The organism is Cytobacillus sp. FSL K6-0129, from assembly GCF_038007625.1.
In the GTDB taxonomy this organism is placed as follows: Bacteria; Bacillota; Bacilli; order Bacillales; family Cytobacillaceae; genus Cytobacillus; species Cytobacillus kochii.
Genome location: NZ_JBBOXM010000001.1, coordinates 3,977,871 through 4,035,541 on the forward strand (window position 1 = coordinate 3,977,871; position 57,671 = coordinate 4,035,541).

At 37.0% G+C, this 57,671-nt stretch carries 57 protein-coding genes and 3 pseudogenes (2 of these 60 cut by a window edge); 49 read left to right on the plus strand and 11 right to left on the minus strand.

Annotation, left to right across the window (positions count from 1 at the left end):
- The 9 genes and pseudogenes from MHI57_RS20240 to MHI57_RS20280 form a co-directional block, all read left to right on the plus strand.
- Positions 1 to 162: pseudogene (locus tag MHI57_RS20240) on the plus strand (Replication termination protein); its annotated part reaches 171 nt to the left of the window's first position; the annotation flags it as partial.
- Between the two features lie 614 nt (positions 163 to 776).
- Positions 777 to 1,532: a hypothetical protein gene (locus MHI57_RS20245; protein ID WP_340978069.1), complete on the plus strand. Its 756-nt coding sequence runs from the start codon at positions 777 to 779 to the stop codon at positions 1,530 to 1,532.
- 23 nt (positions 1,533 to 1,555) lie between these two features.
- Positions 1,556 to 1,942, plus strand: a complete 387-nt coding sequence (locus MHI57_RS20250) for a DUF3221 domain-containing protein (protein WP_340978071.1) — start codon at positions 1,556 to 1,558, stop codon at positions 1,940 to 1,942.
- A gap of 81 nt (positions 1,943 to 2,023) precedes the next feature.
- Positions 2,024 to 3,034, plus strand: a complete 1,011-nt coding sequence (locus MHI57_RS20255) for a trypsin-like serine peptidase (protein ID WP_340978072.1) — start codon at positions 2,024 to 2,026, stop codon at positions 3,032 to 3,034.
- A 471-nt stretch (positions 3,035 to 3,505) separates the two neighbouring features.
- Positions 3,506 to 3,757, plus strand: a pseudogene (locus tag MHI57_RS20260) (DUF975 family protein); the annotation flags it as partial.
- Between the two features lie 277 nt (positions 3,758 to 4,034).
- Positions 4,035 to 4,577, plus strand: coding sequence for a glycerol-3-phosphate responsive antiterminator (locus MHI57_RS20265; protein ID WP_307319033.1), 543 nt, complete (start codon positions 4,035 to 4,037; stop codon positions 4,575 to 4,577).
- A gap of 454 nt (positions 4,578 to 5,031) precedes the next feature.
- A complete protein-coding gene (locus MHI57_RS20270; RefSeq protein ID WP_281202853.1) occupies positions 5,032 to 5,742 on the plus strand; it encodes an MIP/aquaporin family protein in 711 nt (236 codons plus the stop codon).
- A gap of 19 nt (positions 5,743 to 5,761) precedes the next feature.
- Positions 5,762 to 7,252, plus strand: coding sequence for a glycerol kinase GlpK (glpK, locus tag MHI57_RS20275; RefSeq protein ID WP_340978073.1), 1,491 nt, complete (start codon positions 5,762 to 5,764; stop codon positions 7,250 to 7,252).
- 102 nt (positions 7,253 to 7,354) lie between these two features.
- A complete protein-coding gene (locus tag MHI57_RS20280) occupies positions 7,355 to 8,968 on the plus strand; it encodes a glycerol-3-phosphate dehydrogenase/oxidase (protein WP_445293207.1) in 1,614 nt (537 codons plus the stop codon).
- A 315-nt stretch (positions 8,969 to 9,283) separates the two neighbouring features.
- Here the strand turns inward: MHI57_RS20280 and MHI57_RS20285 are convergent, their stop codons facing one another.
- Entirely contained in the window at positions 9,284 to 10,234 is a 951-nt protein-coding gene (locus tag MHI57_RS20285) for a zinc-binding dehydrogenase (protein WP_224934654.1), read from the minus strand.
- Positions 10,235 to 10,524: 290 nt separating this feature from the next.
- Between MHI57_RS20285 and garD the strand changes: the two genes are divergently transcribed.
- On the plus strand, positions 10,525 to 12,060 hold the full coding sequence (gene garD / locus MHI57_RS20290) for a galactarate dehydratase (protein WP_307319024.1): 1,536 nt from the start codon (positions 10,525 to 10,527) through the stop codon (positions 12,058 to 12,060).
- A gap of 55 nt (positions 12,061 to 12,115) precedes the next feature.
- Here the strand turns inward: garD and MHI57_RS20295 are convergent, their stop codons facing one another.
- Positions 12,116 to 12,802, minus strand: a complete 687-nt coding sequence (locus tag MHI57_RS20295) for a FadR/GntR family transcriptional regulator (protein ID WP_095370419.1) — start codon at positions 12,800 to 12,802, stop codon at positions 12,116 to 12,118.
- A 175-nt stretch (positions 12,803 to 12,977) separates the two neighbouring features.
- On the opposite strand from MHI57_RS20295, the gene kdgD reads away from it, so the two are divergent.
- The 13 genes and pseudogenes from kdgD (at position 12,978) to MHI57_RS20360 (ending at position 28,203) form a co-directional block, all read left to right on the plus strand.
- The gene (gene kdgD, locus MHI57_RS20300) at positions 12,978 to 13,910 is read left to right on the plus strand and encodes a 5-dehydro-4-deoxyglucarate dehydratase (protein WP_095370418.1); all 933 of its coding nucleotides are present in this window, start codon (positions 12,978 to 12,980) and stop codon (positions 13,908 to 13,910) included.
- A 4-nt stretch (positions 13,911 to 13,914) separates the two neighbouring features.
- Complete coding sequence (gucD, locus tag MHI57_RS20305; RefSeq protein ID WP_095370417.1) at positions 13,915 to 15,375, plus strand: alpha-ketoglutaric semialdehyde dehydrogenase GucD; 1,461 nt, start codon at positions 13,915 to 13,917, stop codon at positions 15,373 to 15,375.
- A 95-nt stretch (positions 15,376 to 15,470) separates the two neighbouring features.
- Positions 15,471 to 16,826 (plus strand): MFS transporter, encoded by a 1,356-nt coding sequence (locus MHI57_RS20310; RefSeq protein WP_095370416.1) that lies wholly within the window; start codon positions 15,471 to 15,473, stop codon positions 16,824 to 16,826.
- 18 nt (positions 16,827 to 16,844) lie between these two features.
- On the plus strand, positions 16,845 to 18,203 hold the full coding sequence (gudD, locus tag MHI57_RS20315; protein ID WP_340978077.1) for a glucarate dehydratase: 1,359 nt from the start codon (positions 16,845 to 16,847) through the stop codon (positions 18,201 to 18,203).
- 33 nt (positions 18,204 to 18,236) lie between these two features.
- Positions 18,237 to 18,701, plus strand: a complete 465-nt coding sequence (locus tag MHI57_RS20320; protein WP_340978078.1) for a competence protein ComK — start codon at positions 18,237 to 18,239, stop codon at positions 18,699 to 18,701.
- A gap of 761 nt (positions 18,702 to 19,462) precedes the next feature.
- A complete protein-coding gene (locus MHI57_RS20325) occupies positions 19,463 to 19,786 on the plus strand; it encodes a nucleoside triphosphate pyrophosphohydrolase (protein WP_340978079.1) in 324 nt (107 codons plus the stop codon).
- A gap of 329 nt (positions 19,787 to 20,115) precedes the next feature.
- Positions 20,116 to 21,384: a hypothetical protein gene (locus MHI57_RS20330; RefSeq protein WP_307317299.1), complete on the plus strand. Its 1,269-nt coding sequence runs from the start codon at positions 20,116 to 20,118 to the stop codon at positions 21,382 to 21,384.
- A 22-nt stretch (positions 21,385 to 21,406) separates the two neighbouring features.
- Positions 21,407 to 23,011, plus strand: a complete 1,605-nt coding sequence (locus tag MHI57_RS20335; RefSeq protein WP_328198510.1) for an ABC transporter substrate-binding protein — start codon at positions 21,407 to 21,409, stop codon at positions 23,009 to 23,011.
- A gap of 20 nt (positions 23,012 to 23,031) precedes the next feature.
- The gene (locus MHI57_RS20340) at positions 23,032 to 24,000 is read left to right on the plus strand and encodes an ABC transporter permease (RefSeq protein ID WP_340978080.1); all 969 of its coding nucleotides are present in this window, start codon (positions 23,032 to 23,034) and stop codon (positions 23,998 to 24,000) included.
- A gap of 6 nt (positions 24,001 to 24,006) precedes the next feature.
- Positions 24,007 to 24,900, plus strand: a complete 894-nt coding sequence (locus MHI57_RS20345; protein ID WP_340978081.1) for an ABC transporter permease — start codon at positions 24,007 to 24,009, stop codon at positions 24,898 to 24,900.
- A 26-nt stretch (positions 24,901 to 24,926) separates the two neighbouring features.
- Positions 24,927 to 25,961: an ABC transporter ATP-binding protein gene (locus MHI57_RS20350; RefSeq protein WP_340978082.1), complete on the plus strand. Its 1,035-nt coding sequence runs from the start codon at positions 24,927 to 24,929 to the stop codon at positions 25,959 to 25,961.
- Positions 25,951 to 26,784: an ATP-binding cassette domain-containing protein gene (locus MHI57_RS20355; protein ID WP_340978084.1), complete on the plus strand. Its 834-nt coding sequence runs from the start codon at positions 25,951 to 25,953 to the stop codon at positions 26,782 to 26,784. The genes MHI57_RS20350 and MHI57_RS20355 overlap by 11 nt, the downstream gene beginning before the upstream one ends.
- 58 nt (positions 26,785 to 26,842) lie before the next feature.
- A pseudogene (locus tag MHI57_RS20360) lies at positions 26,843 to 28,203 on the plus strand (amidase).
- Positions 28,204 to 28,228: 25 nt separating this feature from the next.
- Here MHI57_RS20360 and MHI57_RS20365 read toward each other — a convergent pair.
- A complete protein-coding gene (locus MHI57_RS20365; RefSeq protein ID WP_340978085.1) occupies positions 28,229 to 28,759 on the minus strand; it encodes a topology modulation protein in 531 nt (176 codons plus the stop codon).
- A gap of 100 nt (positions 28,760 to 28,859) precedes the next feature.
- Here MHI57_RS20365 and MHI57_RS20370 point away from each other — a divergent pair, with 100 nt between their 5' ends.
- Positions 28,860 to 29,300 carry a cytidine deaminase gene (locus tag MHI57_RS20370; protein WP_340978087.1) on the plus strand — a complete coding sequence of 147 codons (441 nt, stop codon included), beginning with the start codon at positions 28,860 to 28,862 and terminating at the stop codon, positions 29,298 to 29,300.
- Between the two features lie 122 nt (positions 29,301 to 29,422).
- Here the strand turns inward: MHI57_RS20370 and MHI57_RS20375 are convergent, their stop codons facing one another.
- Positions 29,423 to 30,175 carry an SDR family NAD(P)-dependent oxidoreductase gene (locus MHI57_RS20375; RefSeq protein WP_095370404.1) on the minus strand — a complete coding sequence of 251 codons (753 nt, stop codon included), beginning with the start codon at positions 30,173 to 30,175 and terminating at the stop codon, positions 29,423 to 29,425.
- 160 nt (positions 30,176 to 30,335) lie between these two features.
- Between MHI57_RS20375 and MHI57_RS20380 the strand changes: the two genes are divergently transcribed.
- From MHI57_RS20380 to MHI57_RS20395, 4 genes are all read left to right on the plus strand, one after another.
- Positions 30,336 to 30,917 carry a TetR-like C-terminal domain-containing protein gene (locus MHI57_RS20380; protein WP_095370403.1) on the plus strand — a complete coding sequence of 194 codons (582 nt, stop codon included), beginning with the start codon at positions 30,336 to 30,338 and terminating at the stop codon, positions 30,915 to 30,917.
- A 572-nt stretch (positions 30,918 to 31,489) separates the two neighbouring features.
- Positions 31,490 to 32,599, plus strand: a complete 1,110-nt coding sequence (locus MHI57_RS20385) for a muconate cycloisomerase family protein (protein ID WP_340978092.1) — start codon at positions 31,490 to 31,492, stop codon at positions 32,597 to 32,599.
- A gap of 65 nt (positions 32,600 to 32,664) precedes the next feature.
- A complete protein-coding gene (locus MHI57_RS20390) occupies positions 32,665 to 32,994 on the plus strand; it encodes a DUF3870 domain-containing protein (RefSeq protein WP_095370401.1) in 330 nt (109 codons plus the stop codon).
- A gap of 155 nt (positions 32,995 to 33,149) precedes the next feature.
- Positions 33,150 to 34,799, plus strand: a complete 1,650-nt coding sequence (locus MHI57_RS20395; RefSeq protein ID WP_307317273.1) for an SLC13 family permease — start codon at positions 33,150 to 33,152, stop codon at positions 34,797 to 34,799.
- A gap of 48 nt (positions 34,800 to 34,847) precedes the next feature.
- On the opposite strand, the gene MHI57_RS20400 is transcribed toward MHI57_RS20395, so the two are convergent.
- The 4 genes from MHI57_RS20400 to MHI57_RS20415 all read right to left on the minus strand — a co-directional run bounded on the left by MHI57_RS20400 (position 34,848) and on the right by MHI57_RS20415 (position 37,796).
- Positions 34,848 to 35,486: an SdpI family protein gene (locus tag MHI57_RS20400; protein ID WP_340978095.1), complete on the minus strand. Its 639-nt coding sequence runs from the start codon at positions 35,484 to 35,486 to the stop codon at positions 34,848 to 34,850.
- Complete coding sequence (locus tag MHI57_RS20405) at positions 35,467 to 35,751, minus strand: autorepressor SdpR family transcription factor (protein ID WP_095370398.1); 285 nt, start codon at positions 35,749 to 35,751, stop codon at positions 35,467 to 35,469. Before MHI57_RS20405 ends, MHI57_RS20400 begins: the two co-directional genes overlap by 20 nt.
- Before the next feature lie 383 nt (positions 35,752 to 36,134).
- On the minus strand, positions 36,135 to 37,235 hold the full coding sequence (locus MHI57_RS20410; protein ID WP_095370397.1) for a copper resistance D family protein: 1,101 nt from the start codon (positions 37,233 to 37,235) through the stop codon (positions 36,135 to 36,137).
- A 3-nt stretch (positions 37,236 to 37,238) separates the two neighbouring features.
- Positions 37,239 to 37,796, minus strand: coding sequence for a copper resistance CopC family protein (locus MHI57_RS20415; protein WP_095370396.1), 558 nt, complete (start codon positions 37,794 to 37,796; stop codon positions 37,239 to 37,241).
- A gap of 411 nt (positions 37,797 to 38,207) precedes the next feature.
- Between MHI57_RS20415 and MHI57_RS20420 the strand changes: the two genes are divergently transcribed.
- The 7 genes from MHI57_RS20420 to MHI57_RS20450 all read left to right on the plus strand — a co-directional run bounded on the left by MHI57_RS20420 (position 38,208) and on the right by MHI57_RS20450 (position 43,619).
- Positions 38,208 to 38,624, plus strand: coding sequence for an NUDIX hydrolase (locus MHI57_RS20420; RefSeq protein ID WP_095370395.1), 417 nt, complete (start codon positions 38,208 to 38,210; stop codon positions 38,622 to 38,624).
- Positions 38,625 to 38,678: 54 nt separating this feature from the next.
- Entirely contained in the window at positions 38,679 to 39,137 is a 459-nt protein-coding gene (locus MHI57_RS20425; protein WP_157733777.1) for a DUF3888 domain-containing protein, read from the plus strand.
- Between the two features lie 24 nt (positions 39,138 to 39,161).
- The gene (locus MHI57_RS20430) at positions 39,162 to 39,512 is read left to right on the plus strand and encodes a hypothetical protein (protein WP_340978096.1); all 351 of its coding nucleotides are present in this window, start codon (positions 39,162 to 39,164) and stop codon (positions 39,510 to 39,512) included.
- Between the two features lie 226 nt (positions 39,513 to 39,738).
- Positions 39,739 to 41,016: a histidine--tRNA ligase gene (locus tag MHI57_RS20435; protein ID WP_340978097.1), complete on the plus strand. Its 1,278-nt coding sequence runs from the start codon at positions 39,739 to 39,741 to the stop codon at positions 41,014 to 41,016.
- Positions 41,017 to 41,370: 354 nt separating this feature from the next.
- Entirely contained in the window at positions 41,371 to 42,231 is an 861-nt protein-coding gene (locus MHI57_RS20440) for a helix-turn-helix domain-containing protein (RefSeq protein ID WP_180317001.1), read from the plus strand.
- Positions 42,232 to 42,440: 209 nt separating this feature from the next.
- Complete coding sequence (locus MHI57_RS20445) at positions 42,441 to 42,650, plus strand: hypothetical protein (RefSeq protein ID WP_095370390.1); 210 nt, start codon at positions 42,441 to 42,443, stop codon at positions 42,648 to 42,650.
- 588 nt (positions 42,651 to 43,238) lie between these two features.
- Positions 43,239 to 43,619 (plus strand): SLAP domain-containing protein, encoded by a 381-nt coding sequence (locus MHI57_RS20450; RefSeq protein ID WP_340978098.1) that lies wholly within the window; start codon positions 43,239 to 43,241, stop codon positions 43,617 to 43,619.
- A 40-nt stretch (positions 43,620 to 43,659) separates the two neighbouring features.
- Here the strand turns inward: MHI57_RS20450 and MHI57_RS20455 are convergent, their stop codons facing one another.
- The gene (locus MHI57_RS20455; RefSeq protein WP_340978099.1) at positions 43,660 to 44,979 is read right to left on the minus strand and encodes an alkaline phosphatase; all 1,320 of its coding nucleotides are present in this window, start codon (positions 44,977 to 44,979) and stop codon (positions 43,660 to 43,662) included.
- Positions 44,980 to 45,279: 300 nt separating this feature from the next.
- Positions 45,280 to 46,122, minus strand: coding sequence for a hypothetical protein (locus tag MHI57_RS20460; protein WP_095370386.1), 843 nt, complete (start codon positions 46,120 to 46,122; stop codon positions 45,280 to 45,282).
- Positions 46,123 to 46,260: 138 nt separating this feature from the next.
- Between MHI57_RS20460 and MHI57_RS20465 the strand changes: the two genes are divergently transcribed.
- From MHI57_RS20465 to MHI57_RS20475, 3 genes are all read left to right on the plus strand, one after another.
- Positions 46,261 to 46,686, plus strand: a complete 426-nt coding sequence (locus MHI57_RS20465) for a VOC family protein (RefSeq protein WP_307317251.1) — start codon at positions 46,261 to 46,263, stop codon at positions 46,684 to 46,686.
- On the plus strand, positions 46,679 to 47,158 hold the full coding sequence (locus MHI57_RS20470) for a GNAT family N-acetyltransferase (protein ID WP_340978100.1): 480 nt from the start codon (positions 46,679 to 46,681) through the stop codon (positions 47,156 to 47,158). Before MHI57_RS20465 ends, MHI57_RS20470 begins: the two co-directional genes overlap by 8 nt.
- Positions 47,159 to 47,262: 104 nt before the next feature.
- Entirely contained in the window at positions 47,263 to 47,877 is a 615-nt protein-coding gene (locus MHI57_RS20475) for a DedA family protein (RefSeq protein ID WP_307317248.1), read from the plus strand.
- Positions 47,878 to 47,902: 25 nt separating this feature from the next.
- On the opposite strand, the gene MHI57_RS20480 is transcribed toward MHI57_RS20475, so the two are convergent.
- On the minus strand, positions 47,903 to 48,292 hold the full coding sequence (locus MHI57_RS20480) for a hypothetical protein (RefSeq protein WP_322909936.1): 390 nt from the start codon (positions 48,290 to 48,292) through the stop codon (positions 47,903 to 47,905).
- Positions 48,293 to 48,508: 216 nt separating this feature from the next.
- Between MHI57_RS20480 and MHI57_RS20485 the strand changes: the two genes are divergently transcribed.
- From MHI57_RS20485 to MHI57_RS20535, 11 genes are all read left to right on the plus strand, one after another.
- Complete coding sequence (locus MHI57_RS20485; RefSeq protein ID WP_307317243.1) at positions 48,509 to 49,291, plus strand: ABC transporter ATP-binding protein; 783 nt, start codon at positions 48,509 to 48,511, stop codon at positions 49,289 to 49,291.
- Positions 49,291 to 50,928, plus strand: a complete 1,638-nt coding sequence (locus MHI57_RS20490; RefSeq protein WP_307317241.1) for a hypothetical protein — start codon at positions 49,291 to 49,293, stop codon at positions 50,926 to 50,928. Before MHI57_RS20485 ends, MHI57_RS20490 begins: the two co-directional genes overlap by 1 nt.
- Positions 50,929 to 51,070: 142 nt before the next feature.
- Positions 51,071 to 51,448: a GntR family transcriptional regulator gene (locus MHI57_RS20495; RefSeq protein WP_095373523.1), complete on the plus strand. Its 378-nt coding sequence runs from the start codon at positions 51,071 to 51,073 to the stop codon at positions 51,446 to 51,448.
- A complete protein-coding gene (locus MHI57_RS20500; RefSeq protein WP_340978101.1) occupies positions 51,448 to 52,317 on the plus strand; it encodes an ABC transporter ATP-binding protein in 870 nt (289 codons plus the stop codon). Before MHI57_RS20495 ends, MHI57_RS20500 begins: the two co-directional genes overlap by 1 nt.
- Positions 52,310 to 52,915, plus strand: a complete 606-nt coding sequence (locus tag MHI57_RS20505) for an ABC-2 transporter permease (protein WP_095370378.1) — start codon at positions 52,310 to 52,312, stop codon at positions 52,913 to 52,915. The genes MHI57_RS20500 and MHI57_RS20505 overlap by 8 nt, the downstream gene beginning before the upstream one ends.
- A 22-nt stretch (positions 52,916 to 52,937) precedes the next feature.
- Positions 52,938 to 53,759, plus strand: a complete 822-nt coding sequence (locus MHI57_RS20510; protein WP_340978102.1) for an SPL family radical SAM protein — start codon at positions 52,938 to 52,940, stop codon at positions 53,757 to 53,759.
- Positions 53,760 to 53,806: 47 nt separating this feature from the next.
- On the plus strand, positions 53,807 to 54,472 hold the full coding sequence (locus MHI57_RS20515) for an ankyrin repeat domain-containing protein (RefSeq protein ID WP_340978103.1): 666 nt from the start codon (positions 53,807 to 53,809) through the stop codon (positions 54,470 to 54,472).
- Positions 54,473 to 54,803: 331 nt separating this feature from the next.
- Positions 54,804 to 55,451 carry a cupin domain-containing protein gene (locus tag MHI57_RS20520; protein WP_180317000.1) on the plus strand — a complete coding sequence of 216 codons (648 nt, stop codon included), beginning with the start codon at positions 54,804 to 54,806 and terminating at the stop codon, positions 55,449 to 55,451.
- A 252-nt stretch (positions 55,452 to 55,703) separates the two neighbouring features.
- Complete coding sequence (locus tag MHI57_RS20525) at positions 55,704 to 56,717, plus strand: hypothetical protein (protein WP_445293223.1); 1,014 nt, start codon at positions 55,704 to 55,706, stop codon at positions 56,715 to 56,717.
- A 389-nt stretch (positions 56,718 to 57,106) separates the two neighbouring features.
- Positions 57,107 to 57,313, plus strand: coding sequence for a hypothetical protein (locus MHI57_RS20530; protein ID WP_095370375.1), 207 nt, complete (start codon positions 57,107 to 57,109; stop codon positions 57,311 to 57,313).
- 8 nt (positions 57,314 to 57,321) lie between these two features.
- A protein-coding gene (locus MHI57_RS20535; protein ID WP_340978104.1) for an acyl-CoA thioesterase/bile acid-CoA:amino acid N-acyltransferase family protein crosses the window boundary here: on the plus strand, positions 57,322 to 57,671 show its beginning. 904 nt of this gene lie beyond the right edge of the window; only the first 350 of its 1,254 coding nucleotides appear in the window; it begins with the start codon at positions 57,322 to 57,324; its stop codon lies off the right edge, out of view.

Genomic DNA, 57,671 nt, shown 5'->3' on the forward strand with positions numbered 1-57,671 from the left:
AAAAGCTACAGCGTCAAGAAAGAAGGAACAGAGCGACAGGAGATCGTCGTGTATCAATTCAATAACTATGACGAAGCGAAAGCATACAAAAAACTTTTGAAGGTTGAGTTAGATCGATGTGTAGGTTTGTTACAAAAGGCACTAATAGATAACTATAGCTAGAAGGAGCTATATGCGAAGTTATGAATTTATTAGAGGCAAAACGGCGATGACTAGCTATCTACTATCCTATAATATTATCAACGGAAGCAAGACAGATAGATAGATTAATGTTATAATTTTCTTAGTCGCATAACGGTAGGGTGAGCGGCCGAGCTTTCCCATTCTTCCTTAGCGGAGAAGGGAGGTGACGCCCAAGTGATTACAGCAGACATAGCAAACGTCATTCTAGGTTTTGGCACCTTTGTCTTAACATTCGTAATGGTAATTTTCATGATTGCTGAATTTATCACAAGAAAGAAATAATCACCCTCAGCCGTGACGAGCAATAGGGTGATTTCTTGTGTTTAAGAAAACTATACTATATTGTTCGGCCGCTCTTCATGCGGTGCGACGATCGGACGTAGATGCTACTAACATCTGCGTCCTTTTTAACTTACCCTTATTGTAGTACAAATATACATGATAATCAAGCCAATAGGGTAGGGAATAAATTTTAGGAAGCATTTAATCCATATAGTTGCTCGGAAGACCTGAAGCGTTCATATGTGGATTAGACTAGGCTAACATTTCAGAAGTTTTGTACGCAAATTACTGTGAAAGGGAGATTGAGAAGAATGGAATGGTTGAAAGAAATAAAAGTAGCGGATGGGATTCAGATTATAATAGCTTTAATTGCTATGACATCAGCTATAGCAGCTTTATGTACAGCTCGTCAAGGAGCAAAGTCTCTTAAATTATCCAAACAGCAACGGCAAGATACGATTAAACCTAAAATCATTGTTGAGGAGGTTGCCTATGGACTAGAAATATCTAATGGAGAATTGGGTCGTTTTTACAAAGACCGTCAGTTTTTAGATCGTTTAGAACTTCCGATTAGAAACATAGGACTTCACTTTGCTACCGACATAAATATAAATTGGAGCATAGATCAGGATAAAATTATTGAATTTATTCAAAAGAATCAAATTGACTCCAAGTTTATTGATGACTACAGAGATCAGCAATTGATCGTACCAGAATCAAGCTATTATTATTATTATAAACCTTTCACTTCCTTCGAGAGCTATCTAGGAGACAATAAGGTTTCAAGGATACAAATTCCTTACGAATTTACTTTTTTAATGAGATGTGTAGTTTTTTTGATACTTGAGAATGATTTACGTCCTGAGGAATATGAAGAGTACACATCTTTTACAATGGAGGTTTCTTATAAGAATATCTTAGGCGATAAGCTCAAGGAAGAGATTTTTGATATTGAAATGAAGATTGACATAGAAACCCGTTCAATCGCCGATGGGAAATTAGAAACTGGAGAAATAAGAGCGATCTTTAGAAATAAGAATGCAGGCGTCAAAACGGAAACAATTTAAAATTTATTTTTGGTGGTGTAATCATGAAAAGAATTAAAATCCCAAAAACATTTTTTAATATTGGAATCTTACTATTTATCCTTATTGGAATTTGGGTTTTTAGTGAAATTAGTAACAACATCTCTATAAAAGGAAGACAACCAACCGATATTGGCCATGTTGTCTTTTTTCAAGGAACTACGTATTTTATAAAGGGTGAGGATATCAAGACTTCAGACTTAGGAAATTTTTCGCATGAAGATATCATGTTTTCAAGAAAGTTTGAGGAAGTATCAATAATTAATGATAATGGAATAAAGCTTCTTGGAAAAGGAATAAAAAATGGTGATAAGGTGGCAATTTGGTATGAAGAAGTTTTAGAATCGTATCCATCTGAGATCAAATTAATCCAAATAGAGAAAAGAGATTAATATAAAAAATTCATTTTTATCCAAAAAATGGTTTAATTTTTTCGGAAAATTCTTTATAATTAGATAAAAGGAGGAGATTTTTTGAAAAAATTCATTTTTTTAGTCGGCGTTCTATTTGCTTTTCTATTTGTTCCAGTCAGTGCTTTTGCAGAAGAATCATTAGGGGATTTTAAATTTGATCCAAAAAAATCTTCACACCCCTTAGATATGGTCAATTCAAAAGGTGAAGTGATTAAATATGAGGACTACAGTCAAAAAAGTACAAGCCTAAGAAATGAAACAGAGAGCTTTAAAGGATCAGGGGAACTTAATCCTGTTTTTATAGGCGATCTATTAAACAAAGACTTTCAAGAACTTTTACCACCCAGCATAAATGATAATTTTATAAAAAGAGAAATATCTCCATTTGGAGTAATTGGGCCGGATGGAAGATCTAAGGTAAACGACACAACAGTGTTTCCTTATAGTGCTGTTACTTATATAACCATGGATTGGGCAGATGGCGATTCTGGATCTTGCACAGGAACATTAATTGCTAGAGACAAAGTATTAACCAACGGGCATTGTGTTGTGAATGCTAGAGATAAAGTAGGAATAGTCAGTGCAGCAGTTCATCCTGGTGTAAGTGAAAGTACAGCATGGTTTGGTGCCTATAGTGTCATTGATTATTATGTTCCCACTAATTGGATCAATACAGGGTTAATCTCTGAAGATTACGCCGTACTTGTACTTGCACCATCCGGTGGTCGTCATGCAGGTGATCGTGCAGGTTTTGCAGGAATTAGAAAGGTAAACAATATCCTGAATCAAAATATTGGAGTATTCGGTTATCCAGGCGATTTGATTAGGGAAGCTCGTTCTATTGATCAATATGGAATGCGTGGAAATGTTGTTGATGAAGACGGTCAAATTGCAATCTACACTCTTGATACAGCAGATGGTCAATCAGGTTCTGCTATGTTGAATACAAGCAACCAAGTGATAGGCGTACATAGTAGTGGATTTAAGGACAATAATGGTAATCCAATATTCAACGGAGGTCCAAAGATGAATAACCTTATGTATCAATTTGTATCAAATGCCTTAAATTAACCTTAAGGCGCTGTGTTCAGAGAAGAAAATCTACAATACACCACAGTTATCCAATATCACTATTTACTTCTTATCATGTAATAAAAGTAAGCCTGCGGATGGGAATACAACTGTTTAGTCAAGCACACCAAATACTTTCTGGTGTGCTTTCTAATGTTGCAAAGTTATTGTTACACCTATGTTTAGTGTTGCATAGATTTTTAACTTCACACATATGAAAATACAAAAACCTTCTGCACTCCGAGTGGAGAGAGTTAGTCATTTTTGAAGAAAATGTAGAATTTTGTCGAAACTTGATTCAAGAATAAGTGTTGTATTTTATCTTTCGTGTGGATCATAAAATGAGTATTAACCGTATTAAAATTTTCCCTATGGAAAAAATGTTGTAACAAGGCAAGAGAGTTTTATATTCTTTTCACGTAAAAGTACCAATGCACTTACGATAAAAATCACAATCCAGAAACCCCGATGTATATTTTACGTGACCGCCCAGAATTATCTGTGAACAAAGCGATAACTGAAAGTCGAAAAATGATGAAGGGTCATAAGTGGAGATATTTTTGTTTGAACCTAAGCTTCATCGGTTGGGCTTTTCTATGTATCTTAACGCTTGGAATTGGGTTTCTTTGGCTTGGCCCATACTTTTTAACAGCCCATGCACACTTTTATGAAGATTTAAGAGACCGAGAAGGTGCTGTTGCTGTGAAGGAAGCGATTATATAATTGTTTAGAAGACCTTCATCTTATAAAGATGTTGGTCTTTTTATCTTTTATATAATTTACTGTATATACCTGAGGTTTTCTTCTTAAATCAATAGGGAACACTTTTAATCTGGGTTTAGCAAGTATCTAGCTTTCTTTTTTTTGTGCAGAAGATGCTTTATAATGAATGAAGCCAATGATTAACGATTAAGACAGGTATTTAGTGTAATTGCTTTTTTCTTTACCTGTTTCTATTATTAATGGATAGATATGAGCAATGAAGAAGGAGTTGATCTTAGTGATCAAACAATCAATCCTACCAGCTATTCGTAATATGAAGGATTTTGAGAAAGTCATTTCTTCGCAATATGAGTATATGATTTTACTGGATTCTCACATTACACAAATAAAAAGTGTTGTAGCAACAGCTAAGAAGCATAATAAAAAAATCCTCATTCATATGGATATGATTGATGGTTTAAAGAATGATGAAAGTGGCACTTTATTCGTTTGCCAAGAAATTAAACCAGCTGGGATTATTTCGACCAAGCGACAAGCGATTATTACAGCTAAGAAAAAAGGGGTACTAGCCATTCAAAGGCTTTTCTCCATTGATACCCTGGCGTTAGAGAATGGACTAGAGTTGTTGAAGAATACAAAACCAGATTATATTGAAGTGTTACCTGGCATTATTCCAGAAATCATTCGCGAAGTTCATGAGAAAACGGATATAAAAATAATTGCTGGTGGCTTGGTGAGGGAGAAATCAGAGATTGAATCAGCCCTCGAATCCGGTGCTATCTCTGTTTCAACATCTAACAGGGATCTATGGGAGCTATAATTAACTGCGATCTTTTTCTACTTACAGCAGGTTGGTAGAAAAGGATGGCTTTTTTTTATTGCTGCAAAAAAGATTGCATTTTCTATTCGCTGAAGAAATATAATGACTTGGAAGGGCGCTCATCTTCAGTCAGATTTGTTTACTTATCGACTCGGAATGCTGTGAACATGGGGATAAGTATCTTACTTGTTGCTAAAAACCGATCGGTCTGGTGATTTTTCTTTACATGTCTCTTATCTTATTCTTCTAAAAAATTTAATTATTTATTTGCAATCGTTTTCATTTTATTATAATATGGTTCGTACAAGTTAATTTATTTTGTCGGAGATTTAGAGAGGCATGCGAAATAACGTTTGATCGTTATTTTCTTTCGCATGCCTCTTTTTGTTTTCTCTTGAAAGGGTAATGTAAAAAGTAGTTTTATAGTCTATTAAATGATTAGGAGGATTACTGAATGTCTGATATTTTTATAGGAGAGCTAATTGGTACTTTCATATTAGTCGTATTCGGTGTTGGTGCTGGGGCCAATTTGAATTTAAACAAGACATTTGCTAATGGTGGTGGCTGGATTGTCACTTCATTTGCATGGGGGTTTGCTGTCGCGTTTGGTGTCTACGTTTCAGATTTCTTTGGTGCGGGTGGTCATCTTAATCCAGCGGTAACATTGGCAGCGGCTTTAGCTGGTAGTATTGAGTGGGGAGCTGTTGCATATTATGTATCAGGACAAATGATTGGGGCATTTATTGGTGCAGCGTTTGTTATCTTATACTTCTATCCACACTGGAAAGCTACAAGTGATCAAGGCACGAAACTGGGCGTTTTCTCAACAAGCCCAGCAATTAAAAATACACCATTTAACTTTATAAGTGAAGTACTTGGGACATTTATTTTAGTCTTTGGTTTGAATGCCATTGGATTAAATTCATTTGCTGAGGGATTAAATCCTCTTATCGTTGGATTCTTTATTGCCGCAATTGGTATGAGTCTTGGGGGAACAACAGGTTATGCGATAAACCCAGCTCGTGATTTAGGCCCGCGTCTTGCCCATGCATTACTACCCATCCCAGGCAAAGGGTCTTCGGACTGGGGCTATGCTTGGATTCCGGTTATAGGTCCATTAGTTGGGGCTGTTCTTGCAACATTTGTATTTCAATCTTTATTCTAATAAATAGGGGGATGCCGACATGACAAAAAAATATATCTTATCACTAGATCAAGGAACAACAAGTTCAAGAGCGATACTTTTTAATAAAGAAGGTCATATTGTAGGTGAATATCAACGGGAGTTTAAACAGCATTTTCCAAAGCCAGGCTGGGTTGAGCATGATGCGATGGAAATTTACGCTTCTATTCTTTCTGTTATGGCGGGTGTCATAAGTGAAAATAACATACAAGGCAGTGATATTGCCTCTATTGGGATCACTAATCAAAGGGAAACAACGGTTGTATGGGATAAAAATACCGGTTTACCGATCTATCACGCCATCGTATGGCAATCAAGACAAACGAGTGAAATCTGCAATGAATTAAAAGCAAAAGGATTAAATGATACTTTTCGTTCGAAAACGGGCTTATTAATTGATGCATACTTTTCAGGTACAAAAGTAAAGTGGATATTAGACAATGTTGAAGGAGCACGTGACAAGGCAGAAAATGGCGACTTGCTTTTCGGAACGATTGATACATGGATTATTTGGAAGTTATCTAACGGTCAAGCACATGTAACAGATTACACGAATGCATCAAGAACATTAATGTATAATATTTACGACTTGAGCTGGGATGACGAATTATTAGATATTCTTACAGTACCTAAGTCTATGCTGCCTGAGGTGAAATCCAGTTCTGAAGTGTATGTGGAGACAGCGAAAGAGATTTTTGGGGATATCACGATTCCCATTTCCGGTATTGCTGGTGACCAACAAGCTGCTTTATTCGGTCAGGCTTGTTTTGAGAAAGGCATGGCAAAAAATACGTACGGCACAGGGTGCTTTATGCTTATGAATACAGGTGAAAATCCAGTGCAATCAGAAAATGGTTTACTCACAACTATTGCATGGGGACTGGATGGTAAGGTAGAATATGCATTAGAGGGTAGTATTTTTGTTGCCGGATCGGCTATTCAATGGTTAAGAGATGGCATGAGAATGATTAAGACTGCCCCAGAAAGCGAAAACTACGCAACGCGTGTAGAATCAACTGATGGTGTTTATCTTGTACCTGCATTTGTTGGACTTGGGACACCCTATTGGGAAAGTGATATTCGAGGAGCTGCTTTTGGAATGACACGTGGAACGACGAAGGAACATTTTATTCGTGCCACATTAGAGAGCCTCGCGTATCAAACAAAAGATGTGTTAACAGCAATGGAAAGTGATTCAGGTATTGAGCTAAAGAAATTGCGTGTCGATGGTGGCGCTGTGAAAAACAATTTCTTAATGCAATTCCAAAGTGATATACTAGACACTATTGTTGAGCGCTCAGAAATTAATGAAACAACGGCTTTAGGAGCTGCGTATTTAGCCGGCTTAGCTGTTGACTTCTGGACAAAAGAAGAAATCATTAATAACTGGAAAATTGGAGATTCCTTTGAAAATCAAATGGAATCAAGCAAGCGTGACGAACTATATAACGGCTGGAAGAAAGCAATTAAAGCAACAATCGCATTTCAATAAAACAAGTTAATATAAAATGTTGGAGAATGAGAGACCGCAAATCAACCCTGTACATAAGGGCTATTTGCGGTCTTTTCTTTTTATTCAAGGAAGGATGGATAGATGATGAATAGAAACGCAAACTTAAACGAATTGAAAAACAAAAAATTTGATTTACTTGTACTCGGAGGTGGGATTACCGGAGCTGGAATTGCTCTTGATGCCCAGTCACGTGGCTTAGATACAGGACTAATTGATATGCAGGATTTTGCTGCTGGCACAAGTAGTCGCTCAACAAAGCTTGTTCATGGCGGGCTACGTTATTTAAAACAAATGCAAATAGGTGTTGTGGCAGAGGTCGGAAAAGAAAGAGCCATCGTTTATGAGAACGCACCCCATGTTACCAATCCTGAATGGATGCTGCTTCCATTAATTAAAGGAGGTACCTTTGGACCGTTTACTACTGGTATTGGATTAAGGGTTTACGACTTTCTTGCAGGTGTTAAGAAAATTGAAAGAAGGAAGATGCTATCTAAAGAAGAGGCAATAAAAAAAGAGCCATTACTTGTAAAAGACACCCTGAAAGGTGCGGGTTACTATGTAGAATATAAAACGGATGATGCCCGTCTCACACTTGAAGTCGCTAAAAAAGCAGATGAACTCGGTGCAACCTTGGCAAACTATGTCAAAGCAGACGACTTTATATATGAAAATGGCAAAGTCATTGGTATAAATGCAGTTGATGTATTATCTGGCGAAGCTTTCCCTATTTATGCGAAGGAAGTTGTTAATGCTACAGGTATCTGGGTAGATGGACTAAGAAAAAAAGATGGCTCTCTAAGTGGTAAGAAATTATTTCATACAAAGGGTGTCCATTTAGTATTCGACCAACAAGACTTTCCGTTACAAAACGCTGTTTACTTTGATACACCAGATAAAAGAATGGTGTTCGCCATTCCACGTAATGGAAAAACATATCTAGGTACAACAGATACTAAATATGAGGGAGACCTCGTAAATCCAGAAATGACAGAAGAGGACCGTGATTATCTACTAAAAACCGTTGAACTGGTTTTTCCAACATTATCATTGTCTAAAGACCAAATTGAATCACATTGGGCGGGTGTTCGTCCACTCATCTACGAAGAAGGAAAAAAAGAATCCGAAATCTCACGTAAAGATGAAATATTCTATTCTGATACTGGGCTCATCACCATAGCAGGTGGCAAACTTACAGGCTACCGCAAAATGGCCGAGAAAACAGTCGATGTTGTCGCAGAGAGATTAGGAAACACCCAATCATGTCAAACAGATCACATCATTCTATCAGGCGGTGATGTAGGTGGTTCTAATGGCTACCAGTCTTTTGTGGAAGAGCAAATAAAGAATGGTAAAGCAATCGGATTCACAGAACAAGAAGCAAAGCGAATAGTCGAACGCTATGGCTCTAATGTCAAAAACGTATTTGAAATTGCTAAAAAAGCTAAGGGTGAGCATGATAAAGTCAATCTATCCCTTGAAGCCTATGCTACATTAATCTATAGCCTAGAAGAAGAAATGACCGAAACCCCAACCGATTACTTTATGCGACGCACAAGTGCCATATTGTTTAATAAACAATGGGCAATGAATTATAGTGAAGCAGTTGTGACATTTATGAGCGATTATTTTGCTTGGGATGCACAAAGGACAGAGAAAATGAGAGGAGAGTTGAAAGAGGAAATAAATAAGGCATAATGATAGAACAACGTACGGCTTAAGCTGTGCGTTTTTTTTCTGAATTAAAATAAAGAATTTTTAGAAGTTTAAGGTTGCAATTATCAAGTTTTCTCACTTTTTAGTGGTTTTAAAACCGGTAGTGTATTGAATGTGATATGTCAAAGTAATCATGATCAGGATTTAAACGTATTGAGCATATTGAGGAAAAAGGATTATTTGCATGTTCACCTCTTACACCCTACTAAATTCGTTGGCTAATGATGTAATAAATCTATAAAAGATAAAATGGGCTTGGAAGATAATCCAAACCCATTTTGTATCTTAAATGTCTGATTAATCCATAATCGCTACTAAACGTCCTGTCACTTCATGACGTTCTAAACGAGCTAAACCTTCCCCAATTTCATCAAAGGTGATTTCAGTAATGGCTGGATCGATATCGCCTGAAGCCATTAATTTATATACTTCTGCAATATCGTATTTATCTCCACCAACACTTCCGAGTAGGCTTGCAGCTTTTAAGATAAGTGGATCAGTATTAATTGTAGATTCTAGTTTCCCCATACCTACTAATACAACTTTACCACCTGGTGCAACTACATCAATTGCGCCAGCTGTTGTGGTACCGAAGCCAGCATAATCGACTACTAAATCTGGTGCAATATCGGCTAATTCTTTAATATCTTCAAATACATCTTTTACACCAATTTCTTTGGCTAATTCACGTGCTTTAGGGCTTACATCTACTGCATACGTTTCAATGCCAGCCACAACAGCTGCACGAGCAGCAATTTGACCTAATCCTCCGATACCAATTACTGCTACTTTCATTCCTGGTTTAGCTTCACCACGTTTGAACATTGCGTGATAAGAGGTCATTCCTGCATCGGTGCCAGCTGCCGCTTGTGCATAAGTTACACCATCAGGAATGGGTACAAGGTCAATCGCGGGAGCAGATACTTTATTTGAATAGCCTCCATCATAACCATATCCAGGTCCCATACCAACTAAGCTAACAGGACAAACACCAACGCGGTCACCTACTTTGAAATCGGTTACACCTTCGCCAACTTCAGTAATCATACCTGCTACTTCATGTCCCATAATGATTGGTTTTTTCTCGATAATATCCATCCATTTTGGATCATGTAAAGCTCCTACATCAGAATGACAAAGTCCAGCTGCCTTCACATCGATAATTACACGACCCTCAGTTGCTACTGGATCTGGTTTTTCAACTACTTTCAATGGTACATTGGTTGCTGTAAATTCCCAGCCTTTCATATTAACCCCTTCTTTCTAAAAGTTTTACCATGGTTCCTACCTAGGATTTGCCGATTAAATTGATATTACAATTGTACATTGTCGACAATATAAATTATAACGCTATTTGTGTATTCTGTATACTGAATCAAAAATAGCAATATATTACTGGCTTTCCTCTATACTTACTTTTCTATAAGAAAAGTTTGTCACCAATGCAAATGAGAGAATATTATTTAAAATATTCTCACTATTTATTGACCATTTAGTTTATTTGTCTTACAATAATACAAAATGAGGAGGGATGAATTATGCGATTGAACACAGAACGAAAAGAAGAGCCCCTTTTTATAAAAGTCCATGAAAAAGACAATGTAGCAATTGTTGTTAATGCTGGTGGGTTAAAGGAAGGTACAACCTTTTCTAACGGGCTGGTTCTTACTAGTAGAGTACCAGAAGGACATAAAGTAGCACTTAAAGAAATAGCTGAAAAGGATGAGATTATCCGTTACGGAGAGGTGATAGGGAAAGCGTTGAAACCTATTAAGAAAGGAAGTTGGGTAGAAGAGTCGATGGTTGAGCTTCCTATTCCACCAGATTTACATAAGTTAAGTATAGCAACTCGTGTGCCTGATGCCCTCCCACCATTAGAGGGGTATACATTCCGAGGATTTCGCAATCCTGATGGAAGTGTAGGAATAAAGAATGTTTTGGGAATATCAACAAGTGTGCAATGTGTTGTAGGTGTACTTGATTTTGCTGTGAAGAGAATAAAAAATGAATTACTGCCAAACTATCCAAATGTAGATGATGTCGTAGCTATTAATCATCAGTACGGATGTGGAGTAGCCATTCAAGCGCCAGAAGCAATCATCCCGATAAGGACTTTGCAGAATTTAGCTAAGCACCCGAACTTTGGAGGGGAAGCTTTAATCATCGGTCTTGGGTGTGAAAAGTTATCACCATTAATGCTCGCACCTGATGGTAAAGATCGCGACATATTGTCTTTACAAGAACAAGCAGGTTTTTCAGATATGGTAACAAATATTATGAATATGGCCGAAGAAAAGTTAGAGAAACTAAACCTTCGCAAAAGAGAAATCTGCTCAGTAAGCGATTTAGTGGTTGGCTTACAATGTGGGGGAAGTGATGCTTTTTCAGGTGTTACAGCTAATCCTGCTGTTGGTTATGCTGCTGACCTTTTAGTAAGAGCTGGTGCGACAGTCATGTTTTCTGAAGTAACTGAAGTAAGGGATGCAGTCCATCTTTTGACACCTCGGTGCGAAACGAAAGAGATTGGAAACGCTTTAATTAAAGAAATGCAATGGTATGATGAGTATCTTCAAAAAGGTAAAGCAGATCGAAGTGCGAACCCATCTCCTGGCAATAAAAAAGGAGGCCTATCTAATATAGTAGAGAAATCATTAGGTTCAATTGTTAAATCTGGTAGTAGTGCTATTTCTGGTGTGCTTGCACCAGGAGAAAAAGCAACACAGAAAGGTCTCCTTTATGCGGCTACTCCAGCAAGCGATTTCGTATGCGGTACATTACAGTTAGCTTCTGGCATGCATCTACAGGTATTTACAACTGGTAGGGGCACACCGTATGGATTAGCAATGGCACCTGTCATAAAAGTATCCACAAGAAATGCTTTAGCAGAACAGTGGAATGATTTAATTGATGTAAATGCGGGAACGATTGCCACAGGTGAATCAACAATTGAAGATGTGGGATGGGAAATATTCCATCACATTATTGAAGTAGCAAGTGGAGAAAGAAAGACTTGGGCAGATCAATGGGGGCTTCATAATGATTTAGCTCTATTTAATCCTGCACCGATTACTTAATTAGAATAAAAAACGAACCCAGTACCGTTCTTTACATACGGTTTGGGTTCGTTTTTTATTCTAATACTTTTCCTTCAACAAACTTCAAATGATTGTACATTGCTTGAAATGCAGCCTGAGGATCTTTTTTCTTGAGTGCTTCATAAATGGCTTTATGATGTCTGATTGTTTTTTCTTTTTCTCGATATTTGATTTGTGCGTTGATTTTTACATGTGAGAGTAAAAGCGAATCAATCATTCCTTGTAAGACAGGATTATTTACACTAAGGGCTATAATTCGATGAAACATAAGATCATGTTCACCATACTCGTTGTCGACTGAATTTTCCATTTTGATAATTGTGTCATTCAAAGCTTCAAGAGTTTCATCTGTCATTTTTTCTGCTGCATATGTAACAAGACCTAGTTCTAAAGAGGTGCGTGCTTCAACGATTGCTTCAATATTGTCACTAACAAGGGAAAGCATGGTTGAAAATGGTTTATTACTTATACTCTCAGTAAAGTAAGTACCATCTCTCGTTTTTCTTTTTACAATACCAAGAGATTCCAGTGAAGTCATCGCCTCTCTCATGACGGGACGACTGACACCTAGAAGTTCCATTAATTCCATTTCCGGAGGTAGTTTGTCACCGGGTTTAAGTTTATTTGAAATTAATAAATCAATTATTTGTTCCTCTACTTGCTGAGCCAATGTTTTTCGTACGACTTGGCTACTAATTAAATCAAGCGCATCTTTCTTCACAATTGTCCACCATCCAAATTACAATAGTTTAATTAATCTAATTGTAATACAAATAGAATTAAAAGAATAGCAAGCCCTTTAGAAAAATAAATAAAAATTTTCAAAAAACATATTGTCAGTTAATTTAATTTGTCTTACAATTATACATAACAAATTGAAAGGGGAGGAATGAAATATGCATTCACCTAGAAAAGCACCTACAGGTATTCTCGGATTTCCTGTAGCTCCATTTGATGAAAATGGAAAGTTAGACGAAAAAGCGTTAGAAGTTAATATTCGATATTTGATTGAAGAAGGATTAGAGGCAATCTTTATCGCATGTGGGTCAGGAGAGTTCCAATCATTGAGTAAAGAGGAATATGAAATCATGCTTGATGTTGCCATCCAAGAAGCAGGTGGTAAGGTACCTGTTTATACAGGTGTAGGTGGAAATATTCAGGATGCCCTTTCATATGCGCGCTTATCAGAGGATAAAAAAGCAGATGGCTTTCTTGTATTACCTCCCTATTTAGCAGAAGGTGAACAAGAGGGATTATATGATTATCTGTATCAAGTAATCTCAGAAACATCACTTAATGCTATTGTTTATCAAAGGAATAACGCGATTCTACAACCTAGCACATTAGAGAAATTACTAGATTTAGAGCAACTGGTTGGCCTAAAAGATGGTGTAGGGAATATGGAACTGAATATTTGTTTAACCAATCGTATCGGTAAACGTTTAAGCTGGTTGAATGGCATGCCTATGGCTGAGGTAACAATGCCAGCTTATATTCCATTAGGGTTTGATTCGTATTCCTCTGCAATTTCAAATTATATCCCTCATATTTCTAGACAGTTTTATGATGCTTTGTTACAAGGGAAAAATGAAATTGTCCACGAGATATATAAAGATATTATTTTACCAATAAATGAGATCCGTAAGCAGCGAAAAGGCTATGCAGTCTCCTTAATTAAAGCAGGTATGGAACTGTCAGGGTTACCAGTTCAGAACAAGGTTCGTGCACCTTTCACACCTGTAGAACTTGAACATTACAAACAATTAGAAAGTATTTTGCAACGAGCAAAAGAGAAGTATCCAAAAAAGCAAAAGATTGTCAGGGGGTAAGGGAATGAGTACAGTGACAACGGCAAACTACTTAAATTATATTAATGGGGAATGGATAGAGTCGAATTCAAATGAAACAATTGAAAGTATCAATCCGGCGGCACCGAGTGAAATAGTTGGTGTGATTCAATCGTCAACAACAGATGATCTAGATAAAGCTGTTGAAGCAGCGAAGCATGCTCAGAAACCTTGGAGAAATTTAAGTGGTGCCCAGCGTGGTGAAATACTTTATAAAGTAGCTGGATTAATGGAGGAGCGGTTAGAAGAAATTGCTGAATGTGCTACGAAGGAAATGGGTAAAACACTTGCGGAGACGAAGGGTGAAACGAAACGTGGCATAGCGATTTTAAAATATTATGCAGGAGAAGGAATGAGAAAAGTAGGTGATGTCATTCCATCTACCGATAATGAAGCATTGATGTTTACGACAAGAGTACCACTTGGAGTTGTGGGCGTTATCACTCCTTGGAATTTCCCTGTTGCTATTCCAATATGGAAAGTGGCACCAGCACTGATATATGGAAATACAGTAGTCATTAAGCCTGCTAGTGAAAGCGCAGTTACTTTTGCGAAAATTGCTCAATGCTTTGCTGATGCAGGATTACCAAAGGGTGTACTAAATATGGTCACTGGCTCTGGCGCTGTAGTCGGTGGAGGGATTGCTAAACATCCAGATATAAAAGGAATTACTTTTACTGGGTCAAATGCAGTTGGTAAATCAATCGCACATGAGGCAATGAAACGAGGCGTGAAGTATCAACTTGAAATGGGTGGTAAAAACCCAGTAATCGTTGCCAAGGATGCTGATTTAGAGTTAGCAGTCGACGCTGTTATTAAAGGTGCTTTTCTCTCTACTGGACAAAAGTGTACAGCAACGAGCCGAGTGATTGTAGAAGAAGCGGTATATGATAGATTTGTAGAAAAATTGGTGATTGAAACGAAAAAGATTACGATTGGATCAGGTCTTCATGCAAGTAGTTGGATGGGACCATGTGCAAGTGAGTCGCAATATAAAAATGTATTACAAGCTATTCAAACAGGGGTAAGTGATGGTGCAAAGCTGCTTCTAGGTGGTAAGCCATATGAAGACAAGGAGAGTGGTGGCTATTTTGTCGAACCAACGATCTTTGAAGTAGCAGATCAAGAAATCGCTATTGCTAGAGAAGAAATTTTCGGACCGGTTATCGCTCTCATAAAAGTTTCGTCATTAGAGAGCGCAGTTGAAGTAGCTAATGATTCTGCTTATGGCTTAAGTGCTTCGATTTTTACGCAAAATATTACAAGAATGCTGAAATTTGTTCAAGAGATGGAAGCGGGATTGATCCGGATTAACGCTGAAAGTGCTGGTGTTGAATTACAAGCACCATTCGGTGGTATGAAGGAATCGAGTTCACATTCACGTGAACAAGGAGAGGCAGCAAAAGAATTCTTTACATCTATTAAAACTGTGTTTGTAAAAGGCTAGCATCAGGATGAGTGGGCAGCGCGACCTACTCATCATTTAAAAAAACAGTAGATTGTTTACGCTTACATTCAATAAAATAAAAGAGGGTGATTACCATGGCAGTCCTTAAATCGGAAAGACAAATAACACCAGCAACAGGAAAGAAAACAAAAACGAGATGGTTAATTGTTCTAATGATCTTTATTGTCACAGTTATCAATTATGCTGATCGTGCTACTTTATCAATTGCCGGTCCAGCGCTATCAAGTGATCTAGGTATAAATTCAGTGATGATGGGGTATTTATTTTCAGCATTTGCGTGGTCCTATGTATTAGGGCAGATTCCTGGTGGATGGTTGCTTGATAAATTTGGCTCTAAGCGTGTTTATTTTTGGAGTATTTTCCTTTGGTCTTTGTTTACTTTAGTACAAGGGTTAATAGGTTCATTTCAATCAGTCACAACAGTTGTTATCATTTTATTTGCCTTAAGATTTTTTGTAGGGTTGGCAGAATCACCATCTTTCCCTGCAAATAGCCGAATTGTAGCTGCATGGTTTCCGAGTGCGGAAAGAGGGACTGCCGCAGCAATCTTCAATTCAGGTCAATACTTTGCTACTGTACTATTCGCACCTATCATGGGGTATATCACCTTCACATTTGGTTGGGAATATGTCTTCTTTTTCATGGGGGCCATCGGAATCATTGTAGCCTTTGTATGGTTAAAAACGATATACAACCCAAAAGATCACCCTAAAATTAATCAAGCAGAGTTGGATTATATAAAAGAAGGCGGCGCATTAGTTGATATGGATACTGCGGCCAATCAAGTAGAGAAAAAGCAAGGGCCGAACTGGCAATATATAAAGCAATTATTAAGCAATAAAATGCTTCTCGGCGTCTACCTAGGACAATATTGCATAACGACCTTGACCTATTTCTTCTTAACATGGTTCCCGGTCTATTTAGTGGATCAAAGAGGTATGAATATATTAGAGGCAGGTTTAGTTGCTTCATTACCTGCTATCTGTGGATTTATTGGTGGTATATTGGGAGGAACGTTCTCTGATTTCTTATTGAAGAAGGGTGTCTCGATAACGGCAGCAAGGAAAATACCAATTATTACTGGTTTACTTCTCTCTATGAGCCTCGTTATTGCTAACTATGTGACCACAGAATGGGTAGTTGTTTTTGTAATGTCCCTAGCTTTTTTTGGCAAAGGATTTGGGTCTCTGGGATGGGCCGTTGTTGCGGATACTTCTCCGAAAGAGATGTCAGGGGTGAGTGGAGGATTGTTTAATACTTTTGGTAATGTAGCAGGTATTACTACTCCAATCATTATTGGCTATATTGTAGGCACAACTGGATCTTTTAATATGGCGTTGTTGTTTGTTGGTGCGAGCGCTTTAGTCGCAATATTAAGTTATTTATTCCTTGTAGGTGAAATTAAGCGAGTAGAATTGAAGAAAGTTTGATAGGGGAGGAAGAAAGGTATGGAAGCAAATATAGTAGATAAAATGATAGCCAAAGAAGCACCTGTTATCACAAAAGTGGAGGTCATCCCTGTTGCAGGCAGAGACAGCATGCTCTTGAACTTAAGTGGCGCTCATGCCCCTTTTTTCACTCGGAACATCTTAATTTTGCATGATCATTCTGGCCGAATGGGAGTAGGTGAGGTTCCTGGAGGAGAATCTATTCGTCAAACGCTAGAAGCTGCAACAGAGATAATTATTGGGAGTTCAATTGGTGCTTATCAACAAGTGCTTAAACAGGTCAATGAAGCATTTGCTAACAAGGATGTAGCAGGAAGAGGACAACAAACTTTTGATTTACGTACAACCATTCATGTAGTTACAGCTATCGAATCGGCGTTCCTTGACTTACTTGGTAAATATCTGAATGTACCTGTATCGGACTTGCTAGGAGAAGGTAGGCAGCGTGATCAAGTTGAAGTATTAGGCTATTTATTCTATATTGGTGACCGTCATAAAACAGATCTCCCGTATGAATCACCAACAAGCGATAATAATCGTTGGTTTCAGTTACGCCATGAAGAGACCGTAACACCAGAGCAGGTGGTAGCCCTTGCTGAAGCCGCATACGAAAGATATGGATTTAAAGACTTTAAACTAAAAGGCGGCGTGTTTAATGGAGAAGAAGAAATGGAATCCATTATAGCCATTAAAGAACGCTTCCCTCATGCTAGAGTGACACTTGATCCTAATGGGGCTTGGTCCTTAAATGAAGCCATCGCATTATGTAAAGGGAAAAATCATATACTCGCCTATGCAGAAGACCCATGTGGGGCTGAAAATGGCTTCTCATCTAGAGAAATTATGGCTGAGTTTCGTTTAGAAACAGGCTTACCAACCGCAACTAATATGATTGCCACAGATTGGAGACAAATGGCACATAGTATTCGCCTACAAGCTGTTGATATACCTCTTGCCGACCCCCATTTTTGGACGATGCAAGGTTCTGTGAGAGTTGCCCAAACATGCAAGGACTTTGGCTTAACATGGGGTTCCCATTCTAACAATCACTTTGATATATCGCTGGCGATGTTCACCCATGTCGCAGCTAGTGCACCAGGGAAGGTAACAGCTATTGATACACACTGGATTTGGCAGGAAGGTCAGCATCTAACAAAAGACCCCTTCATAATAAAAGAAGGAAAAATCGAAGTACCAAAAAAACCAGGCTTAGGCATTGAGATAGATAGAGAGAAACTAGCAGATGCTCATCAACTCTATAAAACATACGGACTTGGCAGCAGAGATGATGCCAAAAGTATGCAATACTTAATTCCAAATTGGCAGTTTAATCCGAAGAAACCTTGTATGGTTAGATAAGGATAAATAAACGGTTCAGATAACACCAGGATTGTGTCCTGGTGTTTATTTAGCTTTTCTAAAACTTACTATTATGTAAGATCTAAGACCAATTGTGTAAAAGACAGTTTGAGAGAGTATGGAATGACCTATAAAGGGGCTCTTCAAGCTGCTAAGTACAAGCTAGATAAAAAAAGTACACCTCCTATTCGTATTTGGGGGGCTCAGGATATGTATTGGTTCTATTTTTCATCTCAATACGATATTGATAATACATTTGTTTCTCTAGCACATATTCATGAAATGCAACCATTCAATAAAAATATGACAAAGATAATTTTAACAAGCGGTTATTATTTCAATCTTTCTATTAGCTGTAACAAAGCTAAGAAAAGGTGGGATCAAGCACGCCTTCTTCGTGGACAAATTCAAGATTCAATAAATAAGCAATCATTCGTTCCTTTAATGGAGCTCCCTGGAATGATTAGTGAAGAAAAGGAAGAGTATAAATCAGAATGATAATATACGTACGAAGGGTCAGTTCGAGAATCAAGGAGTTATTGCCATATAAGCAGGACAACCAGTAAAATCGCTACTAATAAAAGAAGAATTAGAGAGATAAGTAGGGTAAGCAGTGAAATCGCTACTAATAAAAGAAGAATTAGTGAGATAAGTAGGGTAATCAGTGGAATCACTACTAATAAAAGAAGAATTAGTGAGATAAGTAGGGTAACTAGTGAAATCACTACTAATAAAAGAAGAATTAGTGAGATAAGTAGTGCAAACAGTGAAATCGCTACTAATAAAAGAAGATTATGTGAGATAAGTAGGGTAACCAGTGAAATCGCTACTAATAAAAGAAGAATTAGTGAGATAAGTAGGGTAACCAGTGGAATTGCTACTAATAAAAGAAGAATTAGTGAGATAAGTAGGGCAACCAGTGAAATCGCTACTAATAATAGAAGATTATGTGAGATAAGTAGGGCAACCAGTGAAATCGCTACTAATAAAAGAAGAATTAGTGAGATAAGTAGGGTAACTAGTGAAATCGCTACTAATAAAAGAAGATTATGTGAGATAAGTAGGGTAACCAGTGGAATTGCTACTAATAAAAGAAGAATTAGAGAGATAAGTAGGGTAAGCAGTGAAATCGCTACTAATAAAAGACTACCCTGCCATTGAATTCGCAGAAATGAGTAGCGCTAAAGATAGTTCCGTGAATTTTGATTAGTATTAGCGTGAATCAATCTCGATTATGATAGATAGAAAGGAGACTTCTCTTGCCAACTTATAACAAACTAGTACGTGACAGAATTCCCGACATCATCAAAAAGTCAGGGAAATTATACAATACAAGAATACTATCTCACTCTGAATATACAATGGCACTTAAACGTAAACTTCAAGAAGAAGTGAATGAATATCTACAGGCAGGGCACTTGAAGGATCAAGGTGAAGAGCTAGCTGATATTCTCGAAGTCGTTTATGCATTATCAGAAGCTCCACAAATGTCAGTTGATGAATTAGATGCGATTAGAAGGACAAAAGCTCAACAAAGAGGAAGGTTCGAGAGTAGGGTGCTTTTGATAGATGTGCAAGAATAAGCTTATTATCATCTTTAAGGCAAAATCAATGGCATTACAAAAGGATACATAAGAAAGCACATGATGCATGCATCATGTGCTTTCTTAATATATGTGAAAAAATCTAACAAGTTATCCTATATAACAACCAACAAGTGCTTTTATATCCATAAAAAGTACCTGATAGCGCTCTCATAAAAGCATTGTAATAGGGAAATAATCTGAATTTTCTTGTTTTGTAGTGTTTTTATGTCACATTTCCTTACAAGTTTGTTGACGTTGCCTTTTATAACAAAGATAATTAACGACATATTAAAGACAAGGAAGTTGGGAGGTGTGTTTTTATTGAATTGAAGATGGCGGTTGTTGGTCCTGTTCCACTTGGTCAAGAGATTTGTCACATTGCCTCAGAGTTTGAGGGGATAGATGTGATTCCACTATTTTATGAATCTGCAGAACAATCACCAAGGTTGATTGAAAACTATAAATTCCCAGTAGATATGTATATTTTTGCTGGTCCTTCACCATTTCAACTAGCATTAAAATTTATTCCAAATTCAAGTATGGCTTATTATATTCCTTTTGAAGGAGCGGATATTTACCGATTACTTTTACAGGTATATGAGCAGTATAACCGATTTCCAGTCATTAGCTACGATATTGTAGATCAAGACTATTTAATAGAAGTATATGAGGAAAATAATCTGACTCTTATTCCTTATTTTTTACATTCTCACAAGGATGGTTTTTTAGATAGTAACGCTTTAGTCCGTTATCATTTAAAGTTATTAAAGAATCAACAAGTTGAAGTGATTGCAACGACAATGAACGCGGTTTATGAGCAGCTAAAGTCGCAGGACGTTCCCGTTTTCTTAATAAAACATACGAAATCCACAATCCGCGATATGTTAGTTAAGGCGATATTAAAGGAGCAAGACATAAAGAAAAAGGAGCTTCAGCTGACGGTATTACGTTTTGAAATTAAGGCGATAGGGGTCCATGATAAGCAGGCTGTAAAGGAAATGATTACTGAAATTATTATTTTCGGACAGAACTATTTATTGAGTACAAGTAATGTAGAGAATATGGTCGTTAGTTTGTTTTCAACAAGAGGTGTGTTTGAAAAGGTAAGTAAGGAGCGAACAGATTTTACATTTATTGAAGCTATGAATCGCAAGAAGCAATTGCTAGTTCACTTAGGGATTGGTATAGGCGATACAGCAGAAAGTGCTAATTTTAATGCACAGAAGGCACTTGAACACGCAAGTTCGAATGAGCGTGGAAGTTGTTATCTTATTGATGAGGATAAGAGAATTTATGGCCCGTTAGGAACAAAGGAATCAGTTAGTTATCCATTATTGTTCAGTAACCGAAAGAATATTACCTTAACACTAAGAAGATTATATGCATGGTTATTCTTGGTGAGAAAGACAAAGGTAACAACGCGAGATATTAGTATGGGCATGAATACGAGTGAGAGACATGCTTCGAGAATACTAAAAAGCTTATGTGATCAAGAGGTAGCAGAAATAACGGGAAAGGAGTCCATGAATCAAAAAGGAAGACCACGCCATATTTACTTCATTCATTTAGATAAATTAAAGGAAGCGGCGAATTAGAGGTGAGGAGGCTTAAACGGTAATGAAGAAGATGTACCACTATTTTATCCTACTATTATTTGTCACAACGTTAGCAGCTTGTACCACTATGCCTAGTGCAGCAAACAATGGAAAAACATATGGGAATGAATTAATCATTGGTATGGAATCAGAAGCGGATGTGTTAGACCCCCACCGGGCAGGGGGGTGGGTAACGATGAGGATTAACTATCAAATGTTTGAACCATTAATCGGGGAAGATTTGAGCAAATCTTCTGGTGAAGCATCTGTACCAGAGCTCATTCCAGTGTTAGCGAAGAGTTGGCAAGTATCTGAGGACGGAAAGATGTATACTTTCCACTTAAGAGAGGGTGTCAAGTTTCATGATGGGACACCATTTAATGCAGAGGCTGTGGATTTTAATATAAAAAGATTAACGGATGAGAATTTTGAATATTTCGATAAAATCGGGTCGAGTCGTACATTTAGAACATGGAAGTTTTTTGATAGAAGTGAAGTGGTGGATGAATATACCCTCAATATTCATTTGAGCTCACCTTTTTCTGAGTTTCCAAGAATGCTAGCTCAGATTAATTCATTACAAATTGTTAGTCCAGAATCGATCATTACAGGGGGCAATGATAGCGTCGGGGAAAATCCCGTTGGAACGGGACCATTTAAATTTAATAATCGTAATCGTGGAGAGAATATAACGCTAGTAAAAAATAAAGACTATTGGGGCGAAAAAGCGAAGTTAGACACAGTTATTTTTAGACCAATGTCTGATCCAGCTAGTAGAGTATTAGCCTTGCAAAATGATGAAGTGGATATCATTGCTGTACCACCGCCTGATGCGATTGAAAATTTAGAAGAAAAAGGATTCGATATTTTATCGGGCACACCGCCACATGTATGGTACTTAACATTTAACTTTGATAACGAATATATGCAAGATCAAAGGGTTAGACAAGCGATTAATTATGCAATTGACCGAGAGGGAATTGCCAATCAGTTGTTAAAAGGAACGGTTTCTCCTGCCTATACCATACAATCTCCAGGGTCGGTGAACTTTGATCCGAGTCGTAAATGGTATGAGTATGACCCAGAAAAGGCAAAGGATTTATTAGCCGAAGCGGGTCTAGAAGATGGGTTTAACATGATATTACAAACTTCTGTAGATGGTTCGGGGCAATTAATGCCTGTTGATATTGCTGAATGGATTCAAAGAGATTTGAAAAAGGTAGGTATTGACGTCACATTGGATACGCAGGAATGGATTACTTATTTCTCAGGATATAGTGATGGCATGGATTCTTCTATTGCTATGAATCAAATGTCTGCTGGTAGAACATCGCCATTCTTTTTATCAATGGTCGCTCATTCGGACTTTGTTGCTCCCGGTGGCTTCAATTCAGGTAAGTATGCAAGTGCAGAAACAGATGAATTGTTAGACCGTGCGTCTACAGCAACAGACGATGTCGAGGCATTAGAAATATGGAGACAAACAGAAGAAAAGATTATGACAGATGCGGCTTTCGCACCAATTGTTCATGATACGGCACCTTATGTAGTGAATAAGCGAGTGAAAGGCTTTGTGGTTCCATCAGAAGAATGGTATACGCTCGCACCTGTTTGGATTGATCAATAAAAAGTGCTGGGAGGAGAAAAATGACAAGGTTCTTATTCAAACGAATATTATCAACAATTCCTGTACTTTTAGGAGTAACCATCTTTGTCTTTTTATTAATTCAATTAATTCCTGGTGATCCTGCAAAGTCGATTTTAGGAGGAGATGCGACAACTGAAGCGGTTGAGGCATTGCGAGTGGAAATGGGATTGAATGAATCGATGATTGTGCAATATACGAGCTGGATGGGGGATCTGTTACAGGGAGATTTAGGTTATTCACATACACTTCATACACCGATTACAGAAGAGCTTCTCCCACGATTTTTGAACAGTATGATTCTCACTGTTGCCAGTCTCTTCATATGTGTGGTTCTTGGAGTAATCTTAGGACTCATTAGTGCATTAAGAAAGGGCAGTATTTTTGATAAAGCAAGCATGGGTGTAGCTTTAATTGGTGCGAGCATGCCGGTGTTTTGGATTGCGCTTATGCTTATGTGGCTTTTCTCTTTAGAAATGGGATTATTCCCTGTAAGTGGCATGTACAATATGAGAAGTCCTGGAGGATTACCAGATTTACTACATCATTTACTATTACCAGCTTTCGCAACAGCAACAGTTTCATTAGCGGTGATTGCTAGACTGACTAGAAGTACAATTATTGATACGTTGCAAAAGGATTATGTGAAGTACTTTCAGTCATTCGGATTATCAAATTCGAAGATAAATATTGTACATGTATTAAGAAACTCCTTGCCTCCAATCATTAATATTTCTGGTATGCAAGTGGGTTACCTAATGGGCGGCGCCCTATTTAGCGAAGTTGTTTTTAATTGGCCTGGCATTGGGCAAGCGTTATATGTTGCTGTGACATCAAATGATTATCCAACGATACAAGCAGGAATATTATTGATTGCCATTACATTTGTCATCGTTAATCTCATTGTTGATCTCTTAAATGTATGGCTTAGTCCAAAGTTACAGGATTCAATTAAATCTAATGCGGGGTGAAGATATATGAAGGGATGGAAGATAGCCTATAAGGCTTTTTTAACAGATAAAGTAGCAACAATTGGTGCATTGATTATAATTATTGCTTTCTTAGTCGCATTATTCGCTCCATGGCTCGCACCTTATCACCCGAATGAAGTGGCTGATGGTAGCATAAGGCTCATGCCACCAGGTACAGATGGTCATCTATTAGGAACAGATCAACAAGGAAGAGATATTTTAAGCCGAATTATCTTTGGGACACAAACATCACTCATATCAGCAGTTGTCCCTGTCGTAATTGCGGCAATGATAAGTATTGGATTAGGAATTATTGCAGGATTTTATCAAGGAATTGTTGGCAATATCATTATGCGTTTAATGGATATTTTCTTCGCATTTCCTGCCGTGTTGTTAGCAATCGCAATTGCTGCGATTTTAGGACCGGGTTTACTTAATGTAATTATTGCGATGATCATTGTCAGAATTCCTTATATGACTCGTGTTGTATATACTGATACCCTTCAAGAAAGTCAGAAGGAATACATTGAAGCAGCGAAGGCTTTTGGTGTGAGCCGTACGGAAATTATGTTTAAACAAATCTTACCGAATGTCCTGCCATCACTAATTGTCTATAGTACAATACTTGCTGGGGTAACGATTGTGACAGTAGCTGGTCTGAGCTTTATCGGGCTTGGTGTTCAGCCACCTGAAGCTGACTGGGGCAGAATGGCTAGTGACGGTAGTGATTTACTAATGCTAGGACATCCCTTTGTTACTTTCTTTCCAGGAATTGCGATTTTAATTCTGTCGTTTGCCTTTAGCATGATTGGTGATGGATTGAGAAACGCACTCGATCCATATGAAAGGTCGAAGGTGAAAAAGGAAAATGTGACCGCTAAAAAACCAATGGTCGCTTGATAATAAATGAAGGATGTGGTGGTGAAATGATTCAGGCGGTAGGAAAGAAGCAAGCGTTTCTAGATGTAAGCCATTTAACGACGAAGATTCATACACCAGACGGTTCAATGACAGTACTTGATGATATTAATCTATCGATTGATAATGGTGAAATCATGGCAATAGTAGGAGAGTCAGGGTCGGGGAAATCGATGACTATCCATTCCATCTTACAAATGATAACGAAGAATTTACTAGATAGCTATGAAGGTGAAATTCAAGTGGAAGGGAAAAGTATTTTGGACATTGGGCAGAAGGAGATGCAGAAGATTAGAGGAAAAAAAATCTCACTCGTTGCTCAGAATGCAATGACTTCTCTAGATCCTTCTTATCGTGTAGGTAAACAGATTATCGAAATTATTTTAGATAAAACAAATTTATCTAAGAGGGAGGCGATAGAAAAAGCCATATATTTATTAGAGGAGATGGGGATTGATGAAGCCAAAAGAGTGTTTCAATCATTTCCACATCAATTGAGTGGAGGACTGAGACAAAGGGTAGTTATTGCCATGTCTCTCGCCTGTGATCCAGATCTTATTATTGCAGACGAACCGACTTCTGCTTTGGATCCCACTGTACAATTGCAAGTACTTGAGCTATTCCAAAAGATTAATCGTGAGTTAGGGACAGCTATTCTTATCATTACACATGATTTCGGCGTAGTTGCTAGAATAGCAGAAAGTGTGGCTGTGATGTATGCTGGACAAATTGTTGAGCAAGGGAAGACGAGTGAGGTGATTTACAATCCACAACATCCTTATACAAATAGTCTGCTCAACTGTATACCCGATTTAGATTGGATTTTCCAAGATAATGTGGGAAAGAAACCGTTATTTCAAATTAAAGGGGAGCCACCCAATTTAATGAATTTAAGTAGTGGTTGTCGATTTGCAAGTCGCTGTCATATGGCTAAAGATATTTGTCATGCTAAACAACCAGACCTTAAAAGAGTGCATTCACTTGATTTGAACCACGCCGTTCGTTGTCTATTAACTGAAAGGAGAGAATCCTATGCAAAGTGAGTCCTTATTAGATGTAAGTGGTCTAACAAAGGTATATGGTAACAAAGGTTCATTGTTCGTACCACGAAAGGAAATACTAGCTGTTAATAAGGTAAGCTTTTCTATTAAGAGAGGAGAGACGTTTGGTTTAATTGGTGAGTCTGGTTCCGGGAAAACAACGATTGGTCGGATGGTGATGCGATTAATTGATGCAACGGCTGGCGACATTCAATATAAAGGTAAGTCCATTCTGTCGATGAAGAAGGGAGAGATGGATAAGTTAAGAAACGAGATGCAAATCATATTTCAAGACTCTGGTTCGGCATTCAACCCAAGAAAAACGATTGGGGAGCAAATTCTTCATCCTTTGAATAAATTCTATCCCGGTAATGAAGCTCAGATTCAGTATAAAAAGGTGATTGAAATGCTTGATGTAGTTGGATTGCGTTCAGACTTTTACCACCGATATCCACATGAATTATCTGGTGGTCAAAGGCAGCGAGCAGGTATTGCAAGGGCATTGATCGTGAAACCGAAATTTCTTGTCCTAGATGAACCTGTATCAGCTTTAGATGTTTCAGTTAAAGCTCAGATTATGAATCTCTTAATAGAGCTACAGAAAGAATTTCAATTAACCTACCTTTTTATAGCCCATAATTTAGATTTAGTTGCTTACTTCTGTGATCGTGTAGCTGTCCTTTCAAAGGGGAAAATGATAGAAACGGCACCTACAATCGATTTGTTTAGAAAGCCTCAACAGGAAGTGACACAAAAACTATTAAGTTCCATTCTAACATTAGATGGGGATTTAGGAGATTACTATCGCAAGCAATCTGTCATATAAAATGGAGGGGTTTTACATGGAAAATGTGTTTTTCAAAGATATTGAGTCCGTTGCACAGATGTTAAAGGTTCAGGAAGTATCGCCTATAGATTTAACGAAAAAGTTACTTGAACGGATTCAATCAATTAATCCTGTATTAAATGCATATATCACTTTGATGAGTAAAGATGCATTAGAGCAGGCTACGGTACTTGAAAAAGAATTAAAAGAAGGGATTATTAGGGGTCCACTCCATGGCATACCAATTGCCTTAAAAGATATATTTGAAACGAAGGGGAGCGTGACTACTTCTGGTTCTAGAATCTTTGAAAACTTCATTTCCCAAAAGGATGCCGAAATCGTAAAGCTACTAAAAAAAGCAGGGGCAATTATAATAGGAAGGCAAATCTTCATGAATTCGCGATGGGGGCGACAACAGAAAATCCTCATTATGGTCCTTCAAGAAACCCATGGAATATATTGAAAATTCCTGGTGGATCGAGTGGTGGATCTGCTGTAGCCGTTGCAGCGGGGATGGCATTTGCTGCTATTGGTACGGATACAGGAGGTTCCATTCGCTTACCGTCTGCTTTATGTGGTGTTGTTGGTTTAAAACCAACATATGATTTAATTAGTACCGATGGATGTACGCCTTTAAGTAAGAGTCTGGACCATATTGGGCCAATGACAAGAACGGTTGCTGATAGTCGTATACTCCTTCAAGTCATGGCAGATGCCAAAAAGTTAGAACGAGTCGATCTTAGTATCCGACTGAAGGATTTAAAAGGTGTAAAAGTAGCTATTTGCAAAGAGTATTTCTTTGAAGGAATGGATGAAGAAATAGCCATTCATATTCATCAGGCATTAGCTAAGCTTGAAAATCTCGGAGCAGAAATAATTGAAGTAGATATTGTTGGTATACAGGAGGCGCTACAAGCACAAAAAATAATTTTCAAAGCAGAAGCCTATGCTTTTCATGAATCTATGTTTATGGATAAATCACACCTCTATGGAGAGGATATACAGTTCCGCTTACAAGCTGGAAAAGATGTGTTAGCAAGTGAATACATTCAGGCCAAACAATATCAGCAAGCCTTCCAACAACATATCGAACATAAAATGCAAGCAGAACAAATTGATGTCTTCTTTTCACCAACGAATATAATACCGCCTTTTGATATTGGAAGTGTTGGTCCCGAAGAATCGGTGAATAATATTTTTCGATTAGGCAAGACACCACTAGGGAATTTGTTAGGGCTACCTATATTGTCGGTTCCTTGTGGTTTTACATCAGAAAGACTACCTATTGGGTTCCAAATCATGGGAAGGATGTTTGAAGAAGGGAAAGTATTAGCCATCGGTGAAGTATACGAACAATCAGAGGGTTGGGTATCATATTTAGAGAGAAATGAAGTATATCAAATAGAGAAAACGATGTAATTTGCAAAGGGAAACTCTAGAGGGGTTAAGGCTCTAGAGTTCTTCCTTTTGTTAAAAACGCTGCTATTTCCTTGCTACTTCTAAGTGTGATTATCTTCAAATTTGGCTTAGTATCTTTATATTTACGAAACCGCTCATGCATTTTTGTCTTTCTTCTATAATAAGTAGTCACGATAAACTTAAAGAATACCCAGTCAATTTTTTCATGACAGCCTTCAGCTATATCAGGTCTTGATCTTTTATGAAATTGGATACGGCGTTTAAAAATCCGGTAGAGACAGGTGGAGAGAGGGAGTTCTAAGTAGATGATTGTATCTGCTGCTGCTGTTCTAATGGGGAAGGTACTAGTGTAATTCCCCTCAATAATCCATTCAGGTTGTTTTATAATGCCTTGTTGAAGGTGTATGAATCTCTCTTCTGTTGATTCTTTCCAATTGGGGAGCCAGTATAAGGTATCTAAATGATGGACATCTATTTGTAGCTTCTTGCTAAGTTTTCGAGCAAAAGTGGACTTGCCAACACCTGCAGATACACCTATAACCATGATTTTTTTCATACAATACACTCACTCCTCTTCTACATAAGCTTATTTACGCTATTAGAGAGCTTCACTTTCCTTTAAAATGATAGTAACTGTCAAGTAGGAGGAAAATAGAATGATTGAAGAAGAAATGTACAATCGAGCCATCACATTTATTGAACAGCGCTATCCTAAAGGGTGGGGTGGAGCGGCTGTGATTCATACTGGTGATGAACGTTATCTCATTAGTGTCGCACCAGTGACGTTTAACGCTAGTACGGAGTTATGTATTGAAGTTGGTGCCATTTGTGAAGCACATAAATTCAATATTGATGTCACACATTGTTTATGTGTCGTCCGTGATAATGAGAATAGCCCCTTTAAAGTTCTTTCACCATGTGGTATTTGTCAAGAGCGTTTGCGCTATTGGGGACCGGAAGTGAGAGTCGGAGTAACGACAAAAGAAAAGCTACTTAAGTTTGTTCCTTTAGGTGAACTTCAACCTTTTCATTGGACAAATGTTTATCCAGCTGAAGAAATCGAGAGCTTTACTAGCAATGTAGAAAAGTTGCGTTGATTAAGGATTAATGTATAGATATAATCAAATAAAGACATTTGTGCAAGTAGTAATAAAACCACACCCTTCATAAAATCATTTTAAAAATTGATTTTGTGCTAGGTGTGGTTTATTATGGAAAATTATAGTGTCAAGCCACCATCAACCATCACTGTTGTCCCAGTCATGTAGCTTGATGCATCAGATGCTAAGAAGCTCACCACGTTCGCGATTTCTTGAGGTTCAGAATATCTACCCATGCGCATCACACTGATTTCAGCAGGGACATAACCAGTTGTTTTCATTTGCTCTTCCACTCCTTTAGTCAGCGGAGTGGCTACGCCACCGGGACAGATGGCATTTACACGGATCCCTTTTGATACATATTCGAGTGCAGCCCCTTTTGTTAAACCAACTACAGCATGTTTACTTGCAGAATAGGCTGCAGCACTATGCTCAGAGCGAACGCCTGCAGTAGAAGCGGTATTGATGATGTGTCCATGGCCTTGTTGTTCCATCACTTTTAAAACCGCTTTCATACCAAGGAATACTCCTTTAGTATTAATATTCATCACACGATCGAATTCGGATTCTTCGATATCAGTGAACATCGAGAATTTTTGTACAACTCCAGCATTATTGAAAAATACATCAATGGTGCCGAAAGTATCCACTGCTTTTTGGACATAATGATTAACATCATCCGCATTAGATACATCTGCTTTAATGAAAATGGCTTCCACGCCTTTTTCTTTTACTAGATCGAGTGTTTCATTGGCAATTGTTTCATTGAAGTCAACGATAACTAAGTTAAAACCGTCTTCTGCTAATTTAATCGCAGAAGCGCGTCCAATTCCTCCACCTGCACCTGTTATAACTGCTGTTTTCTTACTCATATAAACATCCCCTTTTGCGAATAAAATTGGTCGACAAGTTCAGTGTTAGACACCTTGTCTATTTAAATGATAAACTATTTGAGATGTTGTTAGGTACAAAGAAACCTTCTTTTCTAAGAAGATAGACATAAATAAAGTATGTGTTGAGGATGGTGGTTTCGTGATAAAAGACCCAAGGGTGTTGCAAACTTTTGATTTGTTGTGCAAAGGGTTTACAAATTTACTCCAATCAGATGCCCTCGAGCAAATCAATATTAAGAAGCTAACGGAAGCTTCGAAAATCAACCGCACGACCTTTTATTTACATTTTGCCGATTTACAAGCTTTTGTTACCTATTATGTTAATCGCCTTTTCCAACATTGGTCGGATATCGTAAATAGTGTTCCTTCTCTTCCAGAACATAAATCACTACAAGAGCCTTATCCAGGTTTAGTGCAATTATTAGAATATATTAAAAGTGAACAAGAGCTTTATCATTGCTTATTAGTTGAGCATCGTTTGCCATTATTTACAGTAGCTTTAAGAGAATGGATGATTAAATTTACTAACCAAGGTTTTGGTACGGTCACACAAACTCCTACCTTAAGCGAATCGGAGAGAAAAGTAAGGGAAGTTCATATTCTAAGCGGTACGATTGGGTCCATTGTATGGTGGCTAGAAGAGGGATTTCCGATATCATCGCAAAAACTTGCAGAAGAATTGACCTTAATAGCGGCGAAGGGACCTTTTTATTTAAAATAGAAAAAAGTACTTGAAAATTCAGAATTAGAGATTATAATAGTAACTAATCAAACTTAATGCCTATTCATTAGCTATTAGAGAATAACCTTCTTTAATAATAACTAATGAACGAATGGCTATCTTAAACTATAACTGTCAAATGTATGGTGACAGTTGTATTTGAGATAGCCTATTTATATTGGTATGGGTAAACGAGAGTAGTTAGTTTTGTGACAATAATCATGTAAGCGCTTTGAAAAGTTAATATGTAATCAATATATTAAATGAAAGCTTCAGAGTGGAAATACTCCATCATGAAGCATGTACGCATATCTCCAATTACTAGTTTTGAAAAGAGCATAGGAGATAAATGGAATCGTTAGAGATGCATGAATGATGTAACCAGATATGGATTTAATTTTAGGAACAATGATTTTAAAAAAGAACTTCTGTAAAGCAGCCTGTTTATTAACGATTAAAAATTCCCTTTTTTAATCTCCATTAGTAAACGCCCGTCCTTTGAAATATAGATGGTGTACTGCTATCCATTTATTTAGAAGGTTTTTTATGGATTGTCAAAGGGAGAGAACAGAATGAAGATTCGTTCAGTTAACAGTTTTATTTTAGATATTCCAACAATTCGACCACATCAGTTGGCGATGCACACAATTACTAAACAAGCGATAGTATTGGTTTGTATTCAAAACGAAGAAGGTCAAGAAGGTTGGGCAGAAGTAGCTACGATCGGCGGTGCATCTTATGGAGAAGGTACACCGGAAGCGATTAAGGTCAATATTGATACTTACATTACACCGCATTTGATTGGTAAAAATGCAAATGATTACGCGAAAATAATGGCAGATTTAAATAAAGTGGTTAGAGGGAATTATTTCGCTAAATCTGTAGTCGAGTCAGCGTTAATTGATTTAGCTGCAAAAGAAAAACAATTACCAGCATATGAATTACTTGGAGGGAAAATCCATTCTTCTCTCCCACTTGCGTGGACATTGGCAAGTGGCGATACAGCTAAAGACATCGCAGAGGCGGAACGATTTTTAGAGGAAAAACGTCATAGAATTTTTAAATTAAAGATAGGGAAGGGCGATCCATATAAAAATGTGAACCATGTATTGGAGATTATTCGCTCCGTAGGTGATCGAGCAAGAGTAACGGTAGATATTAATCAGGCATGGGATGAAACAACTGCTGATTATTGTATTGCAGCACTTCAAGAAGGTGGTGTTTCAATGGTAGAGCAGCCATTACCCACTTGGAACTTAGAGGGAATGGCTAGATTAACAGAGAAATATGCTGTTCCAATTATGGCTGATGAAGCAGCTAATTCTATCCATGATGTTTTTCAGATTACTAAACTGCGTGCGGGGAATAGCATTGCCCTTAAACCGTGTAAGCATGGTGGATTATTAGAAACGAAGAAAGTAGCAGCTATTGCTGAAGGTGCTGGATTTGGCCTTTATGGTGGGACAATGATTGAATCAACATTAGGAACAGCTGTCTGTGCTTCGGTTTACTCTACAATAGGTGAATTTACATTTGGTACTGAATTGTTTGGTCCTTTATTATTTAAGGATCGTATAACAGTAGACAATTTGCGCTTCGAAAATTTTGAGTTAATTATTCCAGACGGTCATGGATTTGGAATGGAAATAGATAAGGATAAAGTTAAATTTTACCAAAGATAAAAAGTGGTTAGGGCAGAATATTCTGATAGAATATAATTAACTGTATGGTTAAAGGAGTGTTATAAATGGCGATGTCAACAGCTTTCTTAACTGCGTATGCGAAGGCTCCCCAAAATACGCCTATGTATGAAAATAATAAACAGATTGGAATCATGCTAGAGATAAATAAACAAAGTCATACAATCGTTAATGTCGATTCTACTTTTATGACAGGACTTGCCAAAGATTATTTGAAGAGAATGATTATTGGGACAGATTTTAGTATAGATATATCAGACTTGATTTTAGATATAGAGATGAACTGTATTATTCCTTCACAACAAGCTTTAATTGTAGCCTTAAAAGTCGCGCACCAGAAGTATCGTGATACGTTTCTAAAAAAACCAATTGAATAATTGCCCGTTTATTTACGATTTCAAGACTCTACTTGAAATAAAACTAGATAAACTATTCGGCCTTTTAAAAAGAGCACTTATTAACTGTGTTGCTTTTTGGAGGGCCATTTTTTTTACCCATAATGAAAGCGTTTTTAAAAAAGGAGTTAGATAAAATGAGTAATCTATTTAAACAAGTGAATCAAACGCTTTGGCAATCGCATAAGCGTTCGAAGGATTTATTAACATTTGCTAGTTTACGTGAAGTGAAAGAGACAAGTGTGACATCAACCTCATCAAGCGCTAAAGAGGAAAAGAATAATCGTAAAAACAATCCAGGTTCGTATAAAACTAGTCAGGTTATCGGATTACTATTAGGTCCTGTTCTATTCTTCATGATCTGGTTGATACTTCCATTAAATGGATTGAGTGATGAAGGAAAAGCAGTCCTGGCTATTACAGCCTGGGTGTCAACGTGGTGGATTTTGGAGGTCATGCCTTTAGGATTAACCTCCTTGTTACCGATTGTATTATTACCTTTATTAGGAGCAATATCTGGTAGTGAAGCAGCAAGTAGTTATGGCGATCCTAATATTTTCCTCTTTCTTGGCGGGTTTGCGATTGCGCTTGCGATTGAGAAATGGAATCTTCATGAAAGGATCGCGTTGTCAATCATTAGTCTTGTAGGAACAAGTACGTCAGGTTTAGTATATGGATTTATGTTCGCAACAGGTTTTCTTTCTATGTGGATTTCTAATGTGGCGACTGTAATGATGATGTTACCGATAGGAACAGCGATTGCTTTCAAAGTAGGAGAATTAATGAAAAAAGAGGGACAGTATACTTTTGCAGAAGAAAAGAAGTTCACTCAATCTATCATTTTCTCTATTGGCTTTGGTGGAATTATCGGAGGAAGCGCGACACTGATTGGAACGCCACCGAATCTGATATTGGCAGGATTAGTAACTGAAATGTTCGGTATAGAAATATCATTTGCTAAATGGTTTTTGTTTGCTTTTCCAATGATCCTCATTCTAGGTATTGCAACAGCTTTTTATTTAACTAAAATCGCCTACCCCATGAATGTTAAAAGCCTGCAATCAGGAAAACAATTCGTAATAGATGAGAAGGAAAATCTCGGAAAAATGAGTTTTGAGGAAAAGGCAGTAGGGTTAGTATTCACGTTAACGGCTTTTATGTGGTTAACAAGATCTTTCCTCTGGACGGATATCATTCCGGGCATAAGTGACACAATGATTGCGATTACCGGTGCCTTATTACTTTATTTAATCCCAGCATCTAAAAAGCACGGAGGAAGATTACTCGGTCAGGATTCTCTTAAGAAAATGCCTTGGGATGTCTTGCTTTTGGTCGGAGGAGGTTTAGCCATTGCGGCTGGATTCAGTCAAACGGATCTATCATCATGGGTTGGTAGTCAGCTATTATTGTTAGAAGGAACGCCATATATTGTCATTCTGGCTATATCGACCTTATTAGCAATTGGTATTACTCAGATTGCACCTAATACTGCTGTGACAACTATATTTGTACCTATTGCGGCTACGCTTGCGTTAGCAATTGATGCACATCCGTTACCATTAATGACAGCTGTTGCTTTAGGTGCTGGTTTTGCTTTTATGCTACCGATTGGTACACCATCTCAAGCAATTATATTTGGTACAGGGAAAGTAACGATTGTTGATATGTTAAGAAGAGGAACACTAGTTACCATTTTAGCCACTGTACTGATTATTTTATTTGTATACTTCCTATATCCAATGGTATTTGATCTGAACTTGTTCGAATATCCATCAGCTTTGAAATAAAATAAAACAAAGCCTTACTCCTTATATAGGAGAAGGCTTTTGTTATACTTATATCCCTTTTTTATAGAGCACAAAAGAATAAACAGTTGGTATGATGACAATAATCACAACTAAAATAATCATGATCAGAATCTGAGCAAAGTTGATAAATCCAGTGAGTATCATACCAAGCCCACCAATAATCCACAAATAACCGGCTAATCGATGGGTTTTATTCCAATTTTCCTCACTTGTAAGTGTCCAAGGTAGCTTGATTCCTACCGTGAAATTTTGCTTACTTTTAGGCATATAATTTCCACAAATGATGAAAATGAGTCCTACCAGAATAGGGGCAATAGATTCAATACGGATGTCATAGCCGAGTGCTTTGAATAAGGTGATGGGTACGATGATAAGCGTCATAATTGGAATTAACCATATAATTAATTGTTTGAGTGCTTTAGCGGTATTTTCTTTCTTTGGGTCATTATTTATCATAAAAATAGTAAATAAGTGAATGGCGGCCATTAATAGGGGCAATCCCCACACAGCAATGGCTTTCGAGGTGAAATTATCAGCTTCACCTGCTGTATTCCAGTGGATGGCGATTTGATCAGGTAAATCAGGATATACAATCAAGCCAGGAATAATAGGAAGTAAACAAAGTAACGTCGTAATCACAAGTGTCCTATTCGTTTTTCTTGTCATTTTCTTTCCCTCCAAATTGTGTAAACCACAGCATAATTTCTTCAAATACAGAAATATTTAATTCGTAATAAATGAAGTTCTTATACTTGCTTTCAAGTATAAGATCTGCCTTTTTTAGCTGTGATAAGTGATAAGAAATGGTTGCTCCTGTCATTTCAAAATGCTTCCCAATCTCACCGGCAGATAGCTTTTTATCTTTCAGCAAGACAAGAATCTCTCTACGCACAGGGTCTGAAAGAGCCTTAAATGTATCTGGAAACCCCACGATAACACCTCTTTAATCTATTTAGAAATATCTCTAAATAGATTATATAACATGATATGTAAAAAATCACTATCTGTTTCGAAAAATTTCTAAATAGGTTTGCGAGGGGCTCTAGGTTTAGGAATATTCATCCCCCATTATGAATGTATAGATCGTTTTGGAATGAATCATAATCGTTATATAAGTGATTGTAAAAAGGGGGCCATGTATCATTCAAAGGGAAGTGTATTAAGGAGAATGACCTGAATAAGAAGAAGTAATAGGCTAAAAAATGAGGTCAAACATTGCTTTAATCATATGAAATTGAAAGAAGCGAAAAAAAATAACACGAAAAAATGTTAATGTTAAACCAACATTTTTTCGTGTTACAGATAGTTGCAATGTTAATTAACTGCGATGCTTTGTATCATTGCGAAGTAAGCCATTAATACAAATAAAACAGAAGCTAAAAAGGAAAGTGCAACATGTTGTTTCATTTTAAAGAGGACTAAGCTTCCACCAAGGCAGCTAAGGGCAAGAATGCCGAATATGATGCCCACTTCAGTGAAAATAAATGAAACTGAAATTCCTTCAAGTGTTCCTTGATAGAACAGATTTAATATCGGTGCATAGCCACTATGAGCAATTAGATTGTCAATGTTCATTGGGGGAGACTGCTCATTAAAAATACCTGTAAGGATAAAGATAATGGTTATGATAAGAAATTCTGCACGAACCCATGGCTTCGGGTTGAATGAAGACTCTCTTTTTAGGCGGTGTTTCATCCAAAACCCATTGATCAAAGCGAATACAGTTAAAGGCATAACAAAAAGTAGTTTTAGCAATAGGCCTTGACCATATGAAACCAATAAGGCATCTTTATAATCTGTTTCAGCAGTCGTCACATTCGTTAGAAGAATACCACTTAAAACAATTAGTAAAAAGCAGATAATGGCTGTTAGATGGAACCATTTTAGAAAAGGCAACCAACTAGTTGTTTGCCGTGAAAACCAGGATACGACGAGTAATACCCCTGCCCAAGTAGAAACGGCAATTAGATGAAGGGCATGAATTCCAATCCCATAAACTCCTTGTATACTGCCAGCATGGCTTGACCAGGCTACACCGATGGTAAGAAGGAAGAGAAGAATCATTTCTCCAATAATGGAAATCTTTCTTTTATCCTCACCAAAAAGGGTAATGTAAAATGCCAGAACGATACAAATGATGAATGTGAAAAGCCAAGCATTCCCTACGCGGAAACTGAGTAATATATTTTCAAAGGCAGAACCCAGCCCATCAAGTTTGGTGAGATGGGTAACTAATTGTATTAAGGGAATGAAAGATAATACGGCAATCCCCATTGTCGCCACTAATTGTATTGAGATGGATACATTTACAGGTGGCTTAGAATTTGCAGGCACCCATCGTAAAATAAAGGTGCCTGCAAGGAGAGCAAAACATAAATAGAGAAGTGCCTCACTCAAAATGGTTATAAAAAACATCGTTTATTTTTTCCTTTTTAATAAGATGATCGCAATAATCGCAACAATGGCAACAAGGATGATACCAATCAATAACCCGTTTGAGTTTGATTCCGTTTCATCCGCTGTTTCGTTGGATGGTGTTGTCTCGTCTTCTTCTACAGTTGGCTCCTCATTTTCTGTAGTTGGAGCAATTTCTGCTGTATCTTCTTCTACCTCTTCTTCAGGAACATTGACTTCAAAGCCGTAAGATTCTTGCATAATATGACCATCTACTCCGATGATTTCCCAGCTTACCGTATAATTACCGTTAGCGATTGGTTCAGAAAAAGTAGCAATTAACTCATCTTCCTTAACAGTGATGTCACTCGCCTCGACTACTTCGCCTTCACTATTTTCAATTTGCAAAGAAGCGTTATCTTCTATAACAGTGTCAAAATATAATTGAATCGTATCAATTGATTCCGTAACAGTCGCACCATCTTCAGGGTTTGAACCATTTAAATGAGTATGTGCAAAAGCGGTATTTGTGCTAATTAATAAACATGTCACTACGAACAGTAGCATAGATAATTTTTTCATATCATGACCTCCAAAACTTTTTTTCGTAATTAGCGTACTAAATTGGGAAAGGAGATACAACCTTTTACCTGTGTACGATTGGTGTCGTTTTTGTGAATTTCTAAAATACTGCTATGACAAAACAATCTCTTAAGTATCGATAGGCGGCCCCTTTACTTAACAATTAAACACAATCAATTAAAAATGAGAACACCAATGTAGAAAAAATGTTAGATTCATGACATTAATGTGTAGAAAATATGGAATTTGTATGTAAATATCCTGTAACTAATTACCTTAGGTTGTACTCGAATTCTTTTTATCTTTCCATAAATCCCTCATATATATTTCTTGCCAATTAAAATATTGTTCTTATCATTTTTTGTCGTTAAAATCTAAATGATGAAAATATTCACAAAAGGAGAAAGGTTAATGAATCGAGTAGATGTAGCTTATTCACTGATTGTCGATGAAAACGAAGAAAATATCTTGATGGTAAAGAATATTAAACATAATAATTGGTCCCCACCTGGTGGAGGGGTAGAGAAAGGAGAAACATTGTTAGAGGCAGCAATTAGAGAAACGAAGGAAGAAACAGGTTTGGATATTGAACTTGGTAATATTGTCTCAATTAATGAAGCTTTTATGGAACAGGAAAATTTTCATGCGATTTTCTTTACTTTTAAGGCGAAAGTCATTGGTGGAGAGATTGAAATAAATGATAGGGAGACGATAGAAGAGGTGAGATGGATGAGTATCGCAGAAGCGGAATCTTGGATGCCTTATCATCAAAAGGGTATTCGATATTTATTAAAACAATCTGCACTTTATTATTTTGAGGGAAATTAGTTTCGTATAAAACGGTCTCCATTAGCAAAAAATGTTAAAAAGGAGATGTTTTTCATGAGGAAATTCGCCATTTTTCTGCTTATATATTTACTCGCTTGCCATGTAAGTCTGGAGGAGGTACATGCTGAAGAGTATAAACAACATGATGCCAAAGATAAGGAACAAGTGGTAGACCAGTTTGTATTAGCTATATTGAATGATGAGGTAAGGAATGCAGTAAATGATTATTATAAAAAGGATACTGTAATCCAATTTGACTGGCAAGCAAAAGACTATAACGTTGTTGAAATGAAGCAATGGAAGAAAGGTAATGAACTAGGACATTCTTTTCTGATTAGTTTAACGGTATTGCCATATGATAATAATAAGTCTAGTCAATTGGGTATTGATACAATTACTTTTGGCATTTCGCCTCAATCCTTAAACACACAGAAAAACAATAAGAGTTTAGCATCTACGGAAGTTGAGTTATTAGATTATAAACATAGAGAGGCTGTGTATAAGGGGAGTTAGTTCAATGGAAGAGAGGAGATTGGGTTGAAAGAGATATCTAGAGTGGTCGGGTTCATAGCGGGATTAATAAGTATGATAATTTGGGGAATGTTTACTTTTTTTAACCCTTATTCTTCTGACTTTGTAGGAATAGGTACAGCCTTATTAACCTTCTTCTTGTTGGCACTCCCTGCTTTGTTCATTATTATATTTATAAGGGTCTCGAATCAGTTCATCATGCTCATTGCTGTTATTTTGTCATTGCCCTGTTCACTTTACTTTGCATTAACCCCAGGATTCTTCGCTATAGCTGGTTTAGCTTGGTTATTATATTTAATAAGTTTGATTTTGATGACTCTTCATAAGAAAAAATATAATTCAGTCAATTCAATTTGATAAATGAAGGAATATATGATAGATTAATAAAAAAATTGAGGTGAAGAATGATGCCTATAAAAGATAATTGCTCATTTTCACAATTGCATCATCATATAATCTAGCTTTGCTATTTCGATCTTGAAAATCGTAAATAGGAAGGCTATTTTTCATTCAACCGTATTTGATTAAGTTCACACTTATATCAAGTGCGGTTTTTTTATTATATAAAAAAGGAGAATGTAGAATGAAGAAAATGCAAGAACAAAACGTAAAAGGGACGCAAGATTATTTACCGGAAATTGCAAAGGTGAGAAGAGACATTACTCGAACATTGGAGGAGGTATTCGTTCAATACGGATGTGAACCGCTAGAGACACCGATACTGAATTATTCAAAATTAATGGCTTCCAAATATAGCGGTGGAGATGAGATCCTTAAGGAAATGTACAATTTATCCGACAGAGGACAAAGAGAGCTGGCTCTGAGGTATGACTTAACCATTCCATTTGCTAAAGTGATAGCGATGAACCCTCAATTGAGGATGCCTTTTAAACGTTACGAAATTGGGAAGGTTTTTCGGGACGGTCCTATTAAAACGGGCAGACTTAGAGAGTTTACCCAATGTGATGTAGATGTAACTGGCATTGAAAGTCAGATGGCAGAAGCCGAATTAATGCTTATGGCCCTTGATGCGTTTGAGAGAATTGGTCTTCAGGTGGAGATTCAATATAATAATAGGAAATACCTAAGCGGAATGTTGGCACTCTTTGGAGTCGATAAAGGCCAACTCAATCAAGTGATATTGGTCATTGATAAGCTGAATAAGATTGGTGCCGATGGCGTGATGAAAGAACTTAATCATCTCAATCTCTCAGGAAATACATTAAGTAGTATTCAAAGGTTTTTAGAAGATGAGGAAAACTCAACGTTATCTTCTTTTGAATCTTATGAATCCACTCAAGTACAAGAAGGGGTCAAAGAAATCGCTGAACTAGAAAGTTTTTTGCAGGCCTTATCTATAGAGGGACAATGTAATTTTAATCCTTTTTTAGCGAGAGGGTTAGAAATTTACACCGGCACAATTTATGAAATCTTTCTTGTGGATAAAACAATTACATCAAGTATTGGTAGTGGAGGAAGATACGATCAAGCGATTGGAGGTCTTATTGGCACAAATGAAACCATGCCAACAGTGGGAATATCCTTTGGTTTAGATGTCATTTCTACAGCATTCATAGCGAGAAATGTTCAGGATTTAAGCCCCTCTCCAGTTGATTATTATGTGATACCACTTAGTAAAAATATCGAGGCATTAACAGTTGCCAATGACTTAAGGAAAAAAGGATACAATGTATTGCTAGAAATGAGTAAAATGAAGCTTCGCAGAGCACTTGAACGTGCAAATAAAGAAAACATAAAAAAAGTCATTATTATTGGCGAAAATGAAGTGAAGAACAATAAGTACAACGTGAAAGATATGGGAACGGGGGAGGAGATAGAGGTAGTTTTTCTTTTTAAATGAAAATAGAAAAGTTTGCTGCAAATAGTTAATGGAAGGAAGTGTAATTATTATTATGTATATTTATACATTTGGTGTGAGGAAGGATAATATTTGAAATTATGTAGTATAATAGAGCCCTTGATTGTTAATAAAAGGGCTCTATTAGCATAATGTGTACTATAGATAATCATAAAACAGTAGACAATGATTGTGTGCCAATGATTATTATGATTCCGAAACCGCTTAGAAACAAATTTTTAATGGATTTAGTCATTATTTACACCTCCTATATATGATATTCTTCCTAATAAATGATAGAATAAAATATGTAATAATGCCTGCTTTTTGTCATATATGAAAATCGGAGGGCTTAATATGAATAAATTAGGACATGTTTTTAGAACGATACGTCTTGCCAAAAACCTCTCATTGAAAGATATAGCTCAAGGAAATATTAGCATTTCGTTCTTATCTAAGTTTGAAAGAGATGAATCAGACATTTCCCTATCAAATTTTTATTCATTATTAAACAAAATAAATGTGACAATAGAAGAGTTTAGTTTCATAGCCAACGACTATAAATTACTCGACCAAGAAGTTTTATTAGATGATATCAAATCAGCATATGAGAGCAACAATATTATTCTTTTAGAAAAGTATAAAAAGAAAGAAATGGATTTATATATCGAGACAAATAGTCCTACATATAAGTTTAGTTATATTATGATTAGCGCAATTATACATACACTAGACCCGTCGAAGGATGTCTCTCAAGTAGATAGGGATTATATAAGTGAATATTTATTATCTATTGATACGTGGGGATATTTTGAGATTGTCCTGTTTGGAAACTCTATGAATTTATTGACTATGGATTCAATGGTTATTCTATCTAAGGAAATATTAAAAAAGACTAAAATGTATATGAATTTGAGAGTCAACAGACAAGAGGTTATTAGAATTTTACTCAATGCTGTGATTTTTTGTGTTGAAGGAAAAAGATATGCAGATTCTTTATTTTTTATTAAGACACTGGAAGATTTATTAAAAGATACAGATTTATTTTTTGAGAAAACAAAACTCTTATTCATTAGAGGATTGTATGAAATTAAGACAAATAAAATAGAACTGGGAACTAAAAATTGTAAAAAGGCAATTCAAATAATGTATGATTTAGGATCTGTTGAGATAGCTGCAAATCATGAAGAATACTTAGATAACTGCTTGTCTAGATAGTATTTTCAAATATGACATTGAAATCTTAACATTTAATACTATATATTAAAATAAAATTAATACAATAATAATAACAAGTAAGGTTAATTTTGGTTATTTGTCGTAATTAATAGCTATTTGTTTTATTTATCAATAAAGCCTGAATTTGAAATTGTTATTTATATTTAGTTTTAAGAAACTCAATTCAAATATAGAAAGATGGACTCGTTATGTCACAGAGATTGAATGAAAAGGAATTAGATGCCGTTATTGATATTCTTAAGGATGTTGTAAATGTTCATAAAACATTGTTTGATGATTTACGACCAATGCAAGAGGAGAACCCTAATCATCAGATGTTTTTGTTGCAGAAGGAAAAAGTGGAGTTTTATCAGACAATTATCCAGAAGTTAAATCAGCAACATAGAAAAGTGAATTAATGTTCGGTAGCTAGTCAAATGAATCTATCTTCATTGTAGAACCACACAAATCTTGTGTGGTTCCCTTTTTTTTCTTTACCCATGCCGTTATGACTGTAATCATGACTGTTTTGGCGATTAAATCTATTTCCTCTTTAATTATGTAAATGACAATACTTTTCAACTTTGTTGTCCACGTGCTTTTATCAGGATTTTTAAAAGGGGATAAGGTTCTAGCCAGTTGGTTTGTGGCAAGTTGTAGCCAAGCGTTTTCGCTATATGTATCCCTTGTTAAGAGTTTTTTCCACTGTACTTATTTAGAACCGGTTATATCAATGATACCTACAATCAAGATAAGGACTCCTTTAAGTAAAGTATATTGAACAGGGAGCTGCTTTTAATAGGTTAATTGAGTTCATGCCTGAGCACTTTTAAGGGTTATAGGGTTGTCTTTGTCCAATCCTAGTAAAAATATGATGATACTTCTTAGTGTCCTTACTATTCGAACCGTCCGTTAAAGCTTGTCCTTCTTAATTAAGGTAATTTTATTTCATTTTACTTCTATCAGTTAAATGTCTAATATTAAGTTAATAGGAAAGGGATGAAGCAATGCATTCATTAGTTTTTCAAGAAAAATGGGCCTCAACCTTATCAGAAAAGTACCGTAAAGAGATTGAGGGGATTTATAGTCAATCTGTTCCTCATCTACAAAAGGGAATGATTGTTTTTACCTCTATTTGGCAAGCGAAAAATCATCGAGAGGACTTATTGATATCGGTACTGATTCAAAATACAACGAAAGAAGCTTTTGTTTTAGAGCATACTGCTGTGTCTTATTTAGCTGAGGATGGAACCCAACTTGCTCAACATATTTTTACAACGAATCAAATACATGTTGAGCCAAATACGTCAATGCCATGGACGTTTATATTTCCGGGTGCAGGGGATGTACTAGAAAGAGGCGCAGGAAGGTTAGTTTTAGTAGATTAACAAGCCATCTCCAACTGATTGGAGATGGCTTGTTTCATTTTTATTTTCCAGGCTTAAAGTTCATTTTCATCGCTTTTGCCATGTTTACTGGTAGGTCTGTATTTTCCATTGTGCCAGTAAACAGTTCTGATCCTGGGCCATAAGTATAAACGGGGATATCAATTCCTGTATGGCCGGTACTTGTCCAACCGACAGATGCTCTTTCTGAAATGATTTGATTGATAGATGAAGCTGGATTATCAGCATTTTTGATTGCATTGACTTCAGCTTTCGTTAAATCAATCGCTGCATATTCTTTTAGCACTTTCTTAGCGTTTGTCCGTTTCTTATTAAGTTTGGATGCCATATAGTCACCTGTAGCCGTCACATCTCGTAGCATTTCCACATTTGCACTACCATTTCCGTAACCGCCAACAGACATTCCGCCTGTATCATGATCTCCAGCAACAACAACAAGCGTATTGCCATCTTTCTTAGCGAAATCCATTGCTTCAATGACAGCTTCTTCAAATGCTTCGCTGTCTTTCATTGCCCATGCTGCATCATTCGCATGCCCTGCCCAGTCAATTTGACTTCCTTCCACCATTAAGAAGAAGCCGTTTTTATTCTTTTTCAATGTATCGATAGCCGTTTCTGTCATGTCTGCTAGACTAGGCTGTTGTGTGTCTTCGCGATCAAGCTCCGGTGCCATTCCTTCTTCGGCAAATAAACCAAGCACTTTATTCGTTTTCTTCACACGATCCAATTCTCTTTTATTTGTAACTAATTGGTAGCCCTCGTCTTTCGCTTCATCAATTAATTCGTTAGTAAAGTATTTTTGTCCTCCACCTAAGATGACATCCACATCATTGTCGAGTAATTGAGGGGCAATATCTGCTTCATCTGCACGAGAAGCGACATGTGAAGCAAAAGCTGCTGGAGTCGCATGGGTAATCGTTGAAGTGGCAACTAGCCCAGATGATTTCCCTTTCCTTTCTGTTTCTTCCAAAATTGTTTTTAGTTCTTTACCAGTCGGATCGGTGCTTATCATACCATTATTGGTCTTTACGCCAGTTGCCATCGCCGTTCCGGCAGCTGCTGAATCTGTAATATTGGAGTTCGCTGAGTATGTACGTTGCATCGCGATGTTCATCGAGTCAAGAACGGTATTCTCACCTTTATACCAACGATAGTTTGTTGCATAGGCCGCGGAAAAACCGTCAGGAATAAGGAAAATGACATTTTGTGCTTTATCTTTCCCCTTTGGCTTTCCTTTCGCTTCTACTTCTTGCTCAGGTAGTACGGTAGAGATGCCCCCGACAGCAATGGTAGATACAAGTGCGAGTGACAATAGTTTCTTTTTCCAAGTCTTTTTCAACATGTTTCTTCCCCCCTAAAATGGTTTGTACAAGATAACTATAAGGTCGAATTTTTAACGGTTGATAAAGAGAGGGTGAAAAAAGAGTAAAGAAGAAAAAATGGGTAATTAGTGGCGGAAAGGAGTGATTTGGAAGGGTTTTTACGATTGAAAGGAAAGAATGCTTGCTGAATTTGTTGTGGCAATCGCACTTTTGTTCTAATTTATGTAAAAGTTGCGTGAAGGGGGTGTAAAGGACTTTTACACACATGAATGATTATCGCGATTAGTAGATGGGGGACCACTACAAATCGCGATTGTCTGTCAGGTCATATTTCTAAGCTGTTGTTCCATTATAGAAACAAATTCATCTTCTTTCCAAATGGTGAATGTTTCTTTTATATCATACTGTGTTAATAATGCGTTAACGATTTGATAGCCAAGGTAATAGCCTAAGCGGGTCTGCTTGAAGTTTTTCCCTCCATTAATAGAGAACCATTCTTTATAAATTGTATGACTATCGTTAATGGTCTTCATATCATAAAGAAACTGTTTCGCGATTAAACTTTCATTTTTTTGAGTGAAGTCAAGCCACTTTCTGTCTTCTTCAAAGGCGAAATGTTCGTCTAATCGTGCTTCTACTAATAGCGTGGAAAGGGTCGTTGCGATGCCTTCTTGTAAGAGCCATGTATAGGGATGAGTCCAATTGACAAGATGCCAGTCTTGCGAATAGATGTCATTATATAAATAATGCATGACATGTCCAAACTCATGGGCAATAATAATTTTAATATAGGTTTCGTTATAGGGGAGTTTTTCTAGACAAAAGGCTACATCAGGTTGATATTGCTGATACACAAAGGCATTGCTCCCATATAAGCCGACGAGCAAGCGGACTGTTTTAGTATATTTCACATTAAACATCGCTTCATATCGTTGAAGTATATTTGGTATGTGTTCAAGAAATAAGTCTCTCATCGGTAAAAGTTCTGGTAGCTTAGGTGGGTGTTTCTTCAATGCTGCTCGTTTTTTTGTTTCAATATGTAAACAATGATGGGCGAAATAAACTTCATAGTCTGCTTGAAATTGATGATAGTACTGTTCTAAGTATTCGGATGTTGGTTGATAATGGCTCACAAAATCTCCAACTGTATCAACGATTCTCAAATGATGCTGCCTCCTTATTAGTTTTAATGCTAATAAAGTGTTCGCTTCTCAACTGTTAGAATCCTTCCATTTTCATTAAGTGAAAAGGAAATCTAAGAGCAAAGGCGAATATTTTAGCAATAAGGAGCTGATAAAGAAATGAAGGAACGTCTAGTAAGAATAGGAACGACTTATCTACCTGTAATAGATGTGGAACAATCAGCAAAGTGGTATCAGAAACATCTGGGTGCAGCTGTTAATTATAGGGATCAACATAAAGCTATTCTAGATTTAGCGAATCAAAGTATCTTTTTAGTAAAAGCAGAAGGTGGAGAGCGTTCCCAATTTGTTGACATAGAAGGCAGAGAACATTTTTCTGTTACTTTTGAAGTGGACGGGTTAGCTGAGCTGGAAAGATTGCATACCCTTTTTATAGAGGAAGAAGTGTTGGTAGGAGCAATTGAAGATCGTGGTCATGCGGGCAAGAACTTTATTTTCTACGATTGTAATGGCAATCAATTTGATGTTTGGAGTGAGTTAAGTCCAGCGTTTAAACAATGGAGAACGGATGTTATCTATGATTGAGATGATAGACGAGGATAATAGAGAAAAAGTGAGTGATTTTTTCGCGAATCATTGGGGAACGACAGAGATGGTTCTCTCCTCTGGCGTCTATCATTGTGATGAGCTGGATGGCTATGTATATAAGAGTGCTAAAGGTGAGATTGTTGGCCTAGTGACTTACATTAGGCATAATGAAGATATATGTGAAGTCATTTCGTTAGACAGTGTATATGAAGGGCAGGGAATTGGTTCAAGTTTGATGTGTGTTATTGAAGAAAAGGCAAGAGAATTGGGGGCAAAGGCGGTTCAGCTCATCACAACCAACGATATTCTACATGCATTATCTTTTTATCAAAAACGCGGCTATGTATTAAAAGCAGTTTATCCAAACGCAGTAGAGAAAGCGCGAACTGTAAAACCTTCCATACCATTTGTGGCAAGTAATGGTATTCCTATCCGAGATGAATGGTTATTATATAAACTGCTTATATAGCACCCTATTTTAAGCAATATTTTATCAGATTGCTCCAACTCATTGGTTATTTCACCAAAGAAAGGGTATGGTAATAGAATCATAGAGTAGTAGGTGAAAGGCAGATGGAGAGCTGGATTACAAGTGTGATGGAGCAGTTTGGTTATGTTGGGATTTTTTTGTTGATTATGTTGGAAAATATCTTTCCGCCCATTCCATCTGAAGTAATCTTAACTTTTGGTGGATTTATGACGACTACTACGAATTTAAGTGTAGCTGGCGTTGTCGTAGCATCGACCTTAGGGTCAGTAGGTGGCGCAGTGGTTCTTTATGGTGTTGGCTTGCTGATTGACATCAGAAAAGTGGAGCGAATCGTAGAACGTTGGGGTCATATTTTAAGATTAACCAAAAAAGATATTCATAAAGCAAACGGTTGGTTTTCAACATACGGAAAGTGGACCGTTTTCTTTTGTCGTTTTATCCCTTTAATAAGGAGTTTAATATCTTTACCGGCAGGGATGGCGCATATGAATTTTCTTGTTTTTCTTATTTTGACAACGGCTGGGACATTGATTTGGAATATCGTCCTCGTCCTTATTGGCGCTGCGGTAGGAGAATCATGGGAGTCCGTGGTCGGTTATATGGATATGTATTCCTATATTGTCTATGGCGCCATTGCTCTTGTGTTTATTGTTATAGTGATGATTTTTTTGAAAAAGAGAGTTTTTCATAAAAAGTAAGGTTGTTACGAGAGGGGGAACAACCTTACTCTTTATTAGTTGTTAAGGTGAAAGCCTCTATTTGTTCTCCCCACTTGACAGTTACATCAATCTTTTCATCCTTTAGTAAATGCAAGCTGTTGTCTAAACTACCACTATCTCTAAATACCCGCGGATTAGGTATATCTTCATTTTCATCGAAAGCTCTCGTTCCTCCACCAGCAAACTGACTTGTCTCGAAGCTAAAGCTATAATCTAAAACATTCTTTAACCCTTCTGGATTCCCCTTATATTTAATCGTAAGCTTATACTCTCCACGTTCGTCTGACAGTATGATATAACGAAGCTCTCCTTCCGAATGTTCACTTTCTCCCTTATATAAATAAGGCGAGTCATTGCAGGCAGACAGGATGGAAACTAATAACAAAAATGACAATTATTTTCTTATTCCCTCATACCTTGTTTCATTCTTTCATTTATTGATATATATGATAAAAAGCAAGGGATATTTCCTGCCATTTTAGCTGAACGTTTTAGTAGGTTAAAAGTTCGATACTACTAATCTTCAACATTCACTCGTATAAACCTTTCGACATCAAACCAAATAAACCCATTTTTACGTTATAATGGTGAAAAGATAGGAGGGGGAAAGATGGAAGATATCATTCTTGATATTCAAAATTTATACAAAAGATACGGATCTAAGTTGGTGTTGAATGGTGTCTCACTACAGGTAAGACGTGGAGAAATTATTGGTTATATTGGACCGAATGGCGCGGGAAAGAGTACAACAGTGAAAATTCTTCTAGGGATCGAAGGAGATTTTAATGGAGAAGTAAAGATTTTTGGTCGTGATATTGCTGATGGAGACGTTAATTATAAAAGAAGGATTGGCTATGTGCCAGAGATGGCAGAAGTGTATGATAATTTAACGGCACAGGAGTATTTAACCTTTATAGGTGAGTTGTATGGTTTGCCGTTTGACTTTGCGGAATACAAAGCGAAGCGTTTAATGGAGCTTTTTGGGATTGGAGAGGTCTTTCGTTCTCGTATCTCATCCTATTCGAAAGGGATGCGCCAGAAACTATTAATTATCTCAAGCTTACTACATAACCCTGATGTGTTGTTTTTCGATGAACCTATTAATGGATTGGATGCTAATAGTGTAATGATATTCAAGGAAATTATGACGAGACTTGCCCAGCAAGGGAAGACAATCTTTTATTCTTCTCATATTATGGATGTCGTTGAGAAAATCAGTAGTCGAATTATTTTGCTCCATGATGGGAAAATCGCCGCAGACGGTACATTTGATGAGCTGAAAAGTCAGAATACAGAAGGCACGCTTGAGCAAATATTTAATCAACTTACAGGATTTAATCAACAAAAGGAAATCGGAGAACGATTTGTTTCAGTGGTAGAGGAGATGGCATAATGCAGGACATCCCAACACTTAAACTACTCGATCCTTTGAAAAAAGTCTTCGAGAAATTTGATATTGATTATGAAGTGATGAGAGCAATATTAAAGGTGAAGTTAACGATGGATGGTCGTCGCACACCGACAATGTTAGCTCAAAACTCGCAAAAGAAGGATAAGGGTAATCAATTTATTAAGTCATTATGGTTATATGTATTATTTGGGCTCTTTATGATCCCTTTGCTTTTTATTGGTGAGCATTATTTATTTCAAATGAGTATGTTTTTCGGTATGTTTACTTTTTTTATTATGACTTCGATGATTTCAGACTTTTCCAGTGTATTGTTAGATATTCGCGACCGCAATATTCTTTACCCTAAGCCTATTAATCGCAGAACAGTTAGTGCGGCGAAAATGATGCATATCATTATTTATTTAGGGTATTTATCTATTGCCCTTGTGACGATTCCATTAATTGTTGGTCTGATTAGACATGGCATTCTTTTCTTGCTGCTTGCTGTTATTAATCTTATTTTCATTAATTTATTTGTGGTTGTTCTTACTGCCTTATTTTATTTCTTAATCTTACAATTTTTCGATGGTGAGAAACTTAAAGATTTAATCAATTATGTACAAATTGGGTTGTCATTGATGATTATGGTTGGTTATCAGCTACTAGCACGATCATTTGAAATCATCAATTTAACCATCACAATTGAACCGCAGTGGTGGCAAGTATTTATCTTTCCTATGTGGTTCGCCGCCAATATGGATTTACTCTTAAACCAAAGCACAGAGGGATTTTATCTTCTGTTTGCCGCCTTAAGCATCATCGTTCCATGTACAGCGATCATCCTATATTTAAAATTCAATGATATGTTTGAACATAGCCTGCAGAAGCTGACTTATCAAGGGAAGTCAAAGGGGATGAAAAAGGCGAAATGGCGAAAATGGTTACTTCAACTTTTCTGTCGCACACAGGAGGAAAGAGCATTTTACCGTTTTGCTAGTGCGATGATGAAAAATGAAAGAGATTTTAAACTGAAAGCTTATCCGTCGTTAGGGTTTTCAATAGTAATCCCTTTTATCTTCATTTTCGGTGTATTAGGTGATAATGGGGAAGACCTAGCAAATAGTCATACCTATTTAACAATTTATTTTAGTTTACTTGTCATTCCGACGATTATGTTGCTAATGCCGTATTCCGTTAAGTATAAAGGGGCCTGGATTTACAGAACAGCTCCAATTATTGAGCTAAAGCCGATTTTTTCTGGAACGATTAAAGCCTTCTTAGTGAAACTGTTTTTACCACCGTTTTTACTCCTAAGTTTGGTTTTTACTTTTTTGTATGGTCTGAAGATTATTCCAGAATTAATCATTGTATTACTTAATGCCTTTACATTTGTTGTTATTTGTTTTGCGATTCTTAAAAAAGCCATTCCGTTTACAGAGTCTTTTGATCAATATACTCAAACAGGAAATGGAATCATCGCATTCTTCCTGATGTTCTTGGCTGGTGTATTCGCTATTTTGCATTATGTAAGTACGATATATCCTTATGGAACCTATATCTATTTAGGTTTAGCAGTTCTATATTTAATGGTTAGCTGGAAAGTTGCCTTTAATATTGGTTGGGAAAAAGTAATTGAATAGTCATATTGTTGGAAGGAAAAGCGCTCTATTAAGTGGGAGATGCTTTTCTTTTTTTTGTATTTGTAAAAAGTATTGCATACCTTCATTTGTTTGTGTATATTGTATATAAAGTATATATACAATATGTTGGTGAGGGTTAATGATGCAAATAATCATTTCTAATCAATCGAAAGAACCGATTTATGAACAAATTTGTGGGCAAGTGAAAACGCAAATACTGAAAGGCGAGCTTGGAGCAGGGCAGGCTTTGCCTTCTATGCGGCAGTTAGCGAAGGATCTTGGCATCAGTGTCATTACCACAAAGCGTGCTTATGAAGAGCTTGAAAAGAATGGCTTTATTTATTCTGTAGTTGGTAAAGGGTCATTCATATCCGAACAAAATAATGAAATGATGAAAGAACGAAAAATGAAGGTAATTGAAGAACAATTACTGGCTGCCGTGGAAAATAGTAAGGAAATAGGCATTCCACTTACTGAATTAATCGAATTACTTTCATTTCTATACAGGGAGGAAAATTAATGGAGAATGTAATTGAGTTAAAAGGTGTCCATAAATCATTCGGGAGTTTTCAATTAACAGACATGAACCTAACTGTGAAAAAAGGGTTTATTACTGGGTTTATCGGGGGAAATGGGGTAGGGAAATCCACAACAATCAATTTGATGATGAATTTACTGCAACCGGACAAAGGCGACGTGAAGGTATTTGGACTTGAATATAAACAATTTGAAAAAGAAATCAAACAACGGATTGGCTTTGTTTTTGATGAGAATGTCTACTATGAACATATTACTCTTGCTCAATTACGCAAACTTCTACGCCCTGCTTATCGTAATTGGGATGATGCATTGTTTGATGAGTATGTAAGAAAATTTGAGCTGCCTTTAAAGAAGAAAATTAAGACATTCTCCAAAGGCATGTTAATGAAGACTTCTTTAACAGTTGCTTTGTCGCATCATGCTGAACTGATTATCATGGATGAACCGACATCTGGCTTAGACCCAGTTTTTCGGCGAGAATTATTAGATATTTTACAAGAAATTATGGAAGATGGGACGAAGACAATCTTTTTCTCTACTCATATTACTTCGGATTTAGATAGAATAGCAGATTATATTACTTTCATTCATAATGGTGAGCATATTTTCACAAAAGAAGCTTTTCGCATTGAAGAAGATTACGCTATTGTTAAGGGTGGCATCGAGTTATTAGATCGCGATACGGAAAAAGAGTTCATTGGTATTCGCAAATCCTCATCAGGTTTTGAAGGATTAACAGCGAACAAAAGAAGAGTACATGACGTATTTGGTGATTTAGTCGTCACTGAAAAGCCAACAATTGAAGATTTAATGTTTTATACGAAAAAGGGGGAAGAGAGGCATGTTTAACTTGTTAAAAAAAGATTTTATCTTACAAAGGAACACGATGATTTTTTTGCTACCAATTTTTATTTTATTCTTAACCCAAAATTCTTCAAGCATATGGAATGCGCTCATTTTCAGTATTGCCTTGGCGATGAATGCATTTGCCATTGATGAAAAACCGGAGATTAACAAAATGCTCAATGCATTACCTTATACAAGAAAAGAAATCGTAAGCTCAAAATATTTTGGTACACTTATATACACCGCCTTAGTCGTTCTGGTAGTATTTGTTTGGAATATTTCAATTCATGCGACGTTTACAAGCTGGAAAGAGGCATTACTTATTTTTGGTCTTGTAATGTTGGCTATTTCTTTCCTATTTCCGTTTTCTTATCAATTTAAGAGTCAATATTTATTAATTGGTACACTGGGGTTATTTGGGGTAACTATGGTAGTAGCGAGGGTTTTCGATTTGAATATGGCTGGGACTTTAATGTCTACTTTTGAGTATATGGTTTCATTAAATGGTAGTGAAATACTGCTCCTCGCTGTATTAGTGAGTTTCGTTTATTTGATTTCTTGGGCGGTCTCATTGACTATTTATAGTCGTAAAGTATTCTAACTCATAATGGGGTGTTGGGAAGATGACAAAAGAGTATCTTTATAAACAACCGAAGACGATTCTCAATAAAGGAACTGGCTATCTTTCAGGATACACACATACTCTGAATCCTTATACGGGCTGTACATTTGCCTGTGAGTATTGTTATGTAAGACAAATGCCTGTTTCCCTTTTTCGAAAAGGAGAATGGGGTGAGTGGGTCGATGTAAAAAAGGAAGCTGCTCTGTTGTTAAACAAAGAATTGAACAGGGAAAAGAAGAAAGGAACCGTCACAATCTTCATGTCTTCGAGTACAGATCCTTATCAACCGGTGGAGTATAAGGAAGAAGTCACAAGGTCACTTTTAGAGGTATTTGTTAGCAACCCAGCAGATTTTCTCCTTATTCAAACACGAAGCCCGCTTGTTACAAGGGATATTGATTTATTAAAGAAATTAGGAAACAGGGTTCGAGTCAGTATGACGATTGAGACCGATGATGAAGAAATACGTAAGCAGTTTGCAAACGAAGCACCGCCTATTCAGGCGAGAATGAATGCCTTAAAAAAACTAGCAGATGCCAATATCCCCACACAAGTAGCAGTTGCCCCCATACTGCCTAGCAGTGAGGAATTTCCCGCAAAATTAACAGAATATGTTGATCGTGTATGTATCGATGATTATTTTATGGGTGATGGCAGTGGTGGAAAACGGACAAGTCGTTTAGGGATTGAAAAGAAGTATCACGCATTAGGATTGGAAAAATGGTATCAACCGTCTGTTATCACTTGCGTAGAGAAAAGATTTAAAAAAGTTTTCCCACCAGAACAAATCTATATCAGTCAAGCAGGATTTGCCCCCTCATAACTATAAACATATATAGAGGTACACTTTAAAGATGGAGGTTAGTTATTGTGAGTTTACAATTAATAAAGGCAGCTAGAGATGGAGACAAAGATCATTTATTAACATTGTTAAATATCGGGGCGAATATAAATGCACTAGATGACGAGGGGAATACAGCCGTTATGGCTGCGACCCAACAAAATCAAGTGGAAATTGTGCAAGTGTTAATAGCGCATGGTGCAGATATCAATATTCGAAATAAACGATTAGATAATGTGCTTTTATACGCAGGTGCTGAAGGACTCCTTGAAATTGTTCAATTAGCTATCCAAGCAGGGGCCGATACAACAATCACTAATCGCTACGGTGGCATTGCCATTATTCCGGCATGTGAACGGGGACATATTGAAGTTGTAAAGGAACTGCTCACACATTCTGATACGGATGTGAATCATATCAATAATTTGCACTGGACAGCATTACTCGAGGCCATCATTTTAAGTGATGGTGGGAAAACACATCAAGAAATTGTTCAATTACTTATTGATCATGGAGCAGATATTACGATTACAGACAAAGATGGGGTAACACCTTTGCAACATGCGAGGGATAGAGGGTATCGAGAGATAGTTAATTACTCTCTTAAAATTGTAGATATACAATTAAACGATAAGCTGACTCCTCAAAAGGTGTCAGTTTTATTTATTTTTCCTTCGATTAGAAAGTACAAATAGTAATTAGACCCATAGGCATCATCGTCCTTACCCTTTTTTCAAAGGTGATGAACAGACATATCCTTAATCCGGTTTTTGTTAGGGTATAGTTTTAGCTAACTGCCCTGCACGCTGTATTGACGACTGATAGCGGAAAGTGGGATGTATTAAATGAAATGCTCCTTATAATAACCAATCTTTTTCACTGTCGTATGAGAAACTTCAAATTCCTTATGATACTTGATTCTAAAGAATTTTCATGGAATCAAATCACAGAATAAAAAGTATTCACCTCTTACAGCCCAGCCCATATACTAAAGCGAATGAGATTTAAGGAAGGCGAGTGAGTGGTATGGCTGTTTTATATATAGATTATCAATCACCTAATAACCAATATATGTATGACTTACGAAATAACCAACTTTTCAAAAGGGATAACCAAAACTATATTAATGCTTTAGGGAGGGATCAGCTAAACACGCTTGGGAATGTGTCAATGTTAGATATTTTTCTTAGTAAAGAGAAATATGTAGAACCTCATATTCATCAAAATGCTTCAGAACTGGTCTATTGTGTGAGAGGTTCTGCGGTCGTTTCTTTTATTAATCCCTTTACGAATGAGTTGAAAAATATACCAATTCAACCAGGGCAAGTAGCAAATGTCCCTCAAGGTTTTTGGCATTATGAGGTAGCGACCGAGGATAACACGCAATTATTAGCTATTTTTGATGCTCCTTATCCACAAGCTATATATGGCTCAGATATTTTGCGATTAACTCCAAGTAAAGTGATGTCTGCTAACTATTGTCTTGATCAGAATAAATGGGAAGAAGCGATTTCACCTATTACTAACACAGTAATCATTGGCCCATCGGCGGATTGTCAACGACAAACAACCCAACATCATAATCCCCATCAACACTATTACCAACCTAATTCTCAAACTCAACATACTCAACAAAAACAATTTCACCCTATTCAGTATCAACCATATGATTGAAGCTTTTAGAATTAGCTGCCTGCTGAGGCAGCTCTTTTATTTTGAATTGATATGACAAAGTATTAGCCTATAGGCAAGAATACAATCAAAAGGAAGTTGTACAAATAACATAATTATATAGATTAAAAAAAGGGAGGTTTCATCGTGTTAGTTAGTAGAGAGAAAAAGAAATATTGTCGTAAATGTAATAAAAGATATTACTCCCATTGTGATAACTGTAATATATGTTGTCCTGGTACAATCATTATCGGTATGACTGGTGTAACGGGTCCAACCGGTCCAGTTGGAATAGGAGTTACCGGTTTAACTGGTCCAACAGGCCCCACTGGTCCGGCAGGAATAGGAGTAACCGGTCCAACTGGACCATCAGGAGGACCTCCAGGACCAACAGGAGTCACAGGTCCCACTGGTTCATTCGGTGGTCCTACCGGTCCTACTGGTCCCACCGGTCCAGCAGGAGGACCTCCGGGACCAACAGGAGCAACCGGCCCGATTGGTCCCACAGGACAAACGGGTCCAACAGGTCCGACAGGAATAGGAATTACAGGCCCCACAGGACCATCAGGCGGCCCTGCTGGTCCAACAGGTGTTACAGGTCCCACCGGCCCAGCGGGAGGTCCCACCGGTCCGACGGGTGCAACCGGTCCAGCGGGAGGCCCACCAGGTCCGACAGGAGCAACAGGTCCCATAGGTCCAACGGGCCCCACTGGTCCAACAGGAATAGGCATACAAGGTCCGACGGGTGCAACTGGTCCAAGTGGTGGAGGTGGTGGAAATTTCCTTCAAACATTAACAATGGGTAGCATCAATGCAGAATTACCATTTAACGCAGGTGGAGGGAACTTTCAGGCAGTCGGTGCATTAGTATTTAATCAAACAGAGCAAACGGTATCAGAACTTTCCTGCTATATTGTTCAAGATGGGAACGTAACAGGCGATTTTCAAATGGCTATCTTAAGTCCTGTGGGTAATAATAATGCAACCGTAATAGCGGTCACACCTCTTGTTACTACAATTACACCAGGAGTATTCAACTTACCACTCGTTTCACCAGTCACATTACTAGCAGAAGAACAATACTATTTAGCTGTATATAATCAAGTAAATGGATGTAATATTGGTGCTGAAACGGCAGGTTATGCGAGTACACAAGATGCACCATCAATTAATTTCAGAGCACAAAATTTGCAGGGGTTTTTTATTGGCCAAAACATTAATACAAGTGATGTAAGTCTGCAACTATCGCCATGGGTTGCAGCTCAATAAAGAAATGATGAATGGAACAATTATATGCTATGAATTCAAAGAACAAAGCTAAGATAGTCTTTGTTCTTTTCTTAATTACCATCTCACCTAAGGGTTGCAGCTCAACTTGGATATTTCCCTATAGAACTCTTTTTCTTAATAATAGAATAACCCCCACTATATAAGGCAAGCAATCCCTTATACTTCACACGGCATCGATACCAATTTAGCACTCAAAAGTTAGAATTATTACATTATTTTCCATTATTAATTTAATAGAAGTAAAAAACTATGGTTTATTTGTAAAAAAAATACAAAAAAGTAAATTGTGATATATAATATAGTTATCTGAAAAACCTTCTAAAGAGAGAATGACAAAGGAAAGAAATACAAATGGAGGTGTATTTTTAATGGAGAATATCATACCCATTGCGATTATATTCCTTGTATTTGGTATTAGTTTATATATGGTATATTGGGGAATTTCGCAGCTTTATCGGCTGTTTTTTCAACCAAAAGTACAAGATCAGCAGAAATTGCTGACGGAGATAGCAGAGCTAAAAGAAATGGTCCGTTCAATTGAAAGAGAAATGAAGCAACAAAATATCGAAAAGTAGGTTAAGAGATGACTATTATTCATGAAAAAAACAATCGCTGGATTTCAATGATTGCTGAGCCACTCCATTTAAGCTTCTATCCCTTACAAAGTGGTAAGCGGTATAAAGTAGAGCTTATTAGGCATTCAGTAACGAAGAATAAGCTCATTAAAAGAATTTCTTATGCTCAATTTATTGCAGATGAACATGGGAAAATTGACTTAGCAACCGCAAAGCCATATGAAGGCACTTATACCGAAACGGACGCAATGGGTCTTTTTTGGTCGCTGCAAATAGAAGAACAAACAGAAAATAAAGGCGAGCCGTACATAAGATTAAATCCTCATGAATATGAAATTGCTCTTTATAGAAATAATAT

Coding starts and splice junctions, on each gene's coding strand:
- MHI57_RS20245 (WP_340978069.1), top strand. CDS start 777: ATGGAATGGTTGAAAGAAATAAAAGTAGCGGATGGGATTCAGATTATA.
- MHI57_RS20250 (WP_340978071.1), top strand. CDS start 1,556: ATGAAAAGAATTAAAATCCCAAAAACATTTTTTAATATTGGAATCTTA.
- MHI57_RS20270 (WP_281202853.1), top strand. CDS start 5,032: ATGTCTGATATTTTTATAGGAGAGCTAATTGGTACTTTCATATTAGTC.
- glpK (WP_340978073.1), top strand. CDS start 5,762: ATGACAAAAAAATATATCTTATCACTAGATCAAGGAACAACAAGTTCA.
- MHI57_RS20280 (WP_445293207.1), top strand. CDS start 7,355: ATGATGAATAGAAACGCAAACTTAAACGAATTGAAAAACAAAAAATTT.
- MHI57_RS20285 (WP_224934654.1), bottom strand. CDS start 10,234: ATGAAAGGCTGGGAATTTACAGCAACCAATGTACCATTGAAAGTAGTT.
- garD (WP_307319024.1), top strand. CDS start 10,525: ATGCGATTGAACACAGAACGAAAAGAAGAGCCCCTTTTTATAAAAGTC.
- kdgD (WP_095370418.1), top strand. CDS start 12,978: ATGCATTCACCTAGAAAAGCACCTACAGGTATTCTCGGATTTCCTGTA.
- gucD (WP_095370417.1), top strand. CDS start 13,915: ATGAGTACAGTGACAACGGCAAACTACTTAAATTATATTAATGGGGAA.
- MHI57_RS20310 (WP_095370416.1), top strand. CDS start 15,471: ATGGCAGTCCTTAAATCGGAAAGACAAATAACACCAGCAACAGGAAAG.
- gudD (WP_340978077.1), top strand. CDS start 16,845: ATGGAAGCAAATATAGTAGATAAAATGATAGCCAAAGAAGCACCTGTT.
- MHI57_RS20335 (WP_328198510.1), top strand. CDS start 21,407: ATGAAGAAGATGTACCACTATTTTATCCTACTATTATTTGTCACAACG.
- MHI57_RS20340 (WP_340978080.1), top strand. CDS start 23,032: ATGACAAGGTTCTTATTCAAACGAATATTATCAACAATTCCTGTACTT.
- MHI57_RS20345 (WP_340978081.1), top strand. CDS start 24,007: ATGAAGGGATGGAAGATAGCCTATAAGGCTTTTTTAACAGATAAAGTA.
- MHI57_RS20350 (WP_340978082.1), top strand. CDS start 24,927: ATGATTCAGGCGGTAGGAAAGAAGCAAGCGTTTCTAGATGTAAGCCAT.
- MHI57_RS20355 (WP_340978084.1), top strand. CDS start 25,951: ATGCAAAGTGAGTCCTTATTAGATGTAAGTGGTCTAACAAAGGTATAT.
- MHI57_RS20365 (WP_340978085.1), bottom strand. CDS start 28,759: ATGAAAAAAATCATGGTTATAGGTGTATCTGCAGGTGTTGGCAAGTCC.
- MHI57_RS20370 (WP_340978087.1), top strand. CDS start 28,860: ATGATTGAAGAAGAAATGTACAATCGAGCCATCACATTTATTGAACAG.
- MHI57_RS20375 (WP_095370404.1), bottom strand. CDS start 30,175: ATGAGTAAGAAAACAGCAGTTATAACAGGTGCAGGTGGAGGAATTGGA.
- MHI57_RS20385 (WP_340978092.1), top strand. CDS start 31,490: ATGAAGATTCGTTCAGTTAACAGTTTTATTTTAGATATTCCAACAATT.
- MHI57_RS20390 (WP_095370401.1), top strand. CDS start 32,665: ATGGCGATGTCAACAGCTTTCTTAACTGCGTATGCGAAGGCTCCCCAA.
- MHI57_RS20395 (WP_307317273.1), top strand. CDS start 33,150: ATGAGTAATCTATTTAAACAAGTGAATCAAACGCTTTGGCAATCGCAT.
- MHI57_RS20400 (WP_340978095.1), bottom strand. CDS start 35,486: ATGACAAGAAAAACGAATAGGACACTTGTGATTACGACGTTACTTTGT.
- MHI57_RS20410 (WP_095370397.1), bottom strand. CDS start 37,235: ATGTTTTTTATAACCATTTTGAGTGAGGCACTTCTCTATTTATGTTTT.
- MHI57_RS20415 (WP_095370396.1), bottom strand. CDS start 37,796: ATGAAAAAATTATCTATGCTACTGTTCGTAGTGACATGTTTATTAATT.
- MHI57_RS20420 (WP_095370395.1), top strand. CDS start 38,208: ATGAATCGAGTAGATGTAGCTTATTCACTGATTGTCGATGAAAACGAA.
- MHI57_RS20425 (WP_157733777.1), top strand. CDS start 38,679: ATGAGGAAATTCGCCATTTTTCTGCTTATATATTTACTCGCTTGCCAT.
- MHI57_RS20435 (WP_340978097.1), top strand. CDS start 39,739: ATGAAGAAAATGCAAGAACAAAACGTAAAAGGGACGCAAGATTATTTA.
- MHI57_RS20440 (WP_180317001.1), top strand. CDS start 41,371: ATGAATAAATTAGGACATGTTTTTAGAACGATACGTCTTGCCAAAAAC.
- MHI57_RS20445 (WP_095370390.1), top strand. CDS start 42,441: ATGTCACAGAGATTGAATGAAAAGGAATTAGATGCCGTTATTGATATT.
- MHI57_RS20450 (WP_340978098.1), top strand. CDS start 43,239: ATGCATTCATTAGTTTTTCAAGAAAAATGGGCCTCAACCTTATCAGAA.
- MHI57_RS20455 (WP_340978099.1), bottom strand. CDS start 44,979: ATGTTGAAAAAGACTTGGAAAAAGAAACTATTGTCACTCGCACTTGTA.
- MHI57_RS20465 (WP_307317251.1), top strand. CDS start 46,261: ATGAAGGAACGTCTAGTAAGAATAGGAACGACTTATCTACCTGTAATA.
- MHI57_RS20470 (WP_340978100.1), top strand. CDS start 46,679: ATGATTGAGATGATAGACGAGGATAATAGAGAAAAAGTGAGTGATTTT.
- MHI57_RS20475 (WP_307317248.1), top strand. CDS start 47,263: ATGGAGAGCTGGATTACAAGTGTGATGGAGCAGTTTGGTTATGTTGGG.
- MHI57_RS20485 (WP_307317243.1), top strand. CDS start 48,509: ATGGAAGATATCATTCTTGATATTCAAAATTTATACAAAAGATACGGA.
- MHI57_RS20490 (WP_307317241.1), top strand. CDS start 49,291: ATGCAGGACATCCCAACACTTAAACTACTCGATCCTTTGAAAAAAGTC.
- MHI57_RS20495 (WP_095373523.1), top strand. CDS start 51,071: ATGCAAATAATCATTTCTAATCAATCGAAAGAACCGATTTATGAACAA.
- MHI57_RS20500 (WP_340978101.1), top strand. CDS start 51,448: ATGGAGAATGTAATTGAGTTAAAAGGTGTCCATAAATCATTCGGGAGT.
- MHI57_RS20505 (WP_095370378.1), top strand. CDS start 52,310: ATGTTTAACTTGTTAAAAAAAGATTTTATCTTACAAAGGAACACGATG.
- MHI57_RS20510 (WP_340978102.1), top strand. CDS start 52,938: ATGACAAAAGAGTATCTTTATAAACAACCGAAGACGATTCTCAATAAA.
- MHI57_RS20520 (WP_180317000.1), top strand. CDS start 54,804: ATGGCTGTTTTATATATAGATTATCAATCACCTAATAACCAATATATG.
- MHI57_RS20525 (WP_445293223.1), top strand. CDS start 55,704: ATGACTGGTGTAACGGGTCCAACCGGTCCAGTTGGAATAGGAGTTACC.
- MHI57_RS20530 (WP_095370375.1), top strand. CDS start 57,107: ATGGAGAATATCATACCCATTGCGATTATATTCCTTGTATTTGGTATT.